59 protein-coding genes (1 of these 59 only partly in view) are annotated in these 55258 nt (G+C 72.8%); 28 read left to right on the top strand and 31 right to left on the bottom strand.

Annotated elements, in window-relative coordinates:
- The 10 genes from ACWCRA_RS13370 to ACWCRA_RS13325 all read right to left on the bottom strand — a co-directional run.
- On the bottom strand, nucleotides 1-43 hold the 5' end (the start) of the coding sequence (locus ACWCRA_RS13370) for a hypothetical protein (protein WP_451067538.1). The gene continues 440 nt to the left of window position 1, outside the view; 43 of the gene's 483 nt are visible here — the first part of the coding sequence; its start codon is at nucleotides 41-43; the stop codon falls past the left edge of the window.
- Between the two features lie 35 nt (nucleotides 44-78).
- Complete coding sequence (locus tag ACWCRA_RS13365; protein WP_451067537.1) at nucleotides 79-576, bottom strand: hypothetical protein; 498 nt, start codon at nucleotides 574-576, stop codon at nucleotides 79-81.
- A 27-nt stretch (nucleotides 577-603) separates the two neighbouring features.
- Nucleotides 604-1821, bottom strand: coding sequence for an acyl-CoA dehydrogenase family protein (locus ACWCRA_RS13360; RefSeq protein ID WP_451067536.1), 1218 nt, complete (start codon nucleotides 1819-1821; stop codon nucleotides 604-606).
- A 45-nt stretch (nucleotides 1822-1866) separates the two neighbouring features.
- Nucleotides 1867-2418: a GAF domain-containing protein gene (locus tag ACWCRA_RS13355; protein WP_451067535.1), complete on the bottom strand. Its 552-nt coding sequence runs from the start codon at nucleotides 2416-2418 to the stop codon at nucleotides 1867-1869.
- Nucleotides 2415-2972 (bottom strand): GTP-binding protein, encoded by a 558-nt coding sequence (locus ACWCRA_RS13350; RefSeq protein WP_451067699.1) that lies wholly within the window; start codon nucleotides 2970-2972, stop codon nucleotides 2415-2417. Before ACWCRA_RS13350 ends, ACWCRA_RS13355 begins: the two co-directional genes overlap by 4 nt.
- A gap of 16 nt (nucleotides 2973-2988) precedes the next feature.
- Nucleotides 2989-3369: a DUF742 domain-containing protein gene (locus ACWCRA_RS13345; RefSeq protein WP_451067534.1), complete on the bottom strand. Its 381-nt coding sequence runs from the start codon at nucleotides 3367-3369 to the stop codon at nucleotides 2989-2991.
- Nucleotide 3370: 1 nt separating this feature from the next.
- The gene (locus tag ACWCRA_RS13340; RefSeq protein WP_451067533.1) at nucleotides 3371-3823 is read right to left on the bottom strand and encodes a roadblock/LC7 domain-containing protein; all 453 of its coding nucleotides are present in this window, start codon (nucleotides 3821-3823) and stop codon (nucleotides 3371-3373) included.
- A gap of 65 nt (nucleotides 3824-3888) precedes the next feature.
- Nucleotides 3889-5280: an ATP-binding protein gene (locus ACWCRA_RS13335; RefSeq protein ID WP_451067532.1), complete on the bottom strand. Its 1392-nt coding sequence runs from the start codon at nucleotides 5278-5280 to the stop codon at nucleotides 3889-3891.
- A gap of 540 nt (nucleotides 5281-5820) precedes the next feature.
- Nucleotides 5821-6648 (bottom strand): DUF6302 family protein, encoded by an 828-nt coding sequence (locus ACWCRA_RS13330; protein ID WP_451067531.1) that lies wholly within the window; start codon nucleotides 6646-6648, stop codon nucleotides 5821-5823.
- 167 nt (nucleotides 6649-6815) lie between these two features.
- Nucleotides 6816-7310, bottom strand: a complete 495-nt coding sequence (locus tag ACWCRA_RS13325) for a hypothetical protein (protein ID WP_451067530.1) — start codon at nucleotides 7308-7310, stop codon at nucleotides 6816-6818.
- Nucleotides 7311-7605: 295 nt separating this feature from the next.
- Here ACWCRA_RS13325 and ACWCRA_RS13320 point away from each other — a divergent pair, with 295 nt between their 5' ends.
- The gene (locus ACWCRA_RS13320) at nucleotides 7606-8997 is read left to right on the top strand and encodes a hypothetical protein (protein WP_451067529.1); all 1392 of its coding nucleotides are present in this window, start codon (nucleotides 7606-7608) and stop codon (nucleotides 8995-8997) included.
- Nucleotides 8998-9030: 33 nt separating this feature from the next.
- Nucleotides 9031-9933, top strand: a complete 903-nt coding sequence (locus ACWCRA_RS13315; protein WP_451067528.1) for a phosphotransferase family protein — start codon at nucleotides 9031-9033, stop codon at nucleotides 9931-9933.
- 32 nt (nucleotides 9934-9965) lie between these two features.
- On the opposite strand, the gene ACWCRA_RS13310 is transcribed toward ACWCRA_RS13315, so the two are convergent.
- The 3 genes from ACWCRA_RS13310 to ACWCRA_RS13300 all read right to left on the bottom strand — a co-directional run bounded on the left by ACWCRA_RS13310 (nucleotide 9966) and on the right by ACWCRA_RS13300 (nucleotide 11835).
- On the bottom strand, nucleotides 9966-10292 hold the full coding sequence (locus ACWCRA_RS13310) for a hypothetical protein (RefSeq protein ID WP_451067527.1): 327 nt from the start codon (nucleotides 10290-10292) through the stop codon (nucleotides 9966-9968).
- Between the two features lie 257 nt (nucleotides 10293-10549).
- Nucleotides 10550-11389, bottom strand: coding sequence for an ATP-binding protein (locus tag ACWCRA_RS13305; protein ID WP_451067526.1), 840 nt, complete (start codon nucleotides 11387-11389; stop codon nucleotides 10550-10552).
- Complete coding sequence (locus tag ACWCRA_RS13300) at nucleotides 11374-11835, bottom strand: hypothetical protein (protein ID WP_451067525.1); 462 nt, start codon at nucleotides 11833-11835, stop codon at nucleotides 11374-11376. The genes ACWCRA_RS13305 and ACWCRA_RS13300 overlap by 16 nt, the downstream gene beginning before the upstream one ends.
- 159 nt (nucleotides 11836-11994) lie before the next feature.
- Between ACWCRA_RS13300 and ACWCRA_RS13295 the strand changes: the two genes are divergently transcribed.
- From ACWCRA_RS13295 to ACWCRA_RS13275, 5 genes are all read left to right on the top strand, one after another.
- Nucleotides 11995-13098 (top strand): helix-turn-helix domain-containing protein, encoded by a 1104-nt coding sequence (locus ACWCRA_RS13295; RefSeq protein ID WP_451067524.1) that lies wholly within the window; start codon nucleotides 11995-11997, stop codon nucleotides 13096-13098.
- 21 nt (nucleotides 13099-13119) lie between these two features.
- On the top strand, nucleotides 13120-13785 hold the full coding sequence (locus ACWCRA_RS13290; RefSeq protein ID WP_451067523.1) for a YdcF family protein: 666 nt from the start codon (nucleotides 13120-13122) through the stop codon (nucleotides 13783-13785).
- A 523-nt stretch (nucleotides 13786-14308) separates the two neighbouring features.
- Nucleotides 14309-15454, top strand: coding sequence for a helix-turn-helix domain-containing protein (locus ACWCRA_RS13285; RefSeq protein ID WP_451067522.1), 1146 nt, complete (start codon nucleotides 14309-14311; stop codon nucleotides 15452-15454).
- Between the two features lie 30 nt (nucleotides 15455-15484).
- Complete coding sequence (locus ACWCRA_RS13280) at nucleotides 15485-16063, top strand: isochorismatase family cysteine hydrolase (protein WP_451067521.1); 579 nt, start codon at nucleotides 15485-15487, stop codon at nucleotides 16061-16063.
- Nucleotides 16060-16965: an FAD-dependent oxidoreductase gene (locus ACWCRA_RS13275; RefSeq protein ID WP_451067520.1), complete on the top strand. Its 906-nt coding sequence runs from the start codon at nucleotides 16060-16062 to the stop codon at nucleotides 16963-16965. The genes ACWCRA_RS13280 and ACWCRA_RS13275 overlap by 4 nt, the downstream gene beginning before the upstream one ends.
- A gap of 33 nt (nucleotides 16966-16998) precedes the next feature.
- On the opposite strand, the gene ACWCRA_RS13270 is transcribed toward ACWCRA_RS13275, so the two are convergent.
- Genes ACWCRA_RS13270 through ACWCRA_RS13255 form a run of 4 tightly spaced genes read right to left on the bottom strand, consistent with a single transcriptional unit; the run spans nucleotide 16999 to nucleotide 20901 of the window.
- The gene (locus ACWCRA_RS13270) at nucleotides 16999-17727 is read right to left on the bottom strand and encodes a 2'-5' RNA ligase family protein (RefSeq protein WP_451067519.1); all 729 of its coding nucleotides are present in this window, start codon (nucleotides 17725-17727) and stop codon (nucleotides 16999-17001) included.
- A gap of 12 nt (nucleotides 17728-17739) precedes the next feature.
- The gene (locus ACWCRA_RS13265) at nucleotides 17740-19065 is read right to left on the bottom strand and encodes a hypothetical protein (protein ID WP_451067518.1); all 1326 of its coding nucleotides are present in this window, start codon (nucleotides 19063-19065) and stop codon (nucleotides 17740-17742) included.
- Between the two features lie 49 nt (nucleotides 19066-19114).
- Nucleotides 19115-19630 carry an NUDIX domain-containing protein gene (locus tag ACWCRA_RS13260; RefSeq protein WP_451067517.1) on the bottom strand — a complete coding sequence of 172 codons (516 nt, stop codon included), beginning with the start codon at nucleotides 19628-19630 and terminating at the stop codon, nucleotides 19115-19117.
- Nucleotides 19627-20901 (bottom strand): hypothetical protein, encoded by a 1275-nt coding sequence (locus tag ACWCRA_RS13255; protein ID WP_451067516.1) that lies wholly within the window; start codon nucleotides 20899-20901, stop codon nucleotides 19627-19629. Before ACWCRA_RS13255 ends, ACWCRA_RS13260 begins: the two co-directional genes overlap by 4 nt.
- Nucleotides 20902-21131: 230 nt before the next feature.
- Here ACWCRA_RS13255 and ACWCRA_RS13250 point away from each other — a divergent pair, with 230 nt between their 5' ends.
- The 3 genes from ACWCRA_RS13250 to ACWCRA_RS13240 all read left to right on the top strand — a co-directional run bounded on the left by ACWCRA_RS13250 (nucleotide 21132) and on the right by ACWCRA_RS13240 (nucleotide 22734).
- The gene (locus tag ACWCRA_RS13250; RefSeq protein ID WP_451067515.1) at nucleotides 21132-22040 is read left to right on the top strand and encodes a helix-turn-helix domain-containing protein; all 909 of its coding nucleotides are present in this window, start codon (nucleotides 21132-21134) and stop codon (nucleotides 22038-22040) included.
- A complete protein-coding gene (locus tag ACWCRA_RS13245; protein ID WP_451067514.1) occupies nucleotides 22037-22270 on the top strand; it encodes a DUF397 domain-containing protein in 234 nt (77 codons plus the stop codon). Before ACWCRA_RS13250 ends, ACWCRA_RS13245 begins: the two co-directional genes overlap by 4 nt.
- A gap of 230 nt (nucleotides 22271-22500) precedes the next feature.
- Nucleotides 22501-22734 carry a hypothetical protein gene (locus ACWCRA_RS13240; RefSeq protein ID WP_451067513.1) on the top strand — a complete coding sequence of 78 codons (234 nt, stop codon included), beginning with the start codon at nucleotides 22501-22503 and terminating at the stop codon, nucleotides 22732-22734.
- A gap of 175 nt (nucleotides 22735-22909) precedes the next feature.
- On the opposite strand, the gene ACWCRA_RS13235 is transcribed toward ACWCRA_RS13240, so the two are convergent.
- On the bottom strand, nucleotides 22910-23311 hold the full coding sequence (locus tag ACWCRA_RS13235) for a hypothetical protein (protein WP_384299817.1): 402 nt from the start codon (nucleotides 23309-23311) through the stop codon (nucleotides 22910-22912).
- The gene (locus ACWCRA_RS13230; protein ID WP_451067512.1) at nucleotides 23304-23765 is read right to left on the bottom strand and encodes a hypothetical protein; all 462 of its coding nucleotides are present in this window, start codon (nucleotides 23763-23765) and stop codon (nucleotides 23304-23306) included. The genes ACWCRA_RS13235 and ACWCRA_RS13230 overlap by 8 nt, the downstream gene beginning before the upstream one ends.
- 325 nt (nucleotides 23766-24090) lie before the next feature.
- Between ACWCRA_RS13230 and ACWCRA_RS13225 the strand changes: the two genes are divergently transcribed.
- From ACWCRA_RS13225 to ACWCRA_RS13210, 4 genes are all read left to right on the top strand, one after another.
- Nucleotides 24091-24402: a hypothetical protein gene (locus ACWCRA_RS13225; protein WP_384299815.1), complete on the top strand. Its 312-nt coding sequence runs from the start codon at nucleotides 24091-24093 to the stop codon at nucleotides 24400-24402.
- Nucleotides 24402-24644, top strand: coding sequence for a type II toxin-antitoxin system RelE family toxin (locus ACWCRA_RS13220; protein WP_384299814.1), 243 nt, complete (start codon nucleotides 24402-24404; stop codon nucleotides 24642-24644). The genes ACWCRA_RS13225 and ACWCRA_RS13220 overlap by 1 nt, the downstream gene beginning before the upstream one ends.
- Before the next feature lie 178 nt (nucleotides 24645-24822).
- Nucleotides 24823-25278: a hypothetical protein gene (locus tag ACWCRA_RS13215; RefSeq protein WP_451067511.1), complete on the top strand. Its 456-nt coding sequence runs from the start codon at nucleotides 24823-24825 to the stop codon at nucleotides 25276-25278.
- Between the two features lie 371 nt (nucleotides 25279-25649).
- Complete coding sequence (locus ACWCRA_RS13210) at nucleotides 25650-26663, top strand: phosphotransferase enzyme family protein (RefSeq protein WP_451067510.1); 1014 nt, start codon at nucleotides 25650-25652, stop codon at nucleotides 26661-26663.
- Between the two features lie 350 nt (nucleotides 26664-27013).
- Here ACWCRA_RS13210 and ACWCRA_RS13205 read toward each other — a convergent pair whose 3' ends face one another.
- Both ACWCRA_RS13205 and ACWCRA_RS13200 read right to left on the bottom strand, forming a co-directional pair.
- Nucleotides 27014-27301, bottom strand: coding sequence for a hypothetical protein (locus tag ACWCRA_RS13205; protein ID WP_384299811.1), 288 nt, complete (start codon nucleotides 27299-27301; stop codon nucleotides 27014-27016).
- A gap of 271 nt (nucleotides 27302-27572) precedes the next feature.
- On the bottom strand, nucleotides 27573-28934 hold the full coding sequence (locus ACWCRA_RS13200) for a transcriptional regulator (RefSeq protein ID WP_451067509.1): 1362 nt from the start codon (nucleotides 28932-28934) through the stop codon (nucleotides 27573-27575).
- Between the two features lie 191 nt (nucleotides 28935-29125).
- On the opposite strand from ACWCRA_RS13200, the gene ACWCRA_RS13195 reads away from it, so the two are divergent.
- The 7 genes from ACWCRA_RS13195 to ACWCRA_RS13165 are packed head-to-tail and all read left to right on the top strand — an operon-like array spanning nucleotide 29126 to nucleotide 35234.
- Complete coding sequence (locus tag ACWCRA_RS13195) at nucleotides 29126-30151, top strand: Gfo/Idh/MocA family protein (RefSeq protein WP_451067508.1); 1026 nt, start codon at nucleotides 29126-29128, stop codon at nucleotides 30149-30151.
- Entirely contained in the window at nucleotides 30151-31449 is a 1299-nt protein-coding gene (locus ACWCRA_RS13190; protein WP_451067507.1) for a hypothetical protein, read from the top strand. Before ACWCRA_RS13195 ends, ACWCRA_RS13190 begins: the two co-directional genes overlap by 1 nt.
- Nucleotides 31446-32342, top strand: a complete 897-nt coding sequence (locus ACWCRA_RS13185; RefSeq protein ID WP_451067506.1) for an LLM class flavin-dependent oxidoreductase — start codon at nucleotides 31446-31448, stop codon at nucleotides 32340-32342. The genes ACWCRA_RS13190 and ACWCRA_RS13185 overlap by 4 nt, the downstream gene beginning before the upstream one ends.
- Nucleotides 32343-32346: 4 nt before the next feature.
- Nucleotides 32347-33135: a nucleotidyltransferase family protein gene (locus tag ACWCRA_RS13180; protein WP_451067505.1), complete on the top strand. Its 789-nt coding sequence runs from the start codon at nucleotides 32347-32349 to the stop codon at nucleotides 33133-33135.
- On the top strand, nucleotides 33045-33623 hold the full coding sequence (locus ACWCRA_RS13175) for an AAA family ATPase (RefSeq protein WP_451067504.1): 579 nt from the start codon (nucleotides 33045-33047) through the stop codon (nucleotides 33621-33623). Before ACWCRA_RS13180 ends, ACWCRA_RS13175 begins: the two co-directional genes overlap by 91 nt.
- 46 nt (nucleotides 33624-33669) lie before the next feature.
- Nucleotides 33670-34647 (top strand): zinc-dependent alcohol dehydrogenase, encoded by a 978-nt coding sequence (locus tag ACWCRA_RS13170; protein ID WP_451067503.1) that lies wholly within the window; start codon nucleotides 33670-33672, stop codon nucleotides 34645-34647.
- Nucleotides 34644-35234 carry a histidine phosphatase family protein gene (locus tag ACWCRA_RS13165; RefSeq protein ID WP_451067502.1) on the top strand — a complete coding sequence of 197 codons (591 nt, stop codon included), beginning with the start codon at nucleotides 34644-34646 and terminating at the stop codon, nucleotides 35232-35234. Before ACWCRA_RS13170 ends, ACWCRA_RS13165 begins: the two co-directional genes overlap by 4 nt.
- 103 nt (nucleotides 35235-35337) lie before the next feature.
- Here ACWCRA_RS13165 and ACWCRA_RS13160 read toward each other — a convergent pair whose 3' ends face one another.
- Complete coding sequence (locus ACWCRA_RS13160; RefSeq protein ID WP_451067501.1) at nucleotides 35338-36042, bottom strand: HAD family hydrolase; 705 nt, start codon at nucleotides 36040-36042, stop codon at nucleotides 35338-35340.
- A gap of 393 nt (nucleotides 36043-36435) precedes the next feature.
- Nucleotides 36436-37155: a SpoIIE family protein phosphatase gene (locus ACWCRA_RS13155; RefSeq protein WP_451067500.1), complete on the bottom strand. Its 720-nt coding sequence runs from the start codon at nucleotides 37153-37155 to the stop codon at nucleotides 36436-36438.
- Nucleotides 37156-37498: 343 nt separating this feature from the next.
- Between ACWCRA_RS13155 and yidD the strand changes: the two genes are divergently transcribed.
- The 3 genes from yidD (at nucleotide 37499) to ACWCRA_RS13140 (ending at nucleotide 40157) form a co-directional block, all read left to right on the top strand.
- Nucleotides 37499-37942 (top strand): membrane protein insertion efficiency factor YidD, encoded by a 444-nt coding sequence (yidD, locus tag ACWCRA_RS13150; RefSeq protein WP_451067499.1) that lies wholly within the window; start codon nucleotides 37499-37501, stop codon nucleotides 37940-37942.
- Between the two features lie 220 nt (nucleotides 37943-38162).
- Nucleotides 38163-39533 (top strand): tetratricopeptide repeat protein, encoded by a 1371-nt coding sequence (locus ACWCRA_RS13145; RefSeq protein WP_451067498.1) that lies wholly within the window; start codon nucleotides 38163-38165, stop codon nucleotides 39531-39533.
- 72 nt (nucleotides 39534-39605) lie between these two features.
- Nucleotides 39606-40157, top strand: a complete 552-nt coding sequence (locus ACWCRA_RS13140) for a hypothetical protein (RefSeq protein ID WP_451067497.1) — start codon at nucleotides 39606-39608, stop codon at nucleotides 40155-40157.
- 482 nt (nucleotides 40158-40639) lie between these two features.
- Here ACWCRA_RS13140 and ACWCRA_RS13135 read toward each other — a convergent pair whose 3' ends face one another.
- The 4 genes from ACWCRA_RS13135 to ACWCRA_RS13120 all read right to left on the bottom strand — a co-directional run bounded on the left by ACWCRA_RS13135 (nucleotide 40640) and on the right by ACWCRA_RS13120 (nucleotide 45688).
- The gene (locus tag ACWCRA_RS13135) at nucleotides 40640-41020 is read right to left on the bottom strand and encodes a DUF6907 domain-containing protein (RefSeq protein WP_451067496.1); all 381 of its coding nucleotides are present in this window, start codon (nucleotides 41018-41020) and stop codon (nucleotides 40640-40642) included.
- A gap of 751 nt (nucleotides 41021-41771) precedes the next feature.
- Nucleotides 41772-43982, bottom strand: coding sequence for a hypothetical protein (locus ACWCRA_RS13130; RefSeq protein ID WP_451067495.1), 2211 nt, complete (start codon nucleotides 43980-43982; stop codon nucleotides 41772-41774).
- Nucleotides 43983-44459: 477 nt separating this feature from the next.
- Entirely contained in the window at nucleotides 44460-45443 is a 984-nt protein-coding gene (locus ACWCRA_RS13125) for a DNA polymerase Y family protein (protein ID WP_451067494.1), read from the bottom strand.
- A complete protein-coding gene (locus tag ACWCRA_RS13120) occupies nucleotides 45440-45688 on the bottom strand; it encodes a hypothetical protein (RefSeq protein WP_451067493.1) in 249 nt (82 codons plus the stop codon). Before ACWCRA_RS13120 ends, ACWCRA_RS13125 begins: the two co-directional genes overlap by 4 nt.
- A gap of 196 nt (nucleotides 45689-45884) precedes the next feature.
- Between ACWCRA_RS13120 and ACWCRA_RS13115 the strand changes: the two genes are divergently transcribed.
- Nucleotides 45885-46748: a hypothetical protein gene (locus ACWCRA_RS13115; protein ID WP_451067492.1), complete on the top strand. Its 864-nt coding sequence runs from the start codon at nucleotides 45885-45887 to the stop codon at nucleotides 46746-46748.
- A gap of 122 nt (nucleotides 46749-46870) precedes the next feature.
- Here the strand turns inward: ACWCRA_RS13115 and ACWCRA_RS13110 are convergent, their stop codons facing one another.
- From ACWCRA_RS13110 to ACWCRA_RS13095, 4 genes are all read right to left on the bottom strand, one after another.
- A complete protein-coding gene (locus tag ACWCRA_RS13110) occupies nucleotides 46871-47842 on the bottom strand; it encodes a DnaB-like helicase C-terminal domain-containing protein (RefSeq protein ID WP_451067491.1) in 972 nt (323 codons plus the stop codon).
- 341 nt (nucleotides 47843-48183) lie between these two features.
- Entirely contained in the window at nucleotides 48184-49335 is a 1152-nt protein-coding gene (locus ACWCRA_RS13105) for a protein-L-isoaspartate O-methyltransferase family protein (RefSeq protein ID WP_451067490.1), read from the bottom strand.
- A 414-nt stretch (nucleotides 49336-49749) separates the two neighbouring features.
- Nucleotides 49750-50286 (bottom strand): GNAT family N-acetyltransferase, encoded by a 537-nt coding sequence (locus tag ACWCRA_RS13100; RefSeq protein ID WP_451067489.1) that lies wholly within the window; start codon nucleotides 50284-50286, stop codon nucleotides 49750-49752.
- The gene (locus ACWCRA_RS13095) at nucleotides 50283-51101 is read right to left on the bottom strand and encodes a GntR family transcriptional regulator (protein ID WP_451067488.1); all 819 of its coding nucleotides are present in this window, start codon (nucleotides 51099-51101) and stop codon (nucleotides 50283-50285) included. The genes ACWCRA_RS13100 and ACWCRA_RS13095 overlap by 4 nt, the downstream gene beginning before the upstream one ends.
- Nucleotides 51102-51840: 739 nt before the next feature.
- On the opposite strand from ACWCRA_RS13095, the gene ACWCRA_RS13090 reads away from it, so the two are divergent.
- The 3 genes from ACWCRA_RS13090 to ACWCRA_RS13080 all read left to right on the top strand — a co-directional run bounded on the left by ACWCRA_RS13090 (nucleotide 51841) and on the right by ACWCRA_RS13080 (nucleotide 54967).
- A complete protein-coding gene (locus tag ACWCRA_RS13090) occupies nucleotides 51841-52098 on the top strand; it encodes a WhiB family transcriptional regulator (RefSeq protein ID WP_451067487.1) in 258 nt (85 codons plus the stop codon).
- 174 nt (nucleotides 52099-52272) lie between these two features.
- A complete protein-coding gene (locus ACWCRA_RS13085; RefSeq protein WP_451067486.1) occupies nucleotides 52273-52584 on the top strand; it encodes a hypothetical protein in 312 nt (103 codons plus the stop codon).
- Between the two features lie 85 nt (nucleotides 52585-52669).
- Nucleotides 52670-54967 (top strand): hypothetical protein, encoded by a 2298-nt coding sequence (locus ACWCRA_RS13080; RefSeq protein ID WP_451067485.1) that lies wholly within the window; start codon nucleotides 52670-52672, stop codon nucleotides 54965-54967.
- Nucleotides 54968-55258: the final 291 nt, after the last annotated feature.

Raw genomic sequence — 55258 nt, 5'->3', positions numbered from 1 at the left:
GGGTGAAGGGCGCGGCGGAGGAGGGAAGAGGCGAAGAGGCCATCAGGACTCCCGTTGAGTTGGAGAGCGGGCAAGGGTTCACCAGGAGGTTTCCGACCGGACCAGATACAGGACGGCCCGCTGGTCCGTGCACCAGTGCAGGACGTCCGTGTACCAGCCGGTGATGGCGGTGACGTGGGCGCGGGAGGCGGCCACGATGCCGTGGGCACGCCCGTCGGCGACGGCTTGCAGGGCGCGGGCCCAGCCGGGCCGGCTGCGCGGGTCGGTGTCGCCGGTGGTGTCGAGGACGCGCCGGTGCACCGGGAGCCGGTGACGGTCGGCGTATCCCTGGGCCTCGGCGAACGCCTCATCACCACCGGGGCCGCCGTAGCGCCTGCCGTGTGGGGCGGCGAGCACGTACAGCACGACGGGCAGCGGGCTGCCGGGCCGGTTTGTGAGGGCGGCCCGGTTGATCCGCGAGCGCAGCGCGTACAGCTCGTGTGCGGTCTGCGGCCGGGTTCCGCCGTCGAGCGGGCAGACTCCGGTGTTCCGGACGGTGGTGGGCGCTGTCGTCGGGACGGGTGTGAAGGCGGTCATGCGAAGTCCTGGAGGAGAGACGGCCGGTCAGCGGGACGGGCAGAGCAGTTCGTGCCCGGGCGGGAGGGCCGGTGCGGTGGCGGGCGGTACGGGGACGGGGCGGGCGAAGCGCTCAGACCACTGCGGGTGGTCCTGGGGGCTTAGGGCGGCCGACGCGATCCGGTGGAGCTGGATGTCGCCGGTGCCGGCCGGAGGTTCGACGCACTGCGCGTCCCGGTGCAGGCGCTCCATCGGCAGACCGGTCAGCAGTCCGTGAGCGGCGTGGATCTTCATGCCGAGGGCCGCGGCCCGCTGGGCGGCGGCGACGCACTGCTGCTTGGCGGCCATCAGGTCCAGGTCGCACGGTTCGCCGCGGTCGAGCAGGTGGGCCGCGTAGTAGACGGCGAGCCGGGAGATCCGCAGTGAGGCGGCGATCTTCCCGACCCGGGCCCGGACGGTGCCCTCACTGGCTATCCGGGGCCTGCCGGCGACGTAGGCGGCGGCCTGCTCGGCGGTCGCGTGGTGGAGACCGATCGCGACCGCGGCAAGATTCAGCCGCCCGTACAGCACCGAACTGGAGTAGGCGACGTCGACGCCCTGGCCCACTTCGCCGATCCTGTTGCCGTCGGGGACGCGGACGTCGTCCAGGACCAGCTCACCGTAGGAGAAGCCGTGCAGGCCAAGCCGGGGTTCGTGAGGAGTGAGGGAGACCCCTTTGCGGTCGTGCTCGACGAGGAACGCCGACAGCCCTTGCGAGCCCTTGCCAGTGCGGACCACCACGCCGTGCACGTGCCCCAGATGGCTGTTGCCGACGAAGACCTTGCGCCCGTTGAGGACCCAGGACTTTCCCTTGCGCCGGCCGGTCGATTCCATGCCCAGGACGTGGCCGCCGGACTCCGCCTCGGTGACGGCGATCGTCGGCAGACACGACCCGGCGGCGATCTGCGGCAGCCACTCCCGCTGCTGCTCCGCGGTGCCGAAGTGAAGGAGCTTGGCCACGCCGAGTATCGACGCCTGGGCCGCCGCGCCCATCGCGCCGCTGACCCGGGAGAACTCCTCGACGATGACGGTCTTCGCGGTGTGCCCCAGACCCATGCCGCCGTGGGCGCGGGGGACGGTCACGCCGATCCAGCCCTGGCGGGCCAGGTCGGCGACCAGGCCGCGTTCGATCTCCCCGCTCGTCTCCATGCGGGATATGCGGGGCGTGACTTCGGTCGCGGCGAAGTCTCTGACCGTGCGCCGCAGGTCCGCGTACGTGTCGAACATCGCTCTCCTCTCGGTGATGTGGTGGGCGCCGGGCCAGGGGCCGGACTACCGGGGAAGGGCGGGGAACAGCTGGGTGGCGAGGGCGTCGCGGCGGGCCTTGACCAGCTGCAGCAGGTCCTGCTCGCTCGACTGCGGCCGGGGTACGACGTCGATGAAGCACACGGTCGCCAGCGTCAGTCCCGTGACGGGGTCGACGAACGGGGCGCCGACGTACGAGCGGGCGCCGAGCTGGTCGACCACCCGGTTGGACTGGAAGCGGGGGTGGTCGTGAACGTCGGTGAGCACCAGGGCTTTCCCGTTGCGGGGGATCAGCGCGGGGCAGTAGCCGTCGGCGAGGTTCATCGTCCGGTCGATCTGCGGCAGGTCGCCGCGCGGGGCGAGGTAGAGGCCGGCGAAGAACTGGCGGTCGCCGAGGAGGTTGATGAAGGCGCCGGCGGCCCCGACGGCGCGCCCGAAGGCGGCTGCGGCCTCGTCGAAGTCGGCCCGGGGAACGGGGCCGAGACCGAGTTCGGTCAGGCGCCGGACACGGGCCGCCGCGGCGGGGTCGGCGGGAGGGGCCCACGACTGGTGGTGTCCAGCGGGTGCGAGGTGGGTCACAGCAGGGCTCCACGGGCGTGCGGCAGCGGATGGGGCTGGGCTTTGACATGGGTGATGAGGGCTGCCACGACGGTGGCGATCGAGGCGGCTTCGCGGGCGTCGCACGCGATGACCGGCACGCGGGCGTCGAGCGCGAGGGCGTCGCTGATCTCGGAGGCCGGGTAGCGGTGAGGGTTGCCCTCGAACTGGTTGACGGCCACGACGAAGGGGCAGCCGAGGGCTTCGGCGAACGTCAGTGAGGTGAAGGACTCCTCCAGTCGCGCGGTGTCGACGACGACGATCGTGCCGACGGCGCCGCGGGCGATGGCCTTCCAGCCCGGTTCGAACCGGTCCTGCCCCGGGGTGCCGAAGAAGAAGATCTTCATGGGCGGGTCGCTGAAGGTGATCCGGCCGAAGTCCAGCGCCACGGTGGTGGTCGTCTTGTGTTCGATGCCGTCCAGCGAGTCGGTTCCGGCGCTCGCCTGGGTGATCGGTGCCTCGGTCCGCAGCGGCACGATCTCGCTCATCGCTCCGATCAAGGTGGTCTTCCCCACCCCGAACCCGCCGGTCACCATCACTTTCACCAGCCATTCAGGAGGCTGCACGGCTCACCCCGAACTTGCGCCGAAGACCTGTCAGGACGGCGTCGAGCATGACCTCCCGCGGGGCGTCGTTGCCGGCCCGCGGAACCACCATGACCAGCGCTTCGCTCGTGAGCAGATCGCTGATGATGACCATGACGAGCGGAACGGGCAGATGCAGCGTCCCCGCGAGTTCGATGACCGACTTGGCCGCCTCCTGGCACAGGGCGACCAGCTGCCGCTGCTCGGGCGGCAGCGCGGCGGCGTCGTGCTCGCGGTGGGCCCGGACCTGGGACTCCAGCCGTAAGGAGAGCGCGGGGGTGGTCCGCCCGCCGGTCAGGGCGTAGCGGGGGACACGGGTGCTGGCCTCCCACTCGTACCCGGATGCCATCTCAGCTCCCCTCGGCGGACGGAACGGCGCGGTCGCGGTCCGGGGTGGCGAGGTGCTCGCCGACCTGTTCGATCAGCAGCCCCATCTCGTAGCCGACCCGGCCGGCGTGGGCAGGGTCGTCGGTGGGGTCGGTCGCCACCGCCAGCAGGCTGCCCCGCCCGGCGGCCATGATGAAGAGCAGGCAGTTCTTCTGCTCGACGGCGAGCTGCCGCACGTCCTCGTCCAGGTCGGACCCGGCCGCGTCCACGGCGGTGGCTCCGAGGTTGAACAGGCTGCTCGCCGCGGCGGCGAGCCGGTCCCGGGCGGCGTCGTCCAGCCCGGTCGACGAGCCGGCCAGACCGTCCCGGGACGCGAGGACGGCACGCGTATGGTGCTGCATCCGGATGGCGAAATCGTCCAGAAGCCACTCCAGGCCGTGGAGATTCCAGTTCTGGGCGGTGGTCTGACGGGACATCGGGAACTCCTCGGGTCACAGCGGGGAAATCGGAGCGGTACGGGACGGCTGGAAAGGGCCCGGTGTCAGGCCGGAGGCTCCGTGGCCGGCGCGGCGGCGCGGTCGGCCGCCCGGCGTGAGCCTTGGAAGAACGCGCCCGCGAGACCGGGGCTCGGCGCTTCGGCGGGGTGGTCGCCGCCCGGCCGCAGCGCGGGAACGCCGGCGCCGGGCGAACGGCGCGGCAGCCGGGGCCGATCACCCGACCCCGCCGAGTCCCCCGGCGCGACAGCCAGGGCCAGGGCCGGGCTCGGGGCCGCCGCCAGGGGAGCGGGCGCGGGCGGGGGAGCCGCCGGCGGGGCGGCGGGCGCGGGGCGCGGGGCCGGGGAGGGCCGGCTTTGCCGCACACCGGGCGGCATCTGACCGGCGGTGAGGAGCAGACGGCGGGGAATGAGCACCGAGGCGACCAGCCCCTGCTCCGGCTGCGCTTTCGCCCGCAGCCCCACGGTGACCCCGTACGCGGCGGCCAGCCGTGCCACCACGGACAGCCCGACCCGCCCCGAACTCAGCCGCTCCAGCAGCATCTCCTCGGTCGGGGCCGCGAGCAGGGCGTTCTCCGTCGCCAGAGCCTGCTCCATCATCGACAGACCGTGGTCCTCCACCTCGACCAGCAGACCCTGGGCACACCGCACGGCCCTCACCTCGACCGTCGTCTCCTTCGGACTGAAGCGCAAGCCGTTGTCGATCACGGCCGCGAGGAGATGGGTGATCCCCGGCCCCGCGTAGCCGAGGACCCACAGCTCCTCGTCGAAGGGCCAGGTCGTCCGGGCGCGCCGGTAGTGGAGCGTCTCCGCCGTCGCCTGCCGCAGCACCGTGCCCAGCGGCACGGGCTCCCGGGCCGGCGCGAACGGCCGGCCCCCGAGAACCATCAAGCTCTCCGTGTAGCGGCGGGCCAGCGTCGCGTGCTGCTCCGCCTCGAACGTCCGCCGCAGCAGCTCCGGATCCTCGATCGCGTTCTCCAGCTGCTCCAGGATCGTCAGCAGCCCGGTGACCGTGCTGTGCATCCGGGGAGCGACGCTCGCCACCACCTCGGCCTCCCGCCGCAGAGCCCCCTGCCGCCGGGCCTGCCCGATGCCCTCGGCCGCCTCGCTCAGCCCGGCCTCCAGCGCCTGGCCGAACAGGGCGAACACATCACCGGCGGGCTGCGGGGCCGGATCCGGCCGGCCCAGCGCGGCAGCCACCCGGTGACGTCCCGCGGCGAGCTGCGCGACGTACCGGCCCAGCCAGACATGGGCGTGCTCAAGGTTCCGTCGCAGTTCGGCCTCCCGCGCACCGGTGACCGCGTTCTCCCCGTCCAGGACCGCGGCGTCGGCGCCGGCCTTCTTCCGGCTCAGCGCCAGCACGCCTGCGCCCGCCGCGAGCGCGCCGGTCACGGCCCACTCCCAGGGCAGGAGCCCGGCCGTGTGAACGGCCCAGGACACCGACGGGACCGCCGCCCCGGCCAGGACGGCGCCCCGCGATCGGGACCGCAGCCGTGAACACCACCAGCGCACGTCACGGACCGGCGGCGCCGCCGCTCGCCGACGGTCCGGCCGGCGGCGGGTGAAAGGCAGGGACGGCATCATGAACCAAGACCTCAAAAAATGGACGAAGTATCAGATACAGGACGATGGATGGGTGTGCGGGAGGGACCGGCCGTCCGCGGGGCGTCTGTGTCCCCGCGGACAGCCGGGAGAGTGCGGCACCGCACACCGGTTCGGCGCCGCGGTCTCGCTCCAGCCCTGGGGGGACGGGGTTCCGGCACGGTGGAGGTCGTCCCACCGGGCCGGAACCCCGGTCCCGTCGGAGGCCGGAGCCCTCCGGTCCGGCACGCCGCTCACCGCCCGGCACAGGTGCGAGCCGGGACGGACGTGCCGGACCAGGGCCGTCCCAAGGGCACCCGCTCCCGGACCCGTGACCACGGGGGAAGCCGACGGGGCCAGGACGATCACGCCCCGGGACGGCCGTTCACGAGCCGGGCGTCAGGGACCCCGGCCACCCCCGGCCGGCCGGTGCAGCAGGCCGGACTCGTGGGCCCGCAGCACCGCGTGGGGCGCGGACAGGGCGCCCAGCCCGGCGAGCACCGCCCGCTCCGTGTCCCCGGCCACAGCGGGAACCGGGCCGTTCAGCTCCGTGTACCGGTCCGCGGGCATGCCCGACGCCCACGCCTCCAGCAGACGAAGCGCCGCCGGGCCCAACCACACCGGCCGGGAGGGCCGCACCGGGATCAGGCCGCGACAGACCGCCTCGTGCACCAGACCCGTCCACGTCAGCCCCGGCCAGCCGGTCAGCGCCCGGCCCAAGGAGGCCATCCGTTCGTGAACCTCCCCCTCGGAGGCGGCCAGCTGGCAGCCGACCAGCGTCCCGGCGTCCGTCCCGTGCGCGAGAGCGTCCAGCACCACCGCGTCCACGAGCCTCACCCGCCCGCCCGACCGCCTCCGGCCCCGAGCCGTGGAACCGTCGAGATCCCCCGAGCCGAAGAAGCGGATCCGGCCCACCGCGCTGATCCGCGACGGACACCGCGCACCCCACACCACCACCGTTTCGCCACGGCCGTCCGACAGCAGCCGGACGCCCCCGAAACGCGACAGCATCTCCAGCGCGGCGGCGACCGCCTCGCCGACCTCCCGGGGCCCGGCGGCCAGCGCACCGCCGAGACGGGTCTCTCCGGCAGGCACCGCGAGCACCCCTTCCTCCCCGGCGCCGGCGAAGTACACCGTCACCGCCGCCGCGAGCAGCGCCGGATCATCCAGCGACCACACCGCGGCCCGGTACCCCGGGGCCGCCTGCGCGGCCCCGAAGGAGACCACCACCCCACCCGGGGCGCGGACACCCCCCGGCCCTCCGTACAGCTGACCGGACCGGGCAGGCCCGTCCTCCGTCCAAACGGCAGAGTTTTCAACGAAGATCGTCATCATGATTCCCACGGCGTCGAGGAGAGACGGAAGCGGCAGGCCGGACGGCACCGGCCGCAGGGCTACCGGCCGGCCGCGCACACGCCCAGCCCCCGTGTGAGGACCCGGGCGTCCGGCAACGCGATCGGCTCGGGAGCCCCACGACTCCACGGCGGGGTCTCCCACCGCAGGTCGTCCGACGGCGGCAGCGTCACCCGCTGGTCCCCCGAAAGGACCCGGATCCCCTCCCCCTTCGCCAGGCGCCCGGACCCGGCACTCACGAAGAAGACCCGCTCCGCACCGGCGATCAGGCACGGAAGCACCACACCCTCGGCCTCCAGCCGGTGGTCCCGCTCCACCAGCAGCGCCAACTGCGCCCCCACGTCGCCCGCCACGACCACGGCGTCGAACCGCGAGACGCACAGCGTCGTCCACTTCGCCAGGGGCGACCGCTGCCATACCCGGCCGACGTCCTGCCCCGTCACCGGCGCACCGTCCGCGGACAACGGCCACCCCAGGACCTCCGTGTACGCGTTCAGGAGAGCCTGCGGGTCGCTGGAACGGGGAGGCCAGACCATGTCGATCACATCCTTGTGACGGAGACCAGGGACAACGGGACGAGGCCGCGAAGCCGACCCAGCGGCCGACGGGGCCCAAGACCGCGGCCCGGCCGTACCTGGGCGGCGGTGAAGCGGAAGCCAGGTTCACCGACCAGCGGGGCGACGAACAACCGTGACTTCTCACGGACGAGGCCACAGCCCGCCAGACCTCACGGAAACGAGCCGGGTTTCCCTGACAAGTCACGGAAACCGGGAGGGCGTTCACATCCGGGTCACTACACTCAGCGCACAACCCCGTCGCGGAGGTGACGACATGGGCGACCGGCACCCGCTCTCCTGCGCCGCACGACTGCGCGCCCACGCCCAGGCCGAGGGCCGCCCCCTGGAACAGACGGCCGCCGACATCGCCGCCTGCTGTGGGGTGAGCCTCCTGCGAGCCCACCGCCTCGCTCGGGGCTGGACGCTCCAGCAGGCCGTGGACGCCTACCGGGCCATGACCCGGGACATGCCTGCGGCCGCCCGCGTCGACCAGGAACAACTGCGCATCTGGGAAACCCGCCCGGACCGGCGTCCCCGCGCACAGACCATCGACCTGCTGTGCCGCCTGTACGCGACCAGCACCCAAGGGCTCGGCCTCGGCGGCGACTACACCCCCGCCACCACGTCCCTGGCGGTGAGCCGACAGCCGGTCCCACCCATTCCCTCCGCCCCAGAGGCCGGCATCCCCCAGCCGGCCGACGCGCTCGACCAGCTCCTCGACCGCACCCGCCACGGAGTGGACCGCACCCTCGCCCGCGCCACCCTCAGCCCCTTCCAGCTCGACCTGCTGGAGGAGCGCCTGCTCGATCTCCGCAGGCAGTACCTCGTGACCGCACCCGCGCCCATGCTCGAACAGATGCTCCCCGAAATCGACGAGATCCAGCTTCTCGCCGCGGAACGGCAGCCCGGCATCGTGCAGATGCGGCTGTCGGAGCTGACCGCCGTCCTCGCCACGCTGGTCGCCGACGCACTGATGAAGCTGGGCCGGCTGCGCCAGTCCCGCGCGTGGTACGCCACCGCCCGCGCCGCCGCCGACGACACCACCACCACCGATCTCCGCGCCCGCACCCGCGTCCAGGCCGCGATGCTGCCCTACTACTACGGACCACTGGCCGGCGCGGTCAAGCTCTCCTACGAGGCCCGGATACTCGCCCGGCACCACGACACCCCCACGGTTGCGTTCGCCGCGGCAGCGGAAGCCCGCGCCCTCGCCCGTCTCGGCGACACCACCCGAGCCCGCGAGGCGATCCACCGCGCGCGCGACGCCTTCGACCACTCCGACGCCACCGACGCCACCGACGCCTTCGCCTTCCCCGAGCGCCGTCTCCTGCTCTACCTCAGCGGCGCACTCACCCATCTCGGCGACACCCGGGAAGCCGGACGCGTCCAGACGCGGGCGCTCACCCTGTACGGCGACCATCCGGGGATCGACCCCGCCCTGCTCCACATCGAGCAGGCCATCTGCCTCGCCCACCAGCGGCACCTGTCCGAGGCTTGCCGGCTCGCCACGGCCTCCTACCTCGAACTCCCGCCCGCCCAGCGCACCGAACTCGTCGGCGCCCGCGCCCACGACGTCCTCACCGCCATCCCCGCCCGGATGAGAACCACGCAGGCCGCCCGGGAACTCGAAGACGCCCTCGCACTCCCCGCCGCCGCCGTGGGATGACAACACCGTCCCCTCTGCCTCAGCCTGGGGACCATGACGGAACCCCTGCCCGGCGGCTACAGCAGCGCCGAACTGACCGCCCTGATCGCCGCCGCGCGCACCGAACTGGGACTCGACGGCCAAACGCCGCACCTGCTGCGAGGCCACACCAACGCCGTCATCCACATGGGCCCCGTCGTCCTCAAGATCGCCCGCAAGGGAACCACCGCGGCGGCCGTCGAGCGCACCGTCGCCCTCGTCCGCTGGCTCCAGGAGCACGACTTCCCCACCGTGCCCCTCCACACCCACGCACAACAACCGCTCCGCCTCGCCGACGGCGCCCTCGCCACCGTCTGGACCTACTACCCCCAACCCCCGGAGCCCGTCACCGCCGCCGACCTCGCGGCACCCCTCGCGGCCCTCCACCGGCTCCCGGCCCCACCGGTCCCCGTACGCCGGCTCGACAACCTCCGTGCGATCCGCCGCTCCCTCACCGCGATCCGCGCCCTCGACAACGACGACCTGGCCTTCCTCACCGACCGCGCCGACCGGCTCGAACACGACCTGCGCACGGTGGAGTACATCCTCGAACCCGGCATCCTCCAGGGCGACCCCCAACACCGCAACGCCCTCCACGACCCGTCCGGCGATCGGACCGTGCTGTGCGACTGGGACACCATCGCCTGCGGCCAGCCCGAATGGGACCTGGTCACGGTCGCCATCCATTGCCACCGCTTCGGCTACAGCCCCGGCCACTGGACCGACTTCGCCACCGCGTACGGGCTCGACATCCGCACGTGGCCCGGGTACCGGGTCCTCCGCGACATCCGAGAGCTGCGCATGATCACCACCAACGCGCGCAAGGCCACCCACACGCCCGGCTCCCTTTCCGAGGTCCAGCGCCGGATCAAGGGCCTGCGCGACGAAGAGGACAGCCTGTTGTGGAGCATCCTCTGAGCAGCGCTTCCTCAGGAAAGACGCTGCGGTCCTCACAGCGGTCGGCATGAAGCACCTGCCCGGAGAGGCACCGTCACGGGCACGGGAACCGGCCGAACGGCCGGTGCGGGGAGCGCCAGAAGCGCGAGTTCCTGCACCGATTCCGTCGCCATCACCACCGTGACCCGGGCGCGCATGTCCGTTTCCGTCCGGGAACGCCGCAGCAGACGCAGAGCCCGGCCATGTGCCTGGCGGGCTCCGTCCGTGAGCCGGGCCTCGTGCTTGAGTGCTCGGCCCAAGGCTCGGGTGTGGGCGGTGAGGTCGCGGCGTACAGCGGCGAGTGCCTGCTCGGTGCGCGGCAGCGGCTGATCGTCGGCCATCAGCCGGCCGGTGACGGCCAGGGCCCGGCCGCACAGCACCGGCAGCGGGACTCGCCGCAGCTTCCGTCCAGCCGTTCCCGGGGGCGCGGCGATCCGACGCCAGAGGGCGCGCGGACCGTCGATCCGCACCGTGTGCGGGCCCGTGGGGGCGGTTGGTAACCGGCGCGTCGGGACCGGGAGAAGAACGGTGGGCGAGGTCATACGAGTCTCCGGGCGGAACAGGGCTGAGAAGGCGGCAGGTCGGACATATGTGCTGGTCACGGTGTCGCCGCGAGAGCGCGAGCACGGGGGAGGGCCTGGAGGGGAACACGCACCCAGACCCGTTTGCCTGGCCGGTTGTGGTGTCGGGCGTAGCCCCAGTCGGGGGCGATCCGCTGAACAAGGGGAAGACCCCGGCCACCAGTGTCGGCGTCGCCGGGCCGGCGCAGACACGGCGGATCGGGAGAGCGGTCCTCCACCCCCACGCACAGCACCCGCCGGTCGCACTCCAGAGTCAGCGCGATCAGGTCCCCCGGGGCCGATCCGTGGGTGAGGGCATTGGTCACCAGCTCATCCACGGCGAGGAGCAGCAGATCAAGGTCAACGCCCTGCCCGGCCAGTACCGGCTCCCACGAGCGCAGGAACTTCCGCGCGAGCCTCCGCGCCAGCGGAGCATGCACGGCCAGCGCCGGGAAAACCGCACAGCACATTCCCACCGAAGGATCCCCGACACCGCCCAGGGCACCGGCCACGTCCGATCGTTCCCAGATCCGGCACCAGTCATCGGTCTCCCACGCGGCGGGCTCGGCCGCCGTCACCGTCACCCGCTGCTCCTCCAGCCAGGCGAGCACGGGCGCGCGGCGGGCTTCGTCCGCCCCGAGCTCCTCACGAGAGCGGACGAACAGAGCGCTCCCGCCGCCCTTCAGGAACGGGGCGATCGAGCTCCACCCCCGGCGGTCCCCCAGCACCACGCGCGGGCCGGCGACGTCTGAGGCCGCGGCGCGAACGGTGTATCCCCGCTCCGCGGCCGTACGGGCCAGCGAGTCGAGGGCGGCCACGGTCGCGGTCGCGTCCGACCCGCAGGCGTAGAGCACGGCGGTCTTCAAAGCTGCGGACATGACGGGCCCTCCGAAGCGAGGTCGGGAAACTGCGGCGAGCGGAACGAAGGAGCGGCGCTGCCCACGGGCCGGCGGGAGAAGGCACCGCGCGGGGCCGTGTGACCACCGGGAACCCGAATGGCGAGTATGCGTGCGCCGATGCGGACGATCTGAGCCCGCCGGGCGGCGGCCTGGGCGCGTGATCCCAGGTGCGCGGGGGACGGGATGACGACGCCGTAGCTGCGGGGAAGTTTCGTCAGCGCGTCGACGAGGGCGTTGAACTCCTCGCCCCGGACGGCGTCGGTGTGTTCGGTGAAGACGCCCCGGAGGTCGAGTTCGTGGCGGCGGCAGTGGTCCACCAGGGCCTCGCGCAGAGCGGTGTGCTGTCCGCGGGCGCCGGGGGGAAGCCGCAGGAACCCGTAGACCGCCGGCTGGTCGACGGAGCGCTGTTCGGTGAGCGGTTCCACGGCGGCGCTCTCCCCACGGGGTCGGAAGCGGATGCTGAGGTTCAGCCTGGCCTGGCCGGGGCTGCCGGCCAATGAACGGCTGTTGCACTTCCGTGGCACTTGCGTGCTCGCCCGCCCGCGCGGCGTGGTTCGATGACCGTCGAGCGTTGGGAGCGTTGCGTGGCGACCGTGCACCACTGGACCGGCCTGGAGGCCCGCGTACTGCGGCTCGCGCTGCGGATGACCGTCCGGGACTTCGCCGAGTATCTGGGGGTCGGGGTCCGGACGGTGTCGAAGTGGGAGAAACTCCGCACCCTGACGGAGCCGAGGCCGGACAACCAGGCAATCCTCGACACCGCGCTCGCTCGTGCCGACGCCGCCGTCCATCCCCGGTTCGAGACCTTCCTCGCCGAGGAGACCGGACACCCGCCCACCTCGATGCCGGATCTGGGCCGGGTGACGGTCAGCCGGGCGTCCGGCGCGGACCTGGAGGCGTGGGCCGACGACCTCGACCGGACCGTGGTCGCCCTGGCCCGGCAGGACTTCACCTTCGCCGACAGCCTCATCCGCCGCTGGACCCACCGCTTCCCCGCCACCGCACTGGACGACCGCGGCCTCTACCTTCTCGCCCGCGCCACCACCCTGCTCGGCGACCTCAAACGGGACCAGGGCTCCGTAATCGGCCCGCTCTCCGCCGCCGGCGACTACAACACCGCGCGATCCCTGTTCGGGCAACTGGACATCCCCCGCCGGATCGCCCAGATCGACCTGTCGCTCGCCGTCACCACCGAGATGTCCGGCCGACTCACCGCCGCAGCGCGCCAGTACGAGACCCTCGCTGCCGACCCCCGCCTCTCGCCCCGGGACCAGGCCCGCGCCCGGCTGTGGGTGGGCACCGCGCTCAGCAAGGACGGACAGAACACCTACGCCGCCCACGTCATGGAGATGGCCGCCCGCGCGTTCGAGACCCTGGACGAGCCGGAGGACTGGTCGGTCGCTCACCAGAAGATCGCCCTCGCCCACCGCGGCGCCGGTGACCTGAGCGCCGCCCTGAACTGCATCGGCATCGCCCGCGCCACCGCCCGGCCGGACGCACCCCTGCCCCAGGTTCGCCTGGACACCGCCTACGGCCACATCCTCATCAGCGATCCGGCGACCCGCGACGAGGGCCTGCGCGTCCTCGACACCGCCGCGCACACCGCGGCCCGGATCGGGCTGCGCCATCAGCTGGCCGCGATCGACGGCATTCGCACGCCGGCCCACGCCGAACCCGGCCGGGCCTGACCACCGAGAAGAAGGACACCCGTGACCAGCACTCCACCGGCGATCACCGACGCTCAGCGGGAGATGGCCCGCCTGATCTGGGACTACCACCAGATGGACCACGACCTCTGCCCCGCGGACGTGGCGATCGGCCTGGGCAGTCATGACCTCGGCGTCGCCACCACCACCGCCGACCTCTACCACCAGGGTTTGGCCAAGGTCGTGGTCTTCACCGGCGGCAACAGCCCGACTACCGCGAGGGTCTTCCCCCGGGGCGAGGCCGTCCACTACGCCGAGCACGCCATCGCCCTCGGCGTCCCCGAGCACGCCATCCTCGTCGAACCGAAGGCGGCCAACACGGGGGAAAACATCGTTTTCAGCCGCGCCCTCCTGGACCAGGCCGGCGTCCACCCCGCCACCGTGCTCCTCGTGACGAAGCCCTACATGCAGCGGCGGTCGTACGCGACCGTCCGGAAGGTGTGGCCGGAGGTGGAGGTGGTGTGCGCCTCCGAGCAGCTCGCCTTCGAGGACTACGTCGCCAGCATCGGCGACGGGCGCCTGGTGGTGGACATGCTCGTCGGCGACCTCCAGCGGGTCATCGAGTACCCGCAGCGCGGGTTCGCGGTCGAGCAGCACGTGCCCGAAGACGTACGAGAGGCGTACGGCGACCTGGTCGCGGCGGGGTTCACCAGTCGGCTTGCGGCCTGAGGAGCGGTTCCGCGCATTGCCCGGGGCCGCGGTGGCGGCGGGGTGGATGGGCCTGCGGGGTGTCGTGGGCACGGTTCCTCCTTTCCACGCTGGTTGACTGGTGTACGGGGCCGAGTTGATGGGTTCTCCAGCCTTGCAGCGGTGGAGGTGAAGGAGGGACCGCGGTGGGCCCTCACTTCGTCCCACTTCACCGCCAGGACAGTGCCTTTGACGCACCCGTCGGTGAGGAGCAATACATCTCAGAAGTGATGAAACGCCTCTCCTGTTCGGAGGGGGTGGAGCGGTTTCCCACTTCTCCTCATTTCACGCTGGCCTCTTGACAACGAGCCCGGGAATGGTGTGGCGCAGCCTGGGGCTCTGGTTCTCCCGTCACCGTGTCAAGGCGGCCGAGATGTGATCCGTGTCAAACATGATGGAGACCAGCGGGGATTGGGGAGAGGTCCGGCTGTGGGCCTGGTGTGGGCCTGTTGGGGGCCGGGCGCTCGTAGGCTGTGGTGAACGCCGATCCCAGGGAGGCAGACTCGTGGCGGTGGCACGGTGGACCGGGCACGAGGCAGCTCTGCTGGGTGAGGCGATGAGGATGCCGATCAGGGCGTATGCCGAGCGGCTGGGCGTGAACCCGCGGACGGTGACGAAGTGGCGTGCCCGCGGGCGTTCGATCGGACTGCTGCCGGAGACCGCCCTGTTGCTGGACTCGATGCTGCGGATGTGCGATCCGGACGTGGCCGCCGTCTTCCGCGCCGCGCTGGCCACGGGCTCGGCCGACAGCCCGGCTGACGGCGGGCAGCCGGTGCCGGTGGGACCGTTCACGGTCGTCAGTCACAAGGTTCTGCCCGTCTTCGTCGGTGAACCGCTCAGGGCGCTGTTCACCAGGGCGCGGCCGAGCCCGGCGGGACCCGGCGGGCTGGAGCACCGGGTCACCGAGGTCGGGCACCCCGACGGCCCCGGGTCGCGCCTGTACCTGTACGCCTGCGGCGTTGCGGTCTTCCACCTGGCCCAGCGCCGGACGGCGGCTTCTCCGGGAGAACTGGCCGAGTGGCGCTACCGCACCTACGCGACCGATCTGATCTGGGCCGACGAACGCCTTGCCGAACTCCTCGGACCCGGAACGCCGAGGGCCGGCTACGTGCTCTCCGCCTACGTCCTGGAGGACAGCCCCTGGGAGGCACGGCTCCTGCCGACCGCGATGCAGGTGCTCACCACACCGTCCGCCGTGGTCGACCGCGGACACCCGGACGGCCCCAGACGCCTTGGTGACGAGACCGACCGGGCACTGCTCACCCAGGGCTACTCGCACCCCGATGTGGTGGACTTCGGCAGCCGTGCGGTGTCCCTGGGGCTGGCTGGCTGGTCCGGTGTCGCCTACCACCCCCTTGCGCCCGAGCGTGCGCTCGCGGCGGACGCGATCGTGGCCCTGGAACTGGACGTGCAGGCCCTGTGGGCGCTGAGCACTCACATACTCGACGAGGTCGAGGCCGGCCGGGATCCGGTCATGCCCGCCGACTACGGCTGGCGGTTCCTGCGGGGCGCGCGCTCCCGGCTGACCGCCGCCCGGCCCCAGGAGACCGCTCAGCACCAGTTGATGCGCGAGGCGATCCTGACCACGAGCGGACTGCCGGACCGGCTGCGCTCCGCCCAGGAAGCCCTGCGGGAATCCCACGCACCATGAGCCAGACCCCACCGAAGCGGAGGACAGCCGATGGAACTGCACCGAGCCGTGCTGGTGATCGTGGACGCCCAGCGGGGCTTCATCAACCCGCACACCCGGACGGTGGCACCCGCCCTGGTACGGCTGGCGAGGGAGTGGACCGCAGCCGGACGGCCGCTCGTGCTGACCCGCTTCCGCAACCCGCCCGGCTCACCGTACGAGACCATCACCGGCTGGACCCGGATGCGCACCGCTGAGGAGCAGGAGGTCATCGGTGAACTCGCCCCCTTCACCGAGGGCGCGCACCTCGTCGACAAGACCGGCTCCAGCGCGATCACTGCGGACTTCGTCCGTCTTGCCCAACTGCACGGTTGGCGGGAGCTGATACTGGCCGGGCTCGACACCGACGCCTGCGTCTACGACACCGCCACCGCCGCCTACCACCAGGGCTTCGTCCCCTGGATGGTGACCGACGCCTGCGCTTCCGGCGGCGGTCCCGAGTACCACGAGGCGGCCCTGCTCCTCGCCCGCCGCAACCTCGGCCCCCGCCAGCTCCTCACCACCACCCAGCTCACCCTCGCCGACCACGCCGACAGCATCGTTCGCCCGGGCACGGGAGCGTCCGCATGACCTCTGGTCCGGACACCGACCTCATCGTCGTCGGAGCCGGCCCGGCCGGCGTGGCCGCCGCGGTCATGGCCTGCGGCCTTCACCTGTCCACGATCCTCGTGGAAGCGACCGCCGTCGGCTCCAAGCTGTCCGCGATCGGCGCCGTGAACAACGTCCCCGGCGCCTGGACCACCGGCCCCCACCTCGCCGCCGCACTCGAACGCGACATCACCCGCCACCAGCACACCGGCCGCCTCACCCTCCTCACCGCCCGCGCCCGCGGCGTGACCGGGCACCCCGCCCACGCCGAACTCACCCTCCACGACGGCCGCACCCTCACCGCCCGCGACATCGTCGTCGCCACCGGCACCACCGCCCTCACCACCGCCGACACCGACTGGATCACCACCCCCCATCCCGTACCGCCGCTGCCCCCGCTGTGGCGGGCCACCCCCGCGGACCTCACCGGCCGAACCACCGTCGTCCTCGGCGCCGACCGCCCCCTCGGCACCTGGCTGCGCGCCCACCTCGACACCCCGGCACGCCTGGAAGTGCTCCACCCTCCGGCCGACGCCTACAAGACCACCGAGGTCCAGGACGACCCCCGGGTCCGCCTCGTCCCCGTCACCCGGGCCGTGGTCGAACCCCTCGCCGAGGGACGGGTCCGGGTCACCGCCGGGGACCGGTCGGGGAGCGTGTACGAGCGGGCCGACGGGGTCGTGGTCACGAACCTCGGCAGCGCGCCCGCCGCACTGGAGGGACTGCACCGCGGACCGGACGGCTACTGCCCTCCCGACCGGCAGCATCCCCGCGTCCACGTCGCCGGCGACCTCAAGAGCGCCCGGATGCAGCGGATCTCCGTGGCGATGGGCGACGGAAGCCGCGCCGCGCTGAACGCCTACTACCGGGATCACGCCGGCTAGAACCGCCCGGCGCCCGGCGGACACCGGGCCGGCTCAGACGCGGGGCAGGGCTGCGGGGGCCGGCAGGCGGGCGGTGTGGAGGCGGGTCCACCGGTAGGCGGTGCTCTCGCGGCGCAGTTCGACGAGTTCGACCCGGCCGATGCGCAGCGTGACCGGGGGGAGGGTGCGGAGGGCGGCGACGGCGTCGATGACGGGGCGGGCGTCGCGGTCCCGGTTGTTGTAGGCGATCCCGAGGTGAGGACGGAAGCCCGCGGTGGGGCGGCCCGCGGGCAGCCCGTGCCGGCGGGCGGCGCTGTTCAGCACGGTGTGGAGGTGCAGGAGCGGGGTCCAGGGGGTGAGGCTGTAGCGGACGGCGCCGCGGGACCCGGTCATCGGGTGGGCGGACAGGGCGAAGGCGCGCGGCGCGTGTTCGGCCACGGTCCGGGCCAGTTCGGCAATCTGGCGGGGGGTGACGTCGGTGCGGTGGCCGATCCTGCCCAGGGTGATGTGGAGGCCGTCGTCGGGGACGGGGTCGAGCCGGAGGGGGGCGAGGTGATGCTGGCAGTGCCGGGTCAGGGCGCTGAGTTCGGGCGAGCGGGGCAGGAGCATCCAGTAGTAGGCCCGGTGTCCGGGCGTCCAGCCGGGCCGGTCCCAGTGATCGGTCATCCGCGCCAGCGCGGCGAACGCGTCCCAGTCGTGGTCGACGACCGCCTGCGGACGGTCGGGGTCCGGCGGCGGATCGACGGGGAACGACCGGGCATCGGACCTGAGGGCGGCGGGCACAGCGATCTCCTCCTACAGCCGGTGCGCGGCGGGCGCGGCGACGGGCGCGGCCTGGGGCTGGGAGTGCCAGGAGCGCAGCATGTCGGCATAGTCCCGTACGGCGGGCGTCGTGTGCCAGCGGGCGGCGTGCTGGTGGAGTTCGCCGGCGCGCTGCCAGACGGAGCGGATGGGGGCGGTGGCTCCGGCGGTCAGGGCGGTGCGGCCGAGGACCATGGCGTGGTCGATCTCGGGTGAGGGCTGGTGAAGCAGGGCGGTGGCGACGTCGAGGCCGACGAGGGCCCGGCTCCAGCGGGAGGAGGACCGGTTGAGGAGCGGGTCGATCTCGGCGGCGTGGTCCAGGACGGCCTGGGTGTCACCGAGGGCGAGGCGGGCGGTGATGGCGTTGGCGAGCGTGCGCGCCAGGGAGTACGGGGTGAACGCGATACATGAGGTCATGCCCTCGGAAAGCGTCGTCTGCCGCTCGGACAGGGTCATGGCGCGCCCGATGGCGGCTTCCGCGCCGCGGCGCTCCCCGGTACGGGCCAGGGCCCGTGCGCGGCCGTTGACCAGGAGCCGGATCGCCTGCGGGCTGTCGGGCGCCAGGTCGACGCCCGCGCGGGCCGCCTGGTCGGCCTCGGTATACCGGCCGGTGTAGTAGAGGCCCAGCGAGCGGGTGCCCGCCGCCCACATCTGCGTCTCCCGGTCCCCGGCCTCGCGGGCGAGCAGCTCGGCTTCGGTGCAGTACGCGTCCACCGTGGCGAAGGGCGCCGAGCTGTTCACGGCCATGTAGCCGAGTACCCCGGCTGTCCGGGCGGCGAGATGGAACAGCTCGGCGCGGGCCCGGGGCGGCTGATGTCCGGCGAGGAGCGTGTGCAGCATGGTGCGCAGCAGCCGGGTCTCGCCCACCAGCAGCCGCGGGCCGAGAGCCTCGTAACGGTCGATGACCCCTTCCAGCGAGGTACGCACCGTGGCCACGAGGGCCGGGTCCGCGTTCGACGCGGTCAGCAGACGCGTCTGCGCGCCGATCTCCTGCGCGCCGTCGAACTCCACCTCCCCGCCGTCCGGCGCGGGGGTCCCGGTGTCGGCGTCTTCGGTGTCGGCGTCTTCGAAGAGGTGCTCGGCGGGCATGGCGAACAGGTGGCGCAGGATCGTTGCTGCTTCGCGGCGGGGCACCCCCTTGAGCTGGCCGGCCGACCACCGGTCGAAGGTGGCGCGCGAGACCATGACCCTGGCCAGTCGCGGCTCCCGCTCCGCTCCGGCCGCCTGGACGGCGGCCTCGCGGAAGGCGTGGCGGAACGCTTCGTACGCCGTCAGGCCGCGCTGCTCCAGCAGGACGGCGAAGACGGTGGTGCGGACCATAGGGGTGCTGCTCCTTCCGGACCCGCTCCGACTGGAGCGGGCGGTGCTGTCACCAGGGGGGTATTCCGTTGTGGAGGTAGGCCGTCCGCCCGGTGGTGAGGGCGGCCAGGGCCTGTTCGAGCCGCCGGCGCTGGGCATCGGGCAGCAGCGGGAGCGCCTGGTCCGGGGGGAGGAACGCGCACGCGTTCAACTCCTCGTCCCGGGGGCGTACGGCGGCAGCCTGGGCGGCGGTGAGGGTGCCGGCGTCGAAGACGAAGGCGATCAGGTCGTCCCAGGGGCCGTGCGGGGCGACCCAGTCGATGACCAGGAGCCGCTGGACGGGCAGGTCGAGGGCGAGTTCCTCGCGCAGCTCGCGCCGCACCGTCTCGGTGGGGGGCTCGTTCGCCTCGGCCATGCCGCCGGGAAGGTCCCAGCCGTTCTTGTAGTCGGGGTCGACCAGCAGGACGCGGCCGTCCGGGTCGCGGATGACCGCATCCGCGCAGGATCGCTTGCGGGCCTGCCGGGCGTTGCCCTCGGCCAGGTATTCCGTCCAGCCCGGGTCACCGGGTCGCGGCTTCGTCGTCATGGTGGGGATTGTTCCCCGCCCGGGCCACTGCCGTCCGGCACGCCGGGGAAGAGCAGCCGGCGGTGCCGGGCGGTGTCCTGGACGCGGGTGAGGAGCTCGGCGACCGTGTTCCGCGAGCCCCGGGGCATCACGGTCAGAGCCTGCTCCAGGCCGGTCAGCCGCTGCGTGATCCGTACGGAGCCGAGGTCGGCACACGCCTCCAGGAGCTCGTGACCGACCGCGCACGCGCCCTCCAGCTCACCCTGGGCGAGGAGGACCCGGGCGAGACAGAGCTGGGAGAAGGTCCGGCTGCGGCGCCGCTCGGGCCCGCGCAGCGCGACCGCCCGCCGGGCCTCGGCGGCGGCGGTGGACAGGTCACCGAGGTCGCGGTGGACCCACACGGCCCCGCTGGTGAACGCGGCCTCGTCGAACGGGGCGACCCAGCCCGGCACGGGCTCCGCGGGGACCTGGCCGAGCAGGCCGCGGGCGGCCTCCAGAGCCCGCAGGGCGCCGACGTCCTCGTGCCGCCGGGCCAGGGCCCGGGCCTCCATGGTGTGCAGCCGGGCGGCCAGCATCGGCACCGGCGCCGCACCCCGCAGAGCGACCAGCCCCGTCCGGGCCAGATCAAGCGCCTGGTCGGGACCGGCGCTCTGCAACGCGAGATGACTCATCGCCACGAGCGCGTTGGCCGCGACCGACGGATCGGCGACACCGCGGGCCAGCCTCAGAGCGTGGGTGAAGTGCTCACGGGCCAGCGCGTCACGCCCGCTGTCGTGCGCCATCCACCCGGCCATCTCCGTCAGCGCCGCCGCCGCCCTGAACGCCGTCTCCCCGCCCGGGTGCGCACCGCCGAAGAGCACCGGGCCGAGGGTGGTGCGCAGATAGTGGACGACGGCCGGGTAGAGGGTGCTTCCGCCCTGCCGGCGGTCGGTGCGCCGAAAGCTCTCCACCGCCGCCAGATACGGGTCGTCGGCCACCGGCTCCGGAGCGGGCAGAGCCCAGACGCCCGGGTCGGGCAGGCGCGTGACCGCGTCGAAGCGGGAGAACAGCACGCTCACGGGCTCACCGAAGAGGTGCTCCAGGACCCGGGCGACGGCACTGCGGGGCACCGTCCTGATCCCGCCGGACACCCACCGCTCGAACGTAGCGCGCGAGACCGCCAGCGACCCGAGGCGCCGGTCCCCGCACCGCTGGGCGAGCTCCCCGGCCGCGCGGGCGAAGTGCCCGCTGAACCGCTCGTACGTCCAGCCGCGCTCCCGGACCAACTGCCCGAAACGGGTCGCCGTGGCCATCCGCCGCTCCCTTTCCCAGCCGGAGGGGACAGCCGGCCATGGCGTCCCCTCCTCACTCCCCGGCTGCCGCCGCGACACCCGCACAGGAGAAACACTCCGCGACACCGCATGCACGGTTCGTGATGTCCGACAGCATGCTCCCTGGACACCCCTGCCAGCAACCAGTCCGAGCAAATTGCCCGACTGCCTTGTCTTGTCCAGGAGTTCGCGAACACGCCACACTTGCGCTCATGCCGGAACACAAGCAAGCGCCCGGGTCAGCCGCCCTGGGGGAAGTGGGGCGCCGACTCGAACGGCTCCGCACCACCAACGGGCTGACCCTCACGGCCGCCGCCGCGCACTGCCGGGAACAGGGCCTGCGCACGGACGCCACCGCGCTCAGCCGCATCGAGAACGGCCGCCGCCGCACCGTGGCCGACGACCTCGTCACCGCGCTGCTCCGGCTCTACCGGGCCGACAAGCGGACCAGCACCGAGATCACGGAGCTGCTCGGGCCCGGTACGGGCACCGTCCGCCGGCCACGGCCACCCCTCCTGCGCCGCCACAGCGACCTCCTGGGAGAGATGAGGTTCGAGGACTACCTGGACCGCGAAGCCCAGGCCGTCCGGCTGCGGAACTACGAACTCACCCTCGTCCCGGGCCTGCTCCAGACCTCCGACTACACGCACCACGTCATCACCGCGCTCCGCCCCGACCTCACGCCCAGGCAGATCGAGGGCCTGTGCGACGTGCGCCTCCACCGCCAACGCGCCGCCGCCGAAGGCGTCCCGCGCGAACTGGACGCCCTCATCGACGAGAGCGTCCTCCTCCGCACCATCGGCGGCCCCGCCGTCATGCACGAGCAGCTCGAACACCTGCTCACCACATCCGAGGAGCCCGGAACCACCATCCGGATCCTCCCGGCATCGGCCGGCGGCCACCCGGGGCTGGCCGGACCCTTCGTGATCATGAGTTTCCCCGAGGCCACCCACGCCCGGGACATCGTGTGGATCGAGACCCTCAGCACCTCCGTACACCTCGACCAGGAAACGGACGTCGCCCGCTATACCGACACCTTCACCCAGTTGTGGGGCCTGGCTCTCGACCCTGCACACACCCGTACCCGCCTCAGAACACAGATCCAGGAGCTCCACGCGTGAACCGCCAGCACCCGCCCCTCCCTGACCCGTCCACGATCACCTGGACGGTTTCCTCCTACAGTGGAGGTGGCGGCAACTGCGTCCGAGCGGCGCCCCACCCGGACGCGGCCGGCTTCATCCTGCTCGGCGACTCCAAGCGGCCCCATCAGGCCCCGCTCGCCATCCGCCGCAGCACCTGGAACACCTTCCTCCAGATCGCCGTCCAGCAGCCCTTCACAGCTGCTGCGTAGACCTTCGGACAACAGTCCGGGATTACACGGCCCCGCCAGGCCCCCACAACCGCCGAGGCCTGGCGGCTGCTGTCCGGAGAACGGGTCACAACGGGACGACACCGCCGGGCCGGCAACCGTGCGGAGCCCAAACCACCCGCACGATGGATACCCCCGCAGCGCCGCCCATCGGTAGCGTCCGCCGTCTGCGCCCGGCGCACCGTGCGCCGGCGCAACGGAAGGGACCCACTATGGCCCGCCGCCGCGCCACAGCAGCCGCTCTCACGGCTGCTCTCCACTGCGAGGACGACTTCCCCCTTCAGGGGCGCAAGCGCGAGAACCTCCCCCTCAGCACACGGGTGAGCCTGCGGACGACCACGCTCGGCCCGCGCCGCCAGCGCTTCCTCAACCCGGCGGCCCTGGACTTCACCTGGTACCAGCGCGCCCCCGCCGCCTCCGTCGCCCCGTCAGAAGGGCCCATCTGAACAACTGGGAACCAGGAGCCGGGCAGCGCGGGGGGCGGGCCGGCGGCGCGAGAACCAAGCGAGAGCCGTCCTCGGCAGGAGCCGAAGATGCCCATCCTCGGTCGGCCTCGACCCCGCGTCAGCAGCCATCCATACAGTCCCGCCGCCGTTGGACGGCACCTCGCCGGCGCCGCCTCTACCGAGCGGCCGTTCGCCACGGACCGAGGGTCCTCCGCAGCACTGTCTCCTCGCGGAACGGCGTGTCCACACCGTGGCCGCCGAGCCGCCCGCCCGTGTACTCGATCTCGCCGTCGAGGTTCCGGTAGAAGAAGACGGCGTCGCCGCGCTGCACTGCGGCAATGTCCTCGGTCAGCTGGTCCAGTTCGTCGGTGTCGTCCGGGGCCCAGTCGTACTCGGTCCAATAGATGCCGCTGATCCACAGCCGCAGGTTCCCGGGTGAGACGGCAGCGACGATGTCGCTCCCGGCACCGCCGGTGGACAGGAGCACCAGGAAGTCGGCGGATTCGAGCAGCGGCGCGCCGTACGCGGCGGCCGCCGTGCGGAACACCGCCCGGGCGGGCTCGGTTCCGTCATCCACAGGGATTCCGCCTCGGCTGCCCGGCGCCCCAGTTCCCGTACCGCATCTTCCCGTCCACCTTCCCGGAAACCCTAAAAGTTACTCGGAAAGTACCCTTTCGACAGTCAATGTCGTGCGTACGCAGCACATACTTCTTCCCCGACTTCACGGGCATGAAGTCCTCCGACCGGTTCTTGGTGGCGTTCTTCCAGCCGCCTTTCGTCTTCCTCTGGAGCTTCGCGTCGATGACGAGCCGGGTCGGCACCTTCGTGCCGGTGCACATCGCGCTCACCTTGGCCAGGATCACCTTCCTGCCCTGCTTCTTCCCCTCGCCCTTCGACTTGTGCGGATCCATCGCCTTGGCGCCGCATGCGCCCTTTCCGGCCGCCGGGGCCGACCCGGCCGCAGCCGCCTCGGGCGACAGCGACGCCACGGTCATGAGCAGGGTGACAACAGCGGTGAGGGAGCGACGCAACAGAGGACTCCTCATAGAACATGAACGGGGCACGGTCAGTTCCAGCAGCCAGGAACAAAGTGCACGCTCCTGTTCTCCAGGGACGCGAGGCCCGTTTCTCGGCTCGGGCCGGTCAGTATCCCGCCGAGGCCGAGCCCACAGGCACGCCTCGTAGGGGAGTTCACCCGTCCGAGTGGAGCACCACTCCCAGCAACTCCGAGAGGCAGCCGTGCACGCCCGGGGCGCACAGAGCCGGCCGCGCGCCCGCAGCGTGTCGGTTCCGTACGGTGCGGCAGCCCGCCCGCCCTACAGTGAGACCGATCCATCCAGGGGAGCGGAGGACCCGATGACCGATCACGCACCACCGACGTTCACCACCTACGTCAACGACGGCGAGCTGGTCGTCCTACCGGCCAGCATCAACACCATCAGGGCGGCGCTCCCCGAAGAGCAGCGGGACGCCTTCGACACCGAGATCGGCGAGGCCCACGCCGAGGACCTGCTCACCGTGCTCCTGCGGTGGGCCCAGGAGACCGACCCCCAGGTACGGGCCTTCCAGAAGGGGATGTTCGAGCGTCTGGAGAACGGGCACGCGGAAGGCTTCATCTCGTCCGAAGGCCTGCACGCCCTGATCGGCCCCACCCCGGGAGCGTCCTGATGGCCTACCGCGTCCAGTACAGCTCCGCGGCCGCCGATTCCGTGAAGAAGATGAGCGAGAAGCGCCGCAAGAGCTTCCTCGGAGAAGTCGGCAGACTCGCCGAGAACCCCTACGTGTTCGGGGTGGCCCTGCAAGGGAACGAAGACCGGCGCGAGGCCACACTCGCGGGCGCCGCCGTAGTGTTCTGGGTCAGTCGCAACGTCCTGACCATGTCGGTCATCACCGTGGTGCACGCTGACTGAACCAGGCGCTCCTCTTCGCTCGTCGTGAGGAGCCCGGAGCACTCCCAACAGCATGGCGCCGCTGCTGACGCCGGCCAGGACGCCCGCCAGCGGCGGCCGGGCTTGTCGCCCACCAGCCGGAACGGACGGACTCTGCGATCGAGCACTGGCGACAGCACGATTGTGGCACTCTGCCCACATGACACAGAGTGATACCGACGGCACCTCTCGTGGCGGGTATGCGGGCGATCTGGCCTTCTGGACCCTTGTCACGGCCTTCGCCGGCGCTCTCTCCGGCGTCTATCTCTCCTGGGCCGCAGTGGCTTCGTGGCAGGTGGGCGACCGGTACTGGACCTGGAACCCGGCGTGGTGGCTCCTGCCCTTCGTCACGGTCATCGGCAACCTGGCCGTCGCCGCCCCCGCGGCAACCGCTCTGACGACCCGTTCGGTCCGGGTCCTGTGCGCCGCGGGAACGGCCGCGATCGGTGTCCTCTACGCCCGGCTCCACAGCGACGCGCTGCCCTATCCCGTTCTGATGTGGCTGTGGCCGGTCAGCGCCACGGTGACGGGGATGCTCGCCCTGGTGCTCCTGATCGGCCAGCTGTCCCGCCCGCCCTGGCGCACCTCGGTCTCCGCCGCCGGGGACAGGCCGTAGCAGGACCACCCGACCGTGCGGGACGCCGACCAGGTCTGCGCAACCCGGCGTGCGGGGAGGTTACGCGGCCGGCGGCTCGGCTCGGCGCCGGGTGGGCCCGGCTTCCCGCCGTCAGGCCCCGGCAACCCCGGGTGCCTGGGCGGACCGAGTGCCGGCCGAGGGCGCCGTGCCGCTGATCGCCGAACACCACCACCCGCCTGACTCACCCCCGCACCCGGCCGCCTGGTGGCTCCGTCCCCCGCCACGGTCATCCCGCCCACGCCTCTGGGGGTTCGCCCTCCAGTACGCACCGCCGAAGGAGCCAGCCCGTGCCCGCGCCCTCCACCCCGCCCGTCCCTGCCGCTGGCCCGGATCCGGTACCAAAACTGCGTGTGCTGCTGGAGCACGCCTACGGCCTTGGACACACCGGCCTCACCCGACTGCTCGCAGGGCAGAACACCGTCAACTACCGCGCCACCAACGGCGACGAGACCTTCTTCGTGAAGTGCTACCTGCCCGGGACGGACCTCGCGGCAGAGCGCTCGGCGATCGGCCAGAGCCGCCTCGCGGGGGAGCACGGCGTCCCCGTCGCCGTCCCACGGTCCACCCGGACGGGGGAGGCGATCGCCACCAGCGGCGACCTCGCCACCTCACTCTGGGAGTGGGTGCCCGGCCGCACCGCGGAAGGCGGACTGGCCCTCGGGCAGCAAAAGGCCGCCGGCCGCGCCCTGGGCCTCATCCACGCCGCCTTCGCCGACCACCCGGCCGCAGCGGCCGGGGCATCACGTCGGCTGACGAAGTGGCGTACGACCGACCCGGCGGCGAAACTCACCACGGACGTCGACCAACTCCTCGACCTCATCGCCGAACACCCCGTACCGGACACGTTCGACACCGAGGCGGTCCGGACCCTGACGGAGCGCCGCGCCGCCCTCACTCGTCTGCCCGAACTGATCACGGGCCTGCCCGACGGGCTGACGACCCAGGTGATCCATGGAGATCTTTCGGTCGTCAATGTGCTCTTCGAGGGCGAGGAACTGACAGCGGTACTCGACTTCCTTCCGCCCGCACCCGAACTGATCTCCTACGAGTTGGGGAGGGTTGCTTTCGACCCGCGGACCGTCGTCCACGACCCCGACTGGATCCGCGCCGGCGTCCGGCTCGTCCGCGCCTACCAGGACAACAACCCCCACCACGCGGCCGCGGACGTGACCGGCTGTGCCCGGGTTGCCCTGATCCAGCTCCTGGGATCGCTCTACGGGGTGAAGGAGCACTACATCAAGCCCGGCCTCCTCCAGGACGATCTCGACGCGTTCTGGCTGCTGCGGCACGCGGCGGCCACCCGGCTTCTGGACCGGCTGCCCGACGTCGAACGGGCCCTCGCCGAAGCTGCGGGACCCCGGTAGCCGCACGGTGCCCGCCCTGGGGCGGGCCCCCTTCTCTTCCCTTCACTCTTTCTTCTTCGCCTGGAGTGATCCCGATGGGTGTATCCAGCGCGGCGGCCAAGAGCGAACAGCCCGAGTACCGGTGGAGCACGGTGAACGTCCCCCTGTCCTGGGGTGAGACGCGTCCCCCAGCACTGGGCTCGCCCGTGCGCAGGGGCTCACCGTCGACGCGGCCGGGGCCGCACACCCTGTGCCTGCGGACGGCCGCGGGAGTGTGCCGTCGGCCTGGGCGGGGCGACAGGGTGCGTAGATGCTCGGCACGGTGTTGGGCCCACCATCCAGCGATGCATCGCGGGCACTGAGCCGATCAGCTATGCGGCGAACATCATGAGGAACCCGATGAAGGTGACGAACCCGATGAGGCCGAGGGCCGTTCCGGCCGCCGCGACCCACAGGCGCCCGACACCGCGCCGTCCGTAGTGGATGCCCGCCACGCCGAAGGTGAGGGCGAGGGCGCCGGCGAGCGCGGCGAACGGGGTCAGGAAGAAGAACGCGGGGACGGTCACCCCGAGGGCGGCGATGGTGCCGAAGGCGAGGGCCGCGGGGCCCAGCAGCGTGGCCGGCGAGTCGGCCGGGATGGGCGCGGTTCGCTCGAACATGGCCTTCTCCTTCATTTTGAACACGTTCAGCTTTTGCTGATCGTACTCCTGGCACGGACCGGGGGTGGCTGCCGGTTCAGCAGTGTTTGTCGGTGGGCTCGCTGCGTCGCGGGCCGTTGGCCGAGGAGCGGGCGGCCCTGGTGCGGTGTCCATACCGGTGCTGTCCCCAGCCTGGGGGGCCGGCGGCGGAGGGCAGGAGGTCGAGGTGTGCCCCCGCCGGCGCTCCACGGACGGACGCGATCGCTCTGCACGGGACTGTCCTTCCCCGGGGTCACCGGTGGGGGAAGGCGGCGGTGAACTCGTCGGCGAGGTCTTTGACCCGGGGGTGAGCTGCGTGGGGGCGGAGGCGGGTGAGGACGTCGTGGACGCTGTCCTGGACGCGGTCGGACATGACCTGGGCTGCGTGGTGGAGAGCGGTGCGTCCGTGGGCGCAGGCAAGTTCGATGTCGTTGTCCTGAAGGGCGGTGGTGGCCAGGAGGGCGTGGTTGAAGCCGTGGGCGCGGAGCATGACGGCCGGGTGGGCGGCGGCCTCTGCGGCGTAGCGGCGGGTCTGGGCCGGGAGGCCGAGGTCGCGGTAGGTCCAGGCGATCTCGCCGGCGTGCTCGGCGCGGGTGTAGGTGCGGGTCCAGTCGGGTTCGTCGTCGGGCCGGGCGCGGGCGAAGTGGTGTTCGGCCCGTTTGATGGCCGCTTCCGCGGCGGCGGTGTCACCGGTGCCGGAGTGGGCGCGGGCTTCGAAGACGTGGAAGACAGCTTTCGCGCCGGGGGTGGCCCGGGGTGCTCCGTTGCGGGCGCGGCGGGCGAGTTCGACGGCGTGGGCGGGCTGGCCGAGGTGGAGGGCCTGGTGGCTGAGGATGGTGAGAGCGCGGGCGCCGAGCGGGGGGTCGTCGGCGGCCTGGGCCATGCGGGTGGCCTGGATGAGGTAGCGCTGAGCGGCCTGGTGATGGCCGACGTCGTACGACATGAGGCCGATGGCGATGAGGAGTTCGGCGGTGGCCCGGCGCAGGGCGCGGCCGGTGGTCTCGGTGTAGCTGCCGTCGTGGAGGTCGAGGACGGAGCGGAGGTAGTGGAGGGCCAGGGGGCGGGTGTGGCCGCCGCCGTGGGCGACGTCGAGGTCCTGGAACGCGGTGAGGGTGGCGCGGACGCGGGTGACGTCCGGGGCGCCGACGCGCGGTGAGGTGGCGGTGCGGGAGGCCGGCGGGTCCGGGGGGCGGTCGAGCCAGTGGCCGCTGGCGGCGACGACGGCCGCGCTCGCGTAGGTGGAGGAGCGCAGGAACTCGCGGCGTTCCATGTCGTACCTCCGCAGAAGCTCGATCTCCTTCACAGTAGAGGCGAGCGAGGGATGGTAGGCAAGACCTGCTTCCGCTTCGTTCGTGCCGGTGGGGGCGAACCCGGCGTCGGTCGGGTGGACCGTGCGCCGCAGGCGTTCGGCCAGGACGCGGCAGATGAGGAGCGGGACGATGCCGGCGGGTGCGGTGCCGCGGATCCAGTGGCTGACCGAGGTCTTGTCGTAGCGCAGGGCGAGTCCGTACTGGATGCCGAGGGCGTTGACGCGGGTGGCGAGCGCCTCGTACTTGATGTCCGCCTCGCGGACGAGGTGGCGTAACGCGGCGTTGGGAGCACGGTTCGATGGCATCGCATCACCTCTCGGCGCGAGCGTAAGTGCCCCTGAATCCGGGCGGATTGACGTGGTCGCGCCTGCAACCGTTCAACCCCCGTCGCGTCTTCCGGCGGGCCCGGTGGCGGTGGTCTTCTTCGGACGGGCCCGGTCCCCGGCCTCGCACGGCCGGGGGACACGACGGGTCCCTGAGGAGAAGGAGGAGCACGGTGGAGGAGCGGTTACGGATCGGCGTGGTCGGTCTGCGGCACGGCGCGCGGCATGTGCGGGGCTGGGAACAGGCGCCCGGCGCGACGGTCGCCGCGGTGTGCGATCTGGACGGGGCGCGGAGGGAGGCGGCGCGGGCGGACGCGGGGCCGGAGTGTGTCGCGGTCGCGGAGTACGGGCGGCTGCTGGAGGACCCGGGGCTGGACGCGGTGGTGGTGTCGGTGCCCAACGGACTGCATGCAGACTTCGCCGAGCGGGCCCTGCTCGCCGGGAAGCACGTGGCGGTGGAGAAGCCGATGACGCTCACCGGGCCGGAGGCCGCCGGGCTGGTGCGCCTCGCGGACGAACGCGGTCTGGTGCTCGCGGCCCTGCATGACTTCAGGGCGGACCCGGCGCACTGGGCGGCGAGGGAGCTGGTGCGCGACGGCGTGCTGGGGGAGGTGTACTTCGCCCGCACGGTGTGGCTGCGCCGGGACAACGCGCCCGGGTCCTGGTACCGGAAACGCACGTCCGCCGGGGGCGGGGTGCTGCTGGACCTGGGCACGCACCGGATCGACCTCGTCCTGTGGATGCTCGGCTTCCCGCGGGTGGGGGAGCTGACGGCGGCGACGAGCCGCCGGCTCCTGGCCGGCCGGGCCGACGGCGGGGACGTCGAGGACACCGCGGTGGGGATGCTGCACCTGGACGGGGACGCGGTCCTGTCGGTGGAGACCAGCTTCATGGGGCACCTGCCGCACGCCGAGGACGTCCTGCTGGAACTCAGGGGCACCCACGGCGCCCTACGAGTGAAGAACGTGGGCGACTCCTACCGCGACTACCAGCTCACCCTGCTGCGCGGGGACCGGGGCCGGCACGAGGAGACCACCTTTCCCGTACTCGGCCCGGGGCCGTCGATGTACGAGGACTTCGTCACCGCGGTCCGCGACGGCCGAGATCCGCTGTGCCCGGGGCGGGAGGCGGCGGTGGTCGCCGACGTGATCGACCGCATGTACGCGGCGGCCGAGGCCGCCGGGCGGGGGGTGGGGTGATGTCCGCCCCCGCTGCGAACAAGGTCGTGAACGTGGACCTGGAGACGCTGCTGGGCCGGGGCGCCGCCGCACGGGCCCGGGCGGAGAACCGGATCTCGGTGGCGATGCGCCGTCATGGGCTGCGGGTCCATGTGATCGTCCTGTGCCACGGGCATGATCCCATCCGCTTCGCGACCACCATCCGGCTGTGCCGCGCGCTGGCTGTCCTGCGGGAGACCTTCGCGGGGGTGGAGCTCGCGGTCAGCTACCAGGGCGGCCCGGCCCCGGCCGCGCTCACCGCCCCTCTCGATGTCCCGGTCCTCGGCCCGCACCGGACCCTGGCGCGGGCCGGCGGCGGCGCGCCGCTCCCGGACGTGGGGAAGGGTGAGCACCTGCTGTCCTGCCTGGCCCTGCTGCGCGCGGACCAGTCGGGGGACGGGGAGCGCCGGTTCGTCGTCTTCGTGGACAGCGACTATCTCGTCTACGACCCGGAGAACGTCCTCGCGCTGTTCGCCCCGTGGGCGCTCGGTTTCAGTGCTCCCGGGGTGCCGTGTGCCGATGAGCGGTTCGCCGGGGTGCGGTTCGCCAAGGGCGGCAGCCTCCGTCTCGCCGTGGACACCGACCTGGCCAAAGCGGCACGGGACCCGGAGATGGAGCGGACGTGGGGGTTCGCGGATCTGCTGGACGCGGCCTGGGCCCGGCACCTGCCGTCCGCACCCCGGGTCGCCGAACGTCTCCCGGCTGGGTGCGCTCCGACCCGGACCGCCCTGCACGAGGCGCTCGGGCCGGCGGGGTTCGCGGAGCTGGAGGCGGCCGTCGAGCAGGTCACCAAGCACGGCGGCCGTTCCTCCCGGGCGCTGTCGCTGTGGCTGGCCAGCCGCCGTGACCATCTGGCCGAGCACTGGCTGGGCCGGTTCTCCTTCCTCCTGCACGGCGACCAGGGCGCGACGCTGGCGGCCTGGTCCGCGATGGAACTGGCCCCCGGCTACGGCCTGGAGATCAGCTTCCTGATGAACGCGCTGTTCCGGCCCGGCCTGAACGGCCGGATCGCCCAGGCGCTCGCGCTGCCCCACGCCCACCTGCCGAAGGACGAGGCGGACAACTTCGCGCTGGGCGTCGAGCTGTTCACCCTCCTCCAGCACCTCGTACGCGGCACGACCAGCCCCGGACCCGCCCCGGGGCCGGGACCGGAGGAGCGGTGGCCGTATCAGGCGGCGACCAAACTCGGCTACAAGCCGGTCGCCCTGACCGCCGTGCCCCAGGTGCCCGCGCTCTACCCGCCCGTCACCGAACTCGTCGCCCTGGGAGGCACCCCGTGACCCGACCGCGGATCGGCGTCCAGTACACCCCGCCCCCCGGACAGGACATCAAGACGACCGTACGGGCCGCCCGGGAGATCGAGGCGATGGGCTACGCCGCCTTCACCCTGCCCGACCACCTCACCCGCCCCCACGACCACGGGACGGCCGCGGTCCCCGACCCCTTCGCCCTGCTGGCGAGGATCGCCGCCGACACCACCACCATCGCCCTCGGCACCATGACCGTCCTCGACGCGCTGCGCCTGCCCGCGCACACGGTGCGCAGCGCGGTGACCCTCCAGCAGATCAGCGGCGGCCGCTTCGAGCTCGGCATCGGCGCCGGATGGCAGCCGGCCGACCTCGCCGTCCTCGCTCCCACCGCCCGTCCCGCCGACGCCCGGATCCGCGCCCTGGAACAAACCCTCCAACTCCTGCGGCAGGCGTGGCCGCTCCCGGGAGCCACCACCCCTGACGGGCGCGACGGCACGCTGGCGCGGACCCTGGCCGACGGCGCCCCCGCGCCCCGGCTGATCGTCGCGGCCGGCACGTCCGCGCTGCTGCGCCTGGCGGCCCGGCACGCCGACGAGGTCGCGCTCACCGTCCCCACCCGGCGCCGCCTGCACGGGGTCACGCCGTCGGCCGCCTCGGTCGCCGCCCAGATCGCCACGGCCCGCGCCGCCCGCCCGCCCGGCGTGCCCCCGTGCGGGTTCCACCTCCAGATCCGTGCCCTCGGCCCCGCCGTGCCGCGGGACCCGGACGGGGACTGGTGGACCGTCGGCGGCAGCCCCGACGAGGTCGCCGACACACTCCGGCGGCGCGCCGCGGCCGGAGTCACCCATCTCGGCGTCTGCACCGAGGACCTCCACCTGCTGGAATGGCTCGCCTCCCGCGTCCTGCCCCTGTGCGAGGGGTGAACCGGTGACCGCGCTGATCGTCCTGTGCGGCGGGCTGGGCAGCCGCCTGGGCCCCACCGGCCGAACCCGGCAGAAGACCATGCACCCCGTTGCCGGCACGCCGCTCCTCGAACACGTCCTGACCCAGGCATGTCCCGCGCTTCCCGCCCCGGCCCCGATCCGGCTGCTCACCGGCCATCGCGCCGTGGACGTCGAGAACGCGGTTCCCGGCTGGCAGCAGCGCATCGACCCGCGGATCCGGGCCGTGCCGGAGAGCGAGCCCGGCGCGGCCGGGGTGCTGCATCTCGCCGACCGCCTGCCCCCGCCCGTGCTGATCATCGCCGGGAACGTCCTGATCCCCTACACCCGGCTGCTGCCCCTCCTGCTCGCGCAGTGGACCCGCGACCGGCGGCCCATCGCCGTCGGCAGCCGGCAGTGGAGGACCGAGTCCCACCACACCCTCACCCCCTCGGGTGACACGGTCGCCTCCTGGCACCGCACCCCCTACCGCGACGACGGCGCCTTCGAAGTCGTCGACTCCTACCTGATCACCCCCCAGGTCCTCGCCCTCATGCGCACCGGCCCCGAACCGATCAGCCACACCCGCGCTCTGGCCGCGCTCACACCCCACCGGGCGGTAGGTTTCGCGGAGTTCACCGGCGACTGGCTCCACGTGCAGACGCCGGCCGACCTCACGCTCACCCCGTCCCGGAAGGCCCTCCTGTGCCCACCCGCCAGCCCGTCGTCGTCATCGTCTCCGGACCCCCCGGCACCGGGAAGACCACCCTCGCCACCAAGCTCGCCAAGCTGCTGACCCTCCCCCTCTACAGCCGCGACACGATCAAAGAGGCGCTTTTCGACACCTTGGGCTGGTCCGACCGGCAACGCTCCAAGCAGTTCGGGGCCGCCTCCGCGACCGTGCTGTTCACCCTCCTCGAAGCCGCGCTGACCGCCGGCGTCCACTGCATGGCCGAGTCCAACTTCCGCCGCACCCACGCGACCGCGGACTTCCGCCGCCTCATCGACCAGACCGGCTGCGCCGTGGTGCAGGTCCAGTGCGTCGCCGACGGCCCCGTCCTGCTGGAGCGGTTCACCGCCCGCTCCGCCTCCGCCGAGCGGCACCCCGGGCATTGCGACGACCAGAACGCCGCCGAATTCCACGCCGAGCTCCTGGCCGGCCGCTACGAGCCCCTGGACCTGCCCGGACCGGTCCTCACCGTCGACACCACCGACTTCCAGACCATCGACATCCAGGCCCTCGCCGCCCAGATCACGGCCCTCCTCCACCCCGGCACCGCCTGAACCGCCGGCCCCGGGGGCACGGGCCCACGACGAAAGGAACCCGGCCGTGCACGCCCTCCGTCTTCGCGCGCCCCAGACGTTCGAGCCCGTCCCCGACACCCCCGCGCCCCGGCCCCGGCCCGGCGAGGTGACCGTCCGCCTGGCCGCCGCCGCGCTCTGCGGCAGCGACCTGCCGAAGTTCCGCAGCACCGCCGACCCGCGCTCCGGCCGGCCCGGCTTCCCCGTCCACGAATGCGTCGGCACCATCGCCGAAGCCGCCCCCGACACCGGCCTGCACCCCGGCCAGCGGGTCCTCGCCATGCCCGACGACGAATGCGGCCTCGCCGAGGTCTACCGGGCCCACCGCGACACGACCCACCCGATCACCGCCGACCGTCTCACCGACGCCCAGGCCACCCTCATCCAGCCCATCGCCACCATGCTGTACGCGACGGCGAAACTCGGCGACGTCACCGGCGCCCGCGTCACCGTCATCGGCCTCGGCCCGATCGGCCTGATCTGCGCCCACATCCTCAGCCGCCGCGGCGCCCGCGTCACCGGCGTCGACCCCACCCCCCGAAGCGAGGGCATCACCCGCGCCTTCGGCATCACCCGCCACATCCAGGACACCGCCGCCGCCCTCACCACCCGTACCCGCGCCCACGAGCCGGCCGACATCTGCGTCGAAGCCGTCGGCCACCAGCAGCGCACGCTCCGCGACGCCATCGCGTCCACCCGGCACAGCGGCACCGTCCTCGCCCTCGGAGTCCCCGACGACGCCGAATACGCCCTCCCCTACGACCAGCTCCTGCGCGCCAACCTGACCCTGAAGGCCAGCATCACTCCGCCCTGGCAGCAGGTGTTCGCCCCCGCCGAGGACTACCTCACCACCCACCTCGACACCCTGAAGCTGCTGATCACCCACACCTTTCCCGTCACCGACGCCACCACCGCGTACCGCGCCTACGCCGAGCCCGCCCCCGACCGCCTCAAAGTGATCATCAGCACCGCCGGCGGCTGGACCCCGGCCGGGAGCCCGTCATGACCGCCGCGCCGGGACGCTTCCTGATGATCCGCCACGGCCGCACCACCGCCAACGCCCACGGCATCCTCATGGGCCGAACCGACTCCCCCCTCCTCTCCGAAGCCCTCCAGCAGGCCGAACACCTCGGCCGGACCCTCGCCCTCGGCCCCACGACCGCCCTCCACAGCAGCGACCAGCCCCGCGCCCTGCGCACCGCCCACCTCATCGGCCTGCCCCACCGCATCCGCCCCGTACCGGACGAGCAGCTGCGCGAGCGGCACTTCGGCCGCTACACCCTCACTCCGTTCACCGACCTCGCCCACGACCCGCACTGGCCCGCCACCGACACCGCCTACGACGTCCGGCCCGACGGCGGCGAGTCACTTCGCGACGTCGAACTCCGCGTCTTCACCCGCCTCCTCGACCTCCACCACACCCTCCCCCCGGACACCACCCTCGCCGTCGTCGGGCACAGCACCTGCTGGCGCCTGGTCGAAGCCGCCCTCCACCACCGCCGCCACGACCCCTTCGACGAGCCCATCCCACCTCCGCTCGCCGTCCTCGAACACCCCCGCACCGCCCTGCACCGCCTCCACCAGCACCTCTGAACTAGGAGACAACGCACGCGGCCCGCGTGCGCCCCCGCAGGGAACGGCAGAGCGGGGAGGGCGGGACGCCTGGTGTACGGCGTCCCGCCCTCCCCGCTCGTTCCTACGCGCCCGGACGCCGCACCCGAACCGGCGGCAGCACACCACCGAAGACCAGCCCGGGCACCTCCTCCACCCCACCCACACACGCACCGGACCACGCACGCACCCCGTACGCCACCGCCGACACCCCGCCCCGGCACGGCACGCCCACCGCCGTCATCCCCGCCCGCCGCGCACCCGCCAGTTCGTCCCCGCCACCGTCCCCGACATACAGCACCCGGTCCGCCGGAACCCCCAGAGCCGCCAGCACCCTCATATACAGCACCGGCGACGGCTTGACCGCGCCCTCACGGCAGCTGAAGAACACCGCGTCGACCAGTCCGGACAGCGCGCACAGCGGCCACGCCTCCGCCGTCTCCGCCGCCGCGTCCGAGAGCACCGCCACCGGCACCCCCTGCCGCCTCAGACCGCCCAGGACCCCCAGCACGCTGTCCGCCGCCTCCAGTCGGCTCTGGGCGTGCTCCCGCAGGACCGCGACGGCCTGGTCCAGATCCGGTCCCCGAGCCCCGCACCGGCCGGCCAAGTCCCGCGCGATGTCGGGCACGGTCGCCAGGGCCCCCTCGTGCCGCGCCCGCCACGACGCGGACAGGGCCTCCCGCGTCCGCTCCCGCGCCACACCGAGCGCGCACTCCAGCCCGGAAGCGAGCCGGGCACGCTCCGGCCCCGACGGCGCGTCCACCAACGTGCCGAACAGATCGAACACCACCGCACTCCAACCTCCCCGCCCGTCAGTTGACCCGGCGGTCCCGTACCTCCGCCCACCGCTCACCAAGCCACCACCCTCCGCATCGTTGTGATCACGAGGTGAGGAGACCGTCCCGCCGACTGACGCAGACGGCCAAGACGCGCGCCCTCAGGTCCTTCCCGACACGAGCACAGCAGCGATGCGACAGCACTGCCAGAGCGCACCCGAGTTGAACGGTGGCACGGAACCCGGCACACCCCACGAGCCGTTCCGGGCCCCATGCGGCAAGAACCTGCGGCCAGTTGAGCGGTCTCCGGGCGGCAGACCGGAGGGATACGCCCGAGCCCGGCATCTCTCCGAATGAGGACCGTGCGTTCCACAGCCCCCAACACCCAGGGTTGCCATGGCTCCGTCCTAGATCAGGGGCCGCAGGACGACGGCGGTCGCATCATCCCGGCGCCGCCGTCCGGATGGCCGTGCCGCATCGACCAGGGCCTGCGCCATGACCCGCGGCGGCCGTTCGGCGTTGACCCGCACCAGCGCGTCCATCTCCCCGGGCGAAAGCTGATCGACGATACCGTCGCTGAGAAGGATCACGGTGTCCTCCGGGGGAATCTCTACCCGGTAGACCGTCCACACGCTCGCTTCGGGCAGGCCGAGGGCTACCCAGTTCCGGTGGGACTCGGACACCTCAAAGGGCACACCGCCGTTGCGGGCCAGCTGCTCACCGACGGTCTGCTCGTCGGTGTACCGGGTCAGGCCGCCCTTTCCGTTCGCGCCGAAGGCGGCGCAGTCGCCGGCCCATGAAACCCCGGTGGGCCGTCCCGGCCGGAGATCCGCGGCGACTGCCACGGCGCTCGGCCCCTTGCCGTCGGCGCCCCGGTCCACGAGCAGATGATGGCCGGCCATGATCCCGGCCGACGAACCGCGTTGGGCGGTCGTCCGGGACATCGCCCAGGCGAGACGGTCCATGTCCCGGGCGATCTCCTCCGAGTCGCCCACCCCGTCGACCACGACCGCGCCCACCGACCCGGTCGCGCTGCGGAACACCGAGTAGGCGTCGCAGTAGTGCTTCTTCTCCCCGCGCCGGCCCGCAGCGCCGAAGACCGCTGCCCCGTTCACCTGTGTCGTCATGCCCGCACGGTAGGCGCGGCCGTGCGCGCACACCATGACGTGGGAGGCGATGTGCCGCACGCACATCGGCGAGACTGCTACAGGCGCTGGTGAACTCTTGTCCGGGGCGGTGTCCGCCACGGGGCCACGCCTTCCGTGCTTGCGCTGCTGCCTCCGCCTCCGTACACCCCGCGAGCCATCGACCGCGATCCCCCGGAAGTTCCAGGCCGGACAGCTCCGTTGGGTCGACCATCACATGCGGTCCGCTGCCACCCGGCGACAGGCACTGATCCCCCCTTGCCCGGGTCGCACTGACGGGCCCTCCGTATGATCATTCCCACGCGACGCGGGAGGAACGGACACCATGGTGCCCAGAGGAAGGCGCGACCGTAAGAAGAACGCGGACGGCGAGGAGGAAGAGGGCTGCTGCGCCACCACCCTCGACACGCTGAGCCACCCATGCTGCTGCGGCGGCGGCATCTCCGGCCAGATACACGCGCTCTTCGCCCTCCTCGGGCACCTGGCCCTGACCTCCGGCCACGGCACCGACCCCGCCGCGCCTCCTCCCGGCGGACGGATCGCCGCCGCGATGTACCGGTCCGTACGGCACTACCGCGTCACCATCAGCCCGAACCGACCCCCGTGCTGCCCCTACACCCCCAGCTGCTCCACCTACGCAGTGAAAGCGCTCCACCGACACGGCGCCCTCCGCGGCGGCCGGCTGATCCTGACACGTCTGCTGCGCTGCCGGCCCGCCGCCGTCCGGCGCCACGGCCGCCATGATCCGGTACCTCCGCTCCGCCGCTGACCATGCGCTCGGGCCGGGCCCCGCGGCCGACTGTGGGACGGCCGCGCGGGCACACCCCTCCGGCTGGTGGACCGGCCCGGCACGAAGCGGCTGGCGCGGCTCCAGAATCGCCGTAGCGCACTCCTCGCCCTGACGCAGGCGGGCGCAGGGGGTGAAAAGTGATCAGGGGCCTTGCCGTTCCAGGGGCGGGGTTGTCGGTGCTTGTTTCTATGCTCCGGGTATGAACGTAGATGATCTTCGGTGGCAGGAAGCGACGTACGGGGGGATTCCGCCGAGGATGGCGGACGATCTCGTCCGGCTCGGGCATCTGGATCTCGTGATCCAAGCGGCGAGCGAGCGGGGCGAGTGGTTCTGCGCGGTCGCGGCCGTCCGGGAGCTGCGCGCGGCTGGTGATCACGACCGGGCCTGGTCGGTGATCGAGCCGTTCGCCGCGACCGGCTGGAGACCCGCGCTGGCCGAGGCCGCCGAGGTCCGGCTCCGCATGAATCAGGTTCAGGAGGCCCTGGCCCTGGTCCGCCCGGACGAACCGGTGACGCAGGGGCGGCAGTGGAGGGACTACGCCCTGATACTGGCCCGGTCCGGACGGGTGGTCGACGCGATCGACCTCCTCGCCCCGCATCTCGGGGACGGATGGCTCCAGGCCACGGTGGTGGAGATGACCGAGGACCAGGACCGGGACGAGTGCGTCCTGGAGCTCCTCGCCCCCCTGGCACACACAGTCCGGCGGGCCAGGGCGGACGGCTCATGGAGCCATCCGGGGGAGGAGGCCCTGGAACTCCAGGCCCACGTTCTGGAGCGCGCGCGCCGCGCCGGCGAGGCGATCGACATGCTCGCCGCGGACGTGGCCACGGGCCGGTGCTCCAGCCAGAACACCGTCGAGTTCTACGCGCACCTGCTCGCGCGCCACGACCGGATGACGGAACTGCGCGAGCTGGCCACCGGCCCGCACGCGCCCGCCGCCCTGGAGCCGTACACCACGGCACTGGAAGAACGGGGCCGAGAAGCGGAGGCCGAAGCGGCCCTGCGTGAAATCATCGATGCCACCGACCACCCCAACCACCGCAGCACGCTCATGGCGCTGCTGGCCCGCCAGGGCCGGATCGACGAAGCTGTTGAGGCCGGAGCGCCCACCTTCGAGTACTACGACTGCGGCAACCACCTCCCCTGGGCCGTAAGCCTCCTGACCGAGGACGGACGGCCCGAACGGGCCCTGGAACTCCTCGACGAGCGCACCCCCGGATACCTCGCGGAGCACGCGTACTCGGTCCAGTCCATGAGACTGTCCCTGCTGTCGGAAGCCGGCCGCCACGAAGAGGCCCTTGCCCTGGCCAGGGCCCTGCCCGCGGAATCCCACCGCGACCGCGACACGGCGATCGCCCGGCTCCTGGAAGACGCCGGCCGACCTGACGAGGCCATCGCCCTGCTCCGTACGACCAGCGAGACCGCGGCGCCCCGGGCACTGGCGGAACTCCTCATCCGGCAGGGCAGGCCCGCCGCCGCCATCGCCGCCCTGCCCACCGTCACGGCCCAGCGCGAGAGGCTCGCCTCCCGCGCCCAGCACGACACCGAGCCACCCGACCTCTTCGGGTAGCGCCACCACGCCCCTCCCCCGCTGGCCGATACGATCGCCCCAGGCCCGGCCCAGGAGGAACGGATGCGCAGCATGCCCGTTGAGGACCCGCGGGGGCAGTTCGCTCAGTGGCTCGACAGATCCCGTCAGCGGCGGGTGGGCGATGAGAGCTGGGCATATCGCAGTTTTGCCGACCTGGTCGCCGAGCACGGCTCCTTCTTCAGCCCGGCACCCTGGCCTGCGGCGGAGGCGCATCCGAAGGCGGGGGGTCGCTGCTTCGCCGCAGCGAGCGAATGGTCGGACCGGACCGGCTGGACCTACGCGGAGGGGTACGCGATCGTCCCCTCCGAGGTGGACCCCTTCCCCGTCTTCGAGCACGCCTGGTGCCTGACTGGGGAAGGCGAGGTCGCCGACCCCGCCCTGCCGGACGGAATGGCCACAGGGTACTTCGGCATCCCCGTCAGCGAGCGCTTCCGCCGCGAGCAGCAGCACTCCCGCGCGACGAAGGCTGTCTTCACACAAGACCCGTCCAACCCGCTCGCCGGCGTCAACAAGTTGATCTTCCGCACAGGGCTGCCCCGCCATGCACTGGCCACCGGCGCCGTCAGGATAAGACGAGGCAGCGAGACATTCCCCCGGCTCTGACGTGCCACGCGCTCACCGGTGTCCGGTCGCGCGGAGACAGCGTTCGCCGCCGGTCGGTGAACCTGGCCCTGGCTCAAGGGCGGGTCGGGAACCGTCCCGCTTACACGCTGCGGCAGCCGCCGCACCCGGAAGGAACCCGGGGCGCAGCCCACGCCCATCACGGCACTCCCTGCACCCCGGTCACCGTACTGGCGCCGCCGCCCGGCACCCCTGCACAGTGCCGCTCGAAGGGCGGCCGGCCCGACGGGTGAATCCAGGAGATCCAGCCGAGCTGAGCGGGTCGGATGATTCCCGGCCCTCAGCGGGCGCGCGCCTGATCTGACCAGTGCGAGAGGCACGGCTCCCGTGCCCCGCGAACGCCGTCCGCCGAACCCGTGCCAGCGTGCTGGAGCCGCTCGGACGGGAGGAGAACTGCGAGGAAGGCGATCCCGGCGAGGTGAGCGGCGCCCGCCGGTCCGCCGGTCCGGCCGGCAGAGAACCGGCTACACGGCGGCGGGGAGACGGTGGCGCCACTGCTCCAGAGTGTCGGCGGCCTGGCGCAGGCCGGCGACGAGCTCGTCGAGCTGCCCGGCGTCGGTGACCGGGACGTAGTCCGGTGCGGCCAGGCCCTCCCGGTCCTCCAGGGCCAGATCCACCCGGGCCGCGGGGCGCTCCCTGTCGTGGGAGCAGTAGTCCTCGTCGGCCATGGTGGCCAGGGTCAGCCGCAGGTGTTCGCCGTTGACGAGCGGGGGCAGCGCCACGGTGACCGACTCGGAGGTGTGAGAGACCGACTGGTCCGCAGGGTCCTCCTCGTCGTGGACGGAGGCGCACCAGTCGGGGCAAGCAGCCCCTGTTACCGTTTTCTTCCATTCATTCGGGTTCATGGCCTGAATTATTTCATGTGCCTTATGTGATCTTCTGGGTGGTGAGTTCCGGGAAGACGCCGGTGAGGAGGCCGCCGATGAGCGCAGACCCAGCGGACGGGCCCCCGGTCCGGTCCGCGCCCCCGGACTCTCCGTACGCGGGACGCACTCCCTGGTTCCACGTCACGGTCCGCTTCGGTTCCGCCGGGCGCACGGTCACGGGCAGCTGGCGGGACCCTGGGACAGCGGAAGCCGCCTACCTTGCCTGGGTGGGCTCGCACGGCCAGCTCACCGGGGTCCGAATCATGCTGGACAGGGAAGACGGCGGATGGCTGTGGCTCCAGCGGGCCTGGACCGCAGAGTCGGGGGAACTGTCCCTCCCGAGTCCCGGCGACGACGGCACAGGCCCCGCTTCTCCGGCAGCGCCGGGGACAGCCGGTAACTGACGCCCGCGCGGCCGTCCTCGCCGCAGGGCCGCTCTCGGGCCGTCTGCGGTACTGCTCGGCCCGCGCCCCGGGACCTGCGGCCGGGCAGGTGTGCGCGGGCACACGTGTACCGCGTTGCTGGACCGGATCCCGGACACTTCCGTGATCCCCCGGGCCCGTTATGCCGATCGGTCACTGCGTACACCCAGCCAAGGCGCACGCTCCCCGACTGGAGGCCGGGCGTGGAGTTCATCAGGGTGACGCTCTCGCAACGACGGCCCGGTCCAGTGCGTGACGGTCCCGTCAGCCGGGCCATCTCCTCTTGCGAGTCCCACCGAGAGGCTGGCTCAGGCGCTGCCTCCGTCCCGTGACCGGGCGAGTTGCCCGGTCACGGTCCGCGCCAGGGCGAAGGCAGCGGCCGACGCCCGGGGCGAGGGCGCCGACAGGAGGGCCGGGTCGTGCCACAGGCCGGCCCACTCCGTCAGATGGGGCAGCACTTCGAGTCCGGTCAGGCCGTGCCCGGTGATGGCTGAGGCGGTGTCGCTGAGGGTGCCGGCGTCAATGTCACGGCGGGCGCGGACCAGCACCCCGAGTACCGGCATCGAGGCCGGCGGCAGGCCGCGCATGTCGAGGGTCAGGTCCCTCGCGATGTCGGCCCCGGGGCGGGGGATCTCCACCCTCTCGACGAGGTCCCTGAAAGGTTCCAGCAGATCTTCGTCGCGGGCGAACGCCGCCGCCCACTGCGCCTTGTGTTCCTCCCACACGGGCCTGCCCCACGTCTCCACGGCCTGCGGCTCGATGGCGCTGAGGTACTCCTGGAGCTCCTGGAGCCATTCGGCCTCGCTCCTCTCGCCCGGGGCGAGTCCTGCCAGCTGCCGCTGACGATGGCGTTCGGCCCAGCCGGCGGCCGCGCGTGCCCAGTGCTCCGGATGCTCCTTCACACCGTGGGGATCGAGGAAGCGGATGAAGTCCGAGCGCCACGAGTCGATTTCTCCGCTGTCCGGCCCGGCGGGCACGGTGACCGCCTTCTCACCGTCGTCCTCTTCCACGCCGTGGGATTCAAGGGAGCGGATGAAGTCCGAGCGCCACGAGTCGATTCCTCCGCTGTCCGGCGCGGCGGGCACGGTGTCCGCCTTCTCACCGTCGCCCTCTTCTCCGTCGTCCCAGTCGTCGTACAAAGGGGAGCCGAGGACGAGATCGAAGTCGCCCCACCATTCCGCAGCCGCCTCCGGGTCGGACACGTCGTACACCGACGTGTCCCCGTCCTCGGTCCGCGCGGACACGTACACGTCGAACATGGAGTCGAGGAAGGTCAGCAGCCGTTCGGCAGGTTCCCTCGGCGGACTCGGGTGCGCCGCGAACCGGTTTTCCAGCCACTGCCACATCCGCACATGCTCCGGGCGCCGGTCCGTGATCCGGGTCTCCGTCCACAGCGACCGGCGGCCCATGACCTGTTCGGGAATGACCGCGAGGATCAGGTCGCCTTCACCGACCAGCTGGTGCTGCTGAAATCCCGGGTCGAGGACGACGACGTCGTAGTCCCCCTGCCGGGCACGGGCGATCATCTCCCTCGCCTCTTGCGGATCCGGGGGGAGAGCGCCGACGTCCATCGTTCCCCGGTCGGCGAAGCCCGGCTTCGCCGCGCCGCCGAACATCTCCATCACACTGGCGCGATCGCCGGTGCCCAGGACCAGGACCTGGTTGCCCGACCGGGCCAGCGCCGCCGCCAGAACCAGAGCCGTCGTCGTGCAGCCCTCACCACCACGCCCTGAAACCGATGCCACCGACACCACACCGCCGCCCGAGGTGCGCGCGGCTCCCGCCGCCCGGGGCCGGATGCGGTCCGGTCCGGGCCCCTCCAGCTCCTCGGCCGCGGGAGGGCGCGTACTCCAGTCGGGCAGCTGCTCCAGGAACAGGCCCGACCGTCGAAGGGCCCGGCTCCACAGCGCGGACTCACCGTCAGCGAGGTCGCGCATCGACTGCTCGAAGGAGGGTCCCTCCAGCTCGTGGGGGACGGGGTCGTGCCACAACGGCCGACCGCCCGCGGCGGCGGCCCAGACCGCCGCCGCATCAAGATCCTCTTGCCCGGCTCGCTCCGCCCGCGCACGGGCGGTTCGGCCTTCTCCTTCGCTGTGCCGGACACGGACCGTGATCCGCGTCGACCGGCCGATCAGCCCGAGCGCGAGATCCTCGTCCACGCGTACCCACGGCCGCAGCCACGGCACCCCCGACAGCAACCCGCCGGTCTGCGCTGGCAACAGCCGTCCGAGCAGGAGCGGCAGATCGTCGCTCTTGCACCACAGGGTCAGCCCGCTCACGCCCGGCGACACGGCGGCGACCCCGAACAGCGTGCCCGGGGAGGCCGCGGTCTCCGGCCCAAGCCGCGGGCGGATCAGCGCCCGGAGAATGCCGGCCTCCAGGTATTCCTGCGCCCAGTCCGCGGCATCCGGCACCAAACCCTGGTGCAGACCGTGGCTCCGGTACCACTCCACCGCACTCGCACGAGGCTCACCCGTGTACTTCTGGCGCAGACGGGCAACGTCACGATCGGTCGCCATGGCAATCCATTCCGCAGCGCGACTCCCCGGACCGGCGCGCCGACAGACGCAATGAAGACCAGATCGACTGACGTCGCGATTCGCGTCTTTCCGCCAGGCGCACGCGCGGGTCCGGGCCGCGCCATGCAGGCAGGGGCAGCAGTGTCTGCCGCGGGACACGATACCGATGTCCGCGCGGAGCGGTGCGGCGGACTCACTGCGGTTCTTAGTCGGAGGGCGCTCCGGCACGAAGGGCTGGCGGTGTCACCGGAGGCTGTCGCCCTGGACCGCGCTTCATGCGGCTGCGCCGCTCCGGCGGCGCGGCCTGGCCGCCGCCTCCCGCTCTGCCTGTCTGAAAGCGGTCCGGGAGGCGGCCTGCCGGCGTGCAAAGGGACTGCGGGTCCCGGGGTGTAGTAGGCGCACGCCTCCGACAACGGTCGCCGTGTCTTCCCGGCCCGGCTCGTGCCGGGAAGACCGGCGGACCTGCGGTCCTGCTGATCACCCCATCCGGGCGGGCTTGATGATTCCGGGCCCCCAGCGGGAGCGCGCCCGGTCGGCCACTTCCTCCAGACGGCGGCCGTTCTCGACGGTCCGGTCGAACGTCAGCTGCGCCGCCGTGGCCGCCGTTGGCCGGATGGCTTCGGCCCGCAGCGCGATGCCTCTCACTCTGGCCCTCTGCAGGCTCAGGGATTCGTAGATTCCGTACGCGGTGTGGGCCAGCAGCGGGGCGTGCGCCGTCGGCTCTTCCAGGGTCCGGCCGCGCGCTGTGGAACTGCCGTCGGCGTACCGGACGGTGAGCTCGATCCGCCCGGTGGCCTGCTGTTCGGTGCGCAGCCGCCAGGCCACCTGCTCGACGAGTCCGCGCACCGCACGCCGGTGACGGGAGGGGTCGAGCTCGTCACGGGGGAAGTCGTGGCGCTCGGTGGCGGAGAGAGGCGGAGCGGCCGGGGTCACCGGACGGTGGTCGATCCCGTGCGAGCGCTCGTGAACCAGACGACCCTGCACCCGGCCGAGGATCCGCTGAAGGGTGCCGACCGGGGTGTCTGCAACGGCGCCGATCGTGTGCAGCCCGTACTGCGACAGGGTGCGTACGGTCGCCGGGCCCGCCCCGTACAGGAAGCCGACCGGGCGGGGACGCAGTAAACCGTCCACCGCCCCGGGGGCCAGGTGGACGATCCGGCCGGGCGGTGCGGCGGCGCACGCCATCGCCGCGACCGCCCTGCAGTCCGCGGAACCGATCGACGTGTCCACGCCATGCAACGCGAGCGTACGCATCCGAACCAGATGAGCGAGCCCGTACGCGTCCTGCCCGAAGTAGGCCAGGGCGCCGGAGACATCGGCGTCCGCGTCGGTCGGAGGCAGGGCCTCGACACGGGGAGAGATCCCGTGCAGAACCCCGAGCAACTGCGCGTACAGCTCAGGATCCGCCGTCCGAAGGCCGTGGAAGTGGACCCGCAGAACACACCGGACGCGATCAGTCACGGTTGCTCGCCATCTGTTCCGGTGGGGTGCTGCTGGGCCAGAGCGCGGAGCCGCAGTCGCTGAGAGGCGGCGGCACCGGTTGACAGGGAGCTCCAGTGAGGGTGCCAGTGAAGGCGTACGGACAGGAGCAGCAGCCGGCGCCGCAGAGCCGACCGGCCTGTCGGCCCGGGCGCGGCGAGCGCGGCGTACGTGCGGTCCCAGGCCGTCTGGAGCTGGACGAGGTCACGGGGAAGCGGAGCGGGCATGACGTCAGTGAAACACGTGTTCGAATATATGCACGAACAAGGGCCCGGTCGGGGCATCGGCGCCGTGCCGGCCGGGCGGCCCGGTTGCTGATGCCGCGCCTCACCGCCACAGGACACCCCGCCCGGTCGGGGAGCGGTCCGCGGTGCCCTCTGAGACCGGGGTGCCGACCGTGCGCACGGAGCGGACAGTGGAGGTGTGGATGTGGAGGAGGCGGCCGGCGCGCTGTACGCGCTGCGCCCGGACGAATTCATCGCCGAGCGGGCCGTGTACGCCGCCCGCGCCCGCCGGGAGGGCGACCGGGAGGCGGCGCGGCGGATCGCCGGCTTGCGGAAACCGGTGCTCGCGGCCTGGTCGGCGAACCTTCTCGCCCGCGACGATCTTGATGCGACCGAGCGGTTCCTGACGCTGGGAGTAGACCTGCGCGAGGCGCAGCGAGGACTGGACGGAGCGGCACTGCGGGAGCTGGGGCACGACCGTCACCAGGTCGTCGCGGCCCTGGCCCGCCGGGCCGCCGACCTCGCCCGCGATGCCGGAGTACCGATCGCGGAAACGGTCCGGCACGACGTGGAGAAGACGCTCCACGTCGTGCTCGCCGACCCGGAGACGGCAGCCCGGTGGGCCGCAGGACGGCTGGTCACCGTCCCAGAGACCGCCGACGGCTTCGGCGGCATCGACCCCGCGTCGGCCGGACGGCGGCGGAACCAGTTCTCCGCCCCGGAACCGGACGAGCCGGGAACGGCCCGCGCGGCGAAGGAGCGCCAGGAGGACGCGGCGCGGCACGCGTCGGCCGAGGCGCAGGCGCAGGCGGAGGCCGGGCGCCGGGAGGAGGCACTGGAGCTCGCGCGGGCCGAACGCACCCGGGCGGAGGCCGCCGAGACGGCGGCCTCCGTCCGGGTGAGGGACCTGGAGGAGGAGCTCCGCCTGGCCCGGCATGAACAGCGCACGGCCCGGGCTGCCGCCGAAGGGGCGGTCACCGCGGAGCGGGAAGCCGGTGCGGAGGCGGACCGTGCCCGCCGCGCCGCGCGTTCGGCCGGTCGCCGCGGTCATCCTGCCGGATGAACTGCACCGTCCTTCCGGCCCTCTCCATCTCTGTGCGTTGGTCCGGTGCCCCGGACAGGGCGGCGGGCGGTGAGGCTCCGGTCCTCGCCCGGACCGCCGCAGAGCGTCTTCCGGCCGCGGGATCAGGCAGTGCCGGCGGGGAGGTCGCGGAAACGGGCCCGGGCGAGTTCCACGCTCACCCGCACGGTTCCTGTGCGGCCGTGCCGGCTGAGGGGGACGTGCAGTTCGGCGTCCTGGACGGCCGGCTCGGGAAGCCCGTACCGCGGGAACAGATGCGCGGGGTACTGGTCGGGGTCGGGCGAGCGGTCGTACCGTCCGGTCTGGTGGCGTGGGTCGTAGTAGGCGGGCCGGTGCAGCATGATCACGGTCTCGGCGTGCGCGAGGAGCGCCTGCTCGTGCCACATGTCCGTGAGCCGGGGCCGGGGGTCGTCGCGATGGAGCGGGGCGCGCGTGAGCTGCTCCACGACGACGACGGCCGCCTCCAGGCGCCCGGCGAGTTCATGGAGCCCGGCGACGATGCGGGCCATCTCCGCCTCCCGTCCGGCGGTCGGGGTCCGTACGTCCTGCTCCACCAGGCCGAGGTAGTCGACGACGAGGAGGTCCAGGCGGCCGTGCCGCTGGAGTGCGGGTTCGCAGGAGCGTTCGATGTCGGCGACGGTGGGTGTGCTGCTGTCGCCGCCGAGGAAGAGCGGGCGGCTGTGGGAGGAGAACGCGTGAATCCGCTCCTTCTCGGCGTCGTCCAGCTCGCGCCTGCGGACCTTCTCGGTGAGCAGGCCGGTCTCCGCGGAGATCAGCCGGTACAGGAGCTCGGCATTCGACATCTCCAGGGACGCGACCAGGGCCGGGCGGTCCTGACGGATGGCGCAGTCGGCGGCCAGGGACAGCGCGAGCATTGACTTCCCCATCGCCGTCCGCGCGGCGATCACCGTGAGCCGTCCGGGACGCAGCCCGCCGCCGAGGAGAGCGTCGAGGGCGGTGAGACCGGTCCGGACGCGAGGGCGGGATTCCTGCTGCTTGACGGCGCGCCGGTGGCTGCCCTCACCGGCACGGGTGCGGCGTCGGGCGTCAGCCTTGCGGGCGTGGTTTCGGACCACGGAGAGCTTCCGTTCCTGCGGCACGGCCCGTGGTCCGAACCGCCGTCGGTCGCCCAAAGGGCACACGGAAGAAGGGGGTTCCGCCGACGTTGATGCGCAGGCACCTGGGGCTCAACGCCCTCGTAGGCCACGGGACCGTGAAGGGCTCGCACGGGCCGACACCAGCAGCGGCCATCGCGCAGGATCCTATCGGAGACACCTGCCTGGCGAAGCCCACGCCGGGCTCGCCGTCCCGCTGTGCCGATCCGGCCCGGGGCCCCGCTCGTCGCGGAGCCTCGCGCCGGGACGAGTATGACGACGCCCGCGTACGGCACGGCGAGCGCCGGGCCCGGTTCCGTGCCTCAGGCGGACACCGGAGCGGGCAGGTGCTCCGCCGGGCCGGCCAGGGGCCAGGCATCGTCCGGGTCCCCCACGGTCCAGACCCGGTGACCGCCGTCGGGGCCGACGGACATCCGGAAGTCCTCGCACGCGGGCCGGCCTGTGTTGGTCCACCAGGTATGGGCGTCCTCGATCTCCTGCCACAGCGCCCGCGGCCCTGCTTCGAAGACGCTGCGGGGGCCGTTGCAGAACGCCACCGCGCGGGACCCGGAACCGTCCCATACCCGGACCCGCAGGGTCTCGTGCCGCTCACCGCCGTCGTACGTCCACCGCTGGCATACATCCGGCAACCGCATCCCGATCGCGTACTGGGCCGCGACGTCCCGGGCCACCACCACGGGGTCGATGACCGAGGCCCGCACCCGAGGTGTCTCCGCGGTCGCGGGCCACAACGGCGGCCGCTCGGCGCGCATCCACATGAACGCCACCCGCCCCACGAACGCCCCCTGCGCGCTGCGCCCGTCCTCGGCGACGGTGAGTCTGAGCAGCCCGTATCCGGCGAGCGGGGTGTGGAAGGGCGTGACGATGACCCCGCCGGGGGTCTGGGCGATCCACGCGGGTGGGATGCGGCGGACGGCGACGGTGGAGATGAACCGGTCGTACGGGGCCCGTGCGGCGTATCCCTCGCGGGCGTCGCCGGTGCGGACGTGGGGGTGGCGGCCTGCGGCGTGGAGGTGGATCTTCGCCTGCCGTGCGAGGTGCGGGTCGATCTCGATGGTGGTCACCGACCCGGGCCCGGCCAGGTGTTCCATGAGCGCTGCGGTCCACCCGGTGCCGGTACCGGCCTCGCACACCCGCATCCCGGGCTCTAGGTCGAGCGCGGCCAGCATCTCCGCGACCGCCCGGGGCGCGGAGGACGAGGACGTCATGTGGCCCGGGCCGCCTTCGCGGCCGTCGTCGATCTGTGTGACGACGTAGTCCGGGCCATCGGCAAGCCGCTGCCAGCGGGCAGGGTCCGTCGACCGCTCCACCCTCTCCCAAGCGGGTCCGGGGTCGCGGGTCCACAGAAGGTCCGGCAGGAACACGGAGCGAGGAAGATCCGTGAAGGCGGTGCGCCAGCGCGCGGGCAGGGCACCGGACTCCACGAAGTCCGCGACGAGATCGCCATACGGCACTGCTGCTACTCCGCGGAAGGGAGGGGGCCCGGGTCTTCGTCGGGCTTGTGCCCGTTCGGCGAGGGTTCCTGACCGGGCGTCTGAGGGATCTCCTCCGGGTCCTGCGGGCTCGGCCCCGACCCATTCCCACCAGCCATGCGAATGCCTCTTCTCGGTAGCCAGGCACGGGAGTTGACCCGGCCGGAGTTACACATGGTGCCCGTCTCGCGGCCTGCTGTCACTATCGCAGCCCGGCGGGGGCCTCGGTACCGGGATGGCCGGATCGGCCCGTCAGTGCCGGGGAACGCCACGAGCGGCGTCCTCGGAAGAGCGGGTACGGGCGAGACGCCGAGCAGCGCGGTGTCCGGAGGGTGGGCCCGGGACCGCAGGGGCCGGTATGGCATGTGAGCCCGGGGCCAGGGTGGATGGGGCCGGTCAGATGCCGGTGTCGTCGAAGAGGGGTGCGTTGTTCAGGGAAGCGGCCCTCTGGGCCACCCACCCGGAGCCGAACGCCGCGTCGTCGTGCACGGTGCGCACGTGGGTGAAGCCCTGGGCCCGGTAGTAGGCGTGCAGCGCGGTGTTGGTCGTCCAGGCGTCGAGGCGCAGCCAGTGTGCGCCGTCGCGTGCCGCGCGGTCGCCGCACCAATCGAGGATCCGGCTGCCGAGACCGGTGTGGAGTCCCGGGCCCGCCACGGTCAATTTGTGTATGTAGAGGGCTGGCTGCAGGGCTTCCTCGGGTCGCCACAGGGCGGGCTCGGCGCGGGTGTCCAGGGTGACGGTTGCGATGGCGTCCCGTGTCGTGTCGTGGTGGAAGAGGTAGACCTCCCCGGCGGTGATGCTCCGCCGGAGGAGGTCGTCGGGGTAGGGGGTCGACCACTGGTCGCTGCCGCGGGCGGCCAGCCATGCCGCGGCGTCGCTGCGGAACCGCCGCAGCCGTTCCGCGTTGGCGAGTGTGGCCCGGGTGACCTTCACTCGCAGGCCTCGGTCCCGGCCGGCGCGCGGTGCCGCTCGTACACCACCGTGTTCCGCGGCCCCGGCAGTGTCAGCACGGTGACCTGTACCGGTGAGCCGCTGGCGTCGAAGCCGGTGCTGGTGAGCTCGATGGCCTGGACGGATCCGCCGGCTCCCAGCCCGAGGCGCGTGTTCTCCGTGTCGGTGGTGTTGCGGGGGCGCATCTCGTCGACCGCCCGGACGAGTTCGTGCCCGAGTTCGGCGAGCACCCGGTTCGTACCGCGCGGCACGTTGCCCGGCAGTAGCCAGTCGGTGCCGTCGACGAGCCGCAGGGATACGTAGGAGTCGTCGGTGTGGGCCGGTACTCCGTCGACGATGCTGGTGCGCCGGCGTACGGCGACGTGCTCGCCGGGGCGCAGGCCCAGTCTGTGGCGGACGCGGTCGTCGGCCGGCTCGACGGTGACGTCGTCTATGCGGGAGACGCCTTTGCGGGTGGCCGCTTCCACCAGCCGGGTGAGCACGTCGGCGTCCGGGCCGGTCTGTGCCGCGAACTCCTGTTGGGGGGCGAAGGCGAGAGGCGCCCAGTCGCGGACCAGCGCGCCGCGAGTCCCTGGGCGGGTCTCGACGAGGCCTTCGCTGCGCAGCCGGGCGATGACCTGGTTCATGGCCTGCCGGCTGAGTCCGTACTGGGTGCCGAGGGTGCCGGCCGGCGGCAGTTTGCCCTGCGGGTCGCCGGGGCGCCGGAAGTCGCCGGCGAGGATCCGGGTGCGCAGATCACCGGCGGTGGATTCCACCGTCCACCTGCTGTCCGCGTCCTTCGGACTCCTGGTCGTCATGGGCGCACCCTACAACCTGACACGTCAGGTTGAGACCTCGGGTCGGCGGTGTGTTGCCAGGGGCTAAACGGCTATATGTCCCACTTAGCCTTAGATGGTTCTGCATCCTTTGTAGAACCTGACATGTCAGGTCTCTTGACGCGCCGCGCGCCGCACTCTACGGTCATGATCGATCAACCTGACATGTCAGGTTGATCGGGGGTGAGTGATTCACCCCGTACTGCCCCGGTAAGCCGCCTGCTGCTTCGGCAGTTTCTCGATCATCAGTTCGCCTGCTGCTCGCCGGGGCTGCTCCCGGAGCATCTCCGCCTCGCAGGGGAGAGCGACGGAGCAACCGTTCCACGCCAACTGCACAGAGTGATCCACCGCGTCATGACGGCCGTGTCCACTCCGGCCGAGCGTGTGGAGACCAGCCGGCCGAGAACGGGCTCCGCCCACGACGTATCGCGCAGCCGGCTTCAGAGAACGACGCGGCAGACCTTCCACCGCCACGACCACCCAGGACTGACCTCCCCGGGCGAGAGCGGTCCGCGTCGACTGAGGTCAAGCGCGCTGGAAACGCGCACCCGTTACCAGTCACCGCGATCGTCGGCGCCCCCGTTCTTCCTCTGGAGCGCCGACGGTCGCGGCCGCTCGTGACACGCCGAGCCCGGCCCCGGTCCGCCCGTCCCCGACGACGGCGCCCGTCGTCGTCTCGGTCCGGCCTGCCCGACACCATCACATCCCCTTTGGAGGACACATGGACTGGCGTCATCACGCCGTTTGCCGCGAGGAGGAACCCGACCTGTTCTTCCCGATCGGGACCACCGGCCCCGCAGTGCTGCAGGTCGAGGAGGCGAAGGCCGTCTGCAACCGTTGCCCCGTCCGGGACCGCTGCCGGGACTGGGCCTTCGAGTCCGGCCAGGACCACGGCGTGTGGGGCGGGCTCGGAGAGGAAGAGCGCCGTGCGATGAAGCGCCGCGAGGCTCGCAAGCGGGCCCGCGCCGCAAGCACCTGAACCAGCCGGTGCGCCGGACCCGCTGACCCCGCAGGGTGCCGGTCTCGGCAGCGTCACCGCCGTGACCGTCGAGCGGCCCGCCGGCCGAGGCTGGACATCGCCAGCCACGTACGCCCACCGGAAGCACGGCGCAGCCGCCCACCCGCCAACTCGCCCATGTCAGGAGTTGATCGCGTGCACACCACCATGCCCGGCCCCGCACTCGCACGACTGGCCGAGGCCGCCGGGACCGGCACCCCGCCGTCCCGCTCCGTCCGGCTGCTGACCGCCGGGAGAATCACCGCAGGCCGTCTGACCCTCTACCGCCTCGACGAAGCCGGCACCCGCATCGCGCTCACGCCGGAGGAGGTGACGGCCCTGCTCGCCCAGCCCCGTCCACGCCGCCGGTGCCGCGCCGTCGCCGAGCCCACTGCCGTCGCCCGGCTCCTCGGCCACGACTCTGGCGCGCCGCCCGGCGCGGAGCAGACCGTACTTCCGATGCCCTGAACGACCGGCCGGACACTCCGGCCACCGGCGCGGGCCGGACCCTCCAACGGGTCCGGCCCGCACCCTGTACGAGAGGAGCCGCGGCGTGTCACGTCGCAAGAACAAGATGCGGCGCCGCCCCGCCTCCGTCCCGGAGCCGATCGAGATGATCACGCCGCCTCCCGCCAGCAGTTCCGGCACCGCGGACGACCGCTGCGCCCGGGGGCTGCTGCACGCCCGCCTGGCCGCCGCGGCGCGCACCCGCGCCGCGCGGCTCGCCGCCGACCAGATGACCGGCGACGCCACGCGAGCCGTCGGTGAGCTCTTGGACCAGGCCGCCGCAGACGCCGAACAGCGCCTGGCCGCCGCGCGGGCCGGCGCCGCTCAGACGGCGAACACCGCGCGCCGTGAAGCCGACGAACTGCTCAACGCCGCCCGTGAGCAGGCGGACGATCTGATCGCCCGGGCCCGCGGATGCGCGGAACAGCAGACCGCTGATGCCGAACGCGAGCTCGCTCAGGCCTCGGCCGGCGCCCAGCGGCTGCGGCGCGAGGCCGCGTCCGACGCCGACCGCATCCGTGCCCTGGCCCAGGACGCTCTCGACGACGCGGAGCGCGAGCTGGCGGCGGCGACGGAATCCGCCCAGCGGCTGCGGCAGCGCGCCGACACGGAAGCCCTCCAGCTCCTGGACCGGGCCCGCGAGGACGGCCAGACCGTGACCGGGAAGGCGGAGGCGGACGCCGAGCGCATCACCGCCGCCGCCCGGCGCCGTGCCGAAGAGGCCCTGGAGGAAGCGCGACAGACCCGCGCCCGGGCGGACGAGGAGGCCCTGCGCACGACCACGGCCGCCGAACACACCGCTCAGCAGGTTCTGGAACGGGCCGCGGAACGCGAGCAGGCGGCGGCCGAGAGCGCCGCGGAGGCCGAGCAGAAACGTCTCTCCGCCGACGACCGCTGGCGCAGGGCGCTGTCGGGAACCGAACGGCGGCTCGCCCGCCGCCGGCTCCGCCACGACGACCGCCGTCAGCGCCGCGAGGAGGCGGCCCGGATGCGCGAGGCGTCCCGCCTCCGGAAGCTGGAGCGCCGGGCGACCCGCCCCACTTTGGGCAGCAGGCTCGCCCGGGCGGGGGCATGGAGCCGGACGGCCACGCGGCATCAGGCCCGCCGGATCCTGGTCGCCGGCCCGATCCTCGCCCCGATGGCCGTCGCCTGGTGGTCCCAGACCACCTACGCCCGTGACGCGTTCGGCTGGTGGACCGTCTTCGCGCTGGGCTTCGCCGCTGCCTGGGAGCTGAGCACCGCGTTCACGGGCTGGATGTACCACCAGGCCCGCCGCAACGGCGACTCCGGCTGGCTGTACCGGGTTATGACCTGGGTGTTCGCGAGCGGCGCGGCGGCGATGAACTACGCCCACCACTGCGCGCCCGGCGGCCGGCCCACGCAGGCGGCGGTTGCGTTCGCCACCATGAGCGTCGTCGGAATGATCTTGTGGGAGCTGTACGCTCTGCTGCTGCACCGTCAGTACCTGCGCGAGCAGGGGATGCTGCCCAGGCCGCGCCCGCGGGTGGGCATGGTCCGCTGGTTCCGCTACCCGGTCCAGTCCTGGACCGCCTGGTCGTTGATGATCACCGACAGCAGCCTCACCACCCTCGACACGGCATGGGCCGCCGCCGGCGCCCAGCTGTGGGTCCGGTCCACCGCCCGGACCGCGCAGCGGGCGGACCGGTCCGCCCTGCGGTCCGGCCTGGCCCTCCACCGCGTGGTCGTTCCCCGGGTCCGGTCCGCGGACCACGGTCCGGCGGCCGTGCCCGTTGTCCGGACCGCGAACCGGACCGGACCGGAGCGCACCCGGTCCGCACGACCGGTCCGCGGACCGGACCCGAAGGGCCCCGGGTCCGGTCCGGTGAAGTCCGGTCCGCTCCTGCGGTCCGGCAGCGGTCCGGCACCGGACCGCACGGCGGAAGAGGACCTCGCGGCCCGGCCCGGTCCGGCAGCGGTCCGGACCGGGCCTCCGCACGGGGCTCCCGGCGAGCGGACCGGTCTCCCGGACCGCACCGTTCCTCCCGCACGGTCCGGACCGGACCGCTTCCCCGGACCCGGCGGTCCGCGTGGACCGGCGCCGGTCCGCACGGTTCCCGGCCTGCCGGACCGGACCCCGGGATCGCAGCCCGGTCCGGACCGGCCGGTCCACCACGGTGGTCCGGTCCACCCGGCCCCCGTTCCGGACCGGACCGGACCGCCCGAGGACCGGCTGGTCCTCACCGCGACCGAGCAGACGGCGGTGGACCGGCTCAGGGCCCGCCGGACGAACCTGAGCAAGCGGAACATCGCCCACGCGGTCCGCGAAACGGGCGGGTCTATCTCCTCGGACCGGGCCCGGCTGATCGCGGCCGCGCTCAAGTAGCCGCCCCGGGCCGGAAACGACGACCGGCCCCAGACGGAAGGACCCGGCTGTCCAGAGCCGCCTAGGCGACCCTGGACAGCCCCTTCCCGCCCCTGCCCGGAGGAACCTGCCCCGCGTAAACACGCAGCTGAAAGGCGTGTAGGCGGCTTGTAGGCGCTCTTCCCGAGGGCGCCCCGCCCCCGGGGGAGGGGCGCGGGCCCGGATGGGCCCCGGGGGCGCGCCCCCCGTCTCTCGTGCCCGCGACCACAGAGCACCCCAAGCGAATGCCCCGCCGGACAGCCCGCGGACCCA

The sequence above is a fragment of the Streptomyces sp. NPDC001889 genome, assembly GCF_053594535.1.
Note: the sequence above shows the minus strand (reverse complement) of the source record. Positions and strands in the feature narration are given on the sequence as shown.

Excerpts from the sequence above, each read along its gene's own strand:
- ACWCRA_RS13120 (WP_451067493.1), bottom strand. The coding sequence starts at position 45,688 with ATGCCCGCTCCGCTTCCCCGTGACCTCGTCCAGCTCCAGACGGCCTGG.
- ACWCRA_RS13265 (WP_451067518.1), bottom strand. The coding sequence starts at position 19,065 with ATGGTCCGCACCACCGTCTTCGCCGTCCTGCTGGAGCAGCGCGGCCTG.
- ACWCRA_RS13165 (WP_451067502.1), top strand. The coding sequence starts at position 34,644 with ATGACCGCCGCGCCGGGACGCTTCCTGATGATCCGCCACGGCCGCACC.
- ACWCRA_RS13205 (WP_384299811.1), bottom strand. The coding sequence starts at position 27,301 with ATGTTCGAGCGAACCGCGCCCATCCCGGCCGACTCGCCGGCCACGCTG.
- ACWCRA_RS13145 (WP_451067498.1), top strand. The coding sequence starts at position 38,163 with ATGAACGTAGATGATCTTCGGTGGCAGGAAGCGACGTACGGGGGGATT.
- ACWCRA_RS13190 (WP_451067507.1), top strand. The coding sequence starts at position 30,151 with ATGTCCGCCCCCGCTGCGAACAAGGTCGTGAACGTGGACCTGGAGACG.
- ACWCRA_RS13240 (WP_451067513.1), top strand. The coding sequence starts at position 22,501 with ATGGCCCGCCGCCGCGCCACAGCAGCCGCTCTCACGGCTGCTCTCCAC.
- ACWCRA_RS13275 (WP_451067520.1), top strand. The coding sequence starts at position 16,060 with ATGACCTCTGGTCCGGACACCGACCTCATCGTCGTCGGAGCCGGCCCG.
- ACWCRA_RS13345 (WP_451067534.1), bottom strand. The coding sequence starts at position 3,369 with ATGGCATCCGGGTACGAGTGGGAGGCCAGCACCCGTGTCCCCCGCTAC.
- ACWCRA_RS13320 (WP_451067529.1), top strand. The coding sequence starts at position 7,606 with ATGGGCGACCGGCACCCGCTCTCCTGCGCCGCACGACTGCGCGCCCAC.
- ACWCRA_RS13360 (WP_451067536.1), bottom strand. The coding sequence starts at position 1,821 with ATGTTCGACACGTACGCGGACCTGCGGCGCACGGTCAGAGACTTCGCC.
- ACWCRA_RS13095 (WP_451067488.1), bottom strand. The coding sequence starts at position 51,101 with ATGACGACCAGGAGTCCGAAGGACGCGGACAGCAGGTGGACGGTGGAA.
- ACWCRA_RS13140 (WP_451067497.1), top strand. The coding sequence starts at position 39,606 with ATGCCCGTTGAGGACCCGCGGGGGCAGTTCGCTCAGTGGCTCGACAGA.
- ACWCRA_RS13340 (WP_451067533.1), bottom strand. The coding sequence starts at position 3,823 with ATGTCCCGTCAGACCACCGCCCAGAACTGGAATCTCCACGGCCTGGAG.
- ACWCRA_RS13250 (WP_451067515.1), top strand. The coding sequence starts at position 21,132 with ATGCCGGAACACAAGCAAGCGCCCGGGTCAGCCGCCCTGGGGGAAGTG.
- yidD (WP_451067499.1), top strand. The coding sequence starts at position 37,499 with ATGGTGCCCAGAGGAAGGCGCGACCGTAAGAAGAACGCGGACGGCGAG.
- ACWCRA_RS13225 (WP_384299815.1), top strand. The coding sequence starts at position 24,091 with ATGACCGATCACGCACCACCGACGTTCACCACCTACGTCAACGACGGC.
- ACWCRA_RS13220 (WP_384299814.1), top strand. The coding sequence starts at position 24,402 with ATGGCCTACCGCGTCCAGTACAGCTCCGCGGCCGCCGATTCCGTGAAG.
- ACWCRA_RS13255 (WP_451067516.1), bottom strand. The coding sequence starts at position 20,901 with ATGGCCACGGCGACCCGTTTCGGGCAGTTGGTCCGGGAGCGCGGCTGG.
- ACWCRA_RS13135 (WP_451067496.1), bottom strand. The coding sequence starts at position 41,020 with ATGAACCCGAATGAATGGAAGAAAACGGTAACAGGGGCTGCTTGCCCC.
- ACWCRA_RS13260 (WP_451067517.1), bottom strand. The coding sequence starts at position 19,630 with ATGACGACGAAGCCGCGACCCGGTGACCCGGGCTGGACGGAATACCTG.
- ACWCRA_RS13325 (WP_451067530.1), bottom strand. The coding sequence starts at position 7,310 with ATGGTCTGGCCTCCCCGTTCCAGCGACCCGCAGGCTCTCCTGAACGCG.
- ACWCRA_RS13280 (WP_451067521.1), top strand. The coding sequence starts at position 15,485 with ATGGAACTGCACCGAGCCGTGCTGGTGATCGTGGACGCCCAGCGGGGC.
- ACWCRA_RS13090 (WP_451067487.1), top strand. The coding sequence starts at position 51,841 with ATGGACTGGCGTCATCACGCCGTTTGCCGCGAGGAGGAACCCGACCTG.
- ACWCRA_RS13155 (WP_451067500.1), bottom strand. The coding sequence starts at position 37,155 with ATGACGACACAGGTGAACGGGGCAGCGGTCTTCGGCGCTGCGGGCCGG.
- ACWCRA_RS13305 (WP_451067526.1), bottom strand. The coding sequence starts at position 11,389 with ATGTCCGCAGCTTTGAAGACCGCCGTGCTCTACGCCTGCGGGTCGGAC.
- ACWCRA_RS13350 (WP_451067699.1), bottom strand. The coding sequence starts at position 2,972 with ATGGTGACCGGCGGGTTCGGGGTGGGGAAGACCACCTTGATCGGAGCG.
- ACWCRA_RS13200 (WP_451067509.1), bottom strand. The coding sequence starts at position 28,934 with ATGCCATCGAACCGTGCTCCCAACGCCGCGTTACGCCACCTCGTCCGC.
- ACWCRA_RS13315 (WP_451067528.1), top strand. The coding sequence starts at position 9,031 with ATGACGGAACCCCTGCCCGGCGGCTACAGCAGCGCCGAACTGACCGCC.
- ACWCRA_RS13215 (WP_451067511.1), top strand. The coding sequence starts at position 24,823 with ATGACACAGAGTGATACCGACGGCACCTCTCGTGGCGGGTATGCGGGC.
- ACWCRA_RS13130 (WP_451067495.1), bottom strand. The coding sequence starts at position 43,982 with ATGGCGACCGATCGTGACGTTGCCCGTCTGCGCCAGAAGTACACGGGT.
- ACWCRA_RS13365 (WP_451067537.1), bottom strand. The coding sequence starts at position 576 with ATGACCGCCTTCACACCCGTCCCGACGACAGCGCCCACCACCGTCCGG.
- ACWCRA_RS13310 (WP_451067527.1), bottom strand. The coding sequence starts at position 10,292 with ATGGCCGACGATCAGCCGCTGCCGCGCACCGAGCAGGCACTCGCCGCT.